The 47,808-nt window shown below is 69.0% G+C and carries 36 protein-coding genes (1 of these 36 only partly in view); 18 read left to right on the top strand and 18 right to left on the bottom strand.

The window, feature by feature from the left end:
- The first annotated feature begins 246 nt into the window (after positions 1–246).
- Entirely contained in the window at positions 247–2,211 is a 1,965-nt protein-coding gene (locus HKD39_RS08585; protein ID WP_171199405.1) for an ABC transporter ATP-binding protein, read from the top strand.
- On the opposite strand, the gene HKD39_RS08580 is transcribed toward HKD39_RS08585, so the two are convergent.
- Positions 2,153–4,423: a putative bifunctional diguanylate cyclase/phosphodiesterase gene (locus HKD39_RS08580; RefSeq protein WP_171199404.1), complete on the bottom strand. Its 2,271-nt coding sequence runs from the start codon at positions 4,421–4,423 to the stop codon at positions 2,153–2,155. The two genes, HKD39_RS08585 and HKD39_RS08580, sit on opposite strands and share 59 nt — an antisense overlap.
- Positions 4,424–5,316: 893 nt before the next feature.
- Between HKD39_RS08580 and HKD39_RS08575 the strand changes: the two genes are divergently transcribed.
- A complete protein-coding gene (locus tag HKD39_RS08575) occupies positions 5,317–7,263 on the top strand; it encodes a phosphoenolpyruvate carboxykinase (GTP) (protein ID WP_171199403.1) in 1,947 nt (648 codons plus the stop codon).
- A 179-nt stretch (positions 7,264–7,442) separates the two neighbouring features.
- Here HKD39_RS08575 and HKD39_RS08570 read toward each other — a convergent pair whose 3' ends face one another.
- The gene (locus tag HKD39_RS08570) at positions 7,443–9,884 is read right to left on the bottom strand and encodes an alpha-galactosidase (RefSeq protein WP_171199402.1); all 2,442 of its coding nucleotides are present in this window, start codon (positions 9,882–9,884) and stop codon (positions 7,443–7,445) included.
- Positions 9,885–10,190: 306 nt separating this feature from the next.
- On the opposite strand from HKD39_RS08570, the gene HKD39_RS08565 reads away from it, so the two are divergent.
- The 8 genes from HKD39_RS08565 to HKD39_RS08530 all read left to right on the top strand — a co-directional run bounded on the left by HKD39_RS08565 (position 10,191) and on the right by HKD39_RS08530 (position 22,933).
- On the top strand, positions 10,191–12,014 hold the full coding sequence (locus HKD39_RS08565) for an ABC transporter substrate-binding protein (protein WP_171199401.1): 1,824 nt from the start codon (positions 10,191–10,193) through the stop codon (positions 12,012–12,014).
- A 223-nt stretch (positions 12,015–12,237) separates the two neighbouring features.
- Positions 12,238–13,194, top strand: coding sequence for an ABC transporter permease subunit (locus HKD39_RS08560; RefSeq protein ID WP_171199400.1), 957 nt, complete (start codon positions 12,238–12,240; stop codon positions 13,192–13,194).
- Positions 13,191–14,129, top strand: a complete 939-nt coding sequence (gene opp4C, locus HKD39_RS08555) for an oligopeptide ABC transporter permease (RefSeq protein WP_171199399.1) — start codon at positions 13,191–13,193, stop codon at positions 14,127–14,129. Before HKD39_RS08560 ends, opp4C begins: the two co-directional genes overlap by 4 nt.
- Before the next feature lie 10 nt (positions 14,130–14,139).
- On the top strand, positions 14,140–15,288 hold the full coding sequence (locus HKD39_RS08550; protein WP_171199398.1) for an ABC transporter ATP-binding protein: 1,149 nt from the start codon (positions 14,140–14,142) through the stop codon (positions 15,286–15,288).
- Positions 15,285–16,433, top strand: coding sequence for an ABC transporter ATP-binding protein (locus HKD39_RS08545; RefSeq protein WP_171199397.1), 1,149 nt, complete (start codon positions 15,285–15,287; stop codon positions 16,431–16,433). The genes HKD39_RS08550 and HKD39_RS08545 overlap by 4 nt, the downstream gene beginning before the upstream one ends.
- A 110-nt stretch (positions 16,434–16,543) precedes the next feature.
- A complete protein-coding gene (locus HKD39_RS08540) occupies positions 16,544–17,896 on the top strand; it encodes an aspartate aminotransferase family protein (RefSeq protein ID WP_171199396.1) in 1,353 nt (450 codons plus the stop codon).
- Positions 17,897–18,474: 578 nt separating this feature from the next.
- Positions 18,475–20,304 carry an ABC transporter substrate-binding protein gene (locus HKD39_RS08535; protein ID WP_212754238.1) on the top strand — a complete coding sequence of 610 codons (1,830 nt, stop codon included), beginning with the start codon at positions 18,475–18,477 and terminating at the stop codon, positions 20,302–20,304.
- 247 nt (positions 20,305–20,551) lie between these two features.
- Positions 20,552–22,933: an exo-alpha-sialidase gene (locus HKD39_RS08530; protein WP_171199394.1), complete on the top strand. Its 2,382-nt coding sequence runs from the start codon at positions 20,552–20,554 to the stop codon at positions 22,931–22,933.
- 110 nt (positions 22,934–23,043) lie between these two features.
- Here HKD39_RS08530 and HKD39_RS20420 read toward each other — a convergent pair whose 3' ends face one another.
- The 6 genes from HKD39_RS20420 to HKD39_RS08500 form a co-directional block, all read right to left on the bottom strand.
- A complete protein-coding gene (locus HKD39_RS20420) occupies positions 23,044–23,916 on the bottom strand; it encodes a prolyl oligopeptidase family serine peptidase (protein WP_171199393.1) in 873 nt (290 codons plus the stop codon).
- A gap of 5 nt (positions 23,917–23,921) precedes the next feature.
- Positions 23,922–24,296, bottom strand: a complete 375-nt coding sequence (locus HKD39_RS20415; protein WP_171199392.1) for a Rid family hydrolase — start codon at positions 24,294–24,296, stop codon at positions 23,922–23,924.
- 136 nt (positions 24,297–24,432) lie between these two features.
- Positions 24,433–25,323 carry an IclR family transcriptional regulator domain-containing protein gene (locus HKD39_RS08515; RefSeq protein ID WP_171199391.1) on the bottom strand — a complete coding sequence of 297 codons (891 nt, stop codon included), beginning with the start codon at positions 25,321–25,323 and terminating at the stop codon, positions 24,433–24,435.
- Positions 25,324–25,351: 28 nt separating this feature from the next.
- Positions 25,352–26,248, bottom strand: coding sequence for a fumarylacetoacetate hydrolase family protein (locus tag HKD39_RS08510; protein WP_171199390.1), 897 nt, complete (start codon positions 26,246–26,248; stop codon positions 25,352–25,354).
- Positions 26,249–26,410: 162 nt separating this feature from the next.
- Positions 26,411–27,508, bottom strand: coding sequence for a Gfo/Idh/MocA family oxidoreductase (locus HKD39_RS08505; protein ID WP_171199389.1), 1,098 nt, complete (start codon positions 27,506–27,508; stop codon positions 26,411–26,413).
- A complete protein-coding gene (locus HKD39_RS08500; protein WP_171199388.1) occupies positions 27,505–28,629 on the bottom strand; it encodes a Gfo/Idh/MocA family protein in 1,125 nt (374 codons plus the stop codon). The genes HKD39_RS08505 and HKD39_RS08500 overlap by 4 nt, the downstream gene beginning before the upstream one ends.
- Positions 28,630–28,882: 253 nt before the next feature.
- Here HKD39_RS08500 and HKD39_RS08495 point away from each other — a divergent pair, with 253 nt between their 5' ends.
- The 3 genes from HKD39_RS08495 to HKD39_RS08485 all read left to right on the top strand — a co-directional run bounded on the left by HKD39_RS08495 (position 28,883) and on the right by HKD39_RS08485 (position 32,920).
- The gene (locus HKD39_RS08495) at positions 28,883–30,667 is read left to right on the top strand and encodes an N-acyl-D-amino-acid deacylase family protein (protein WP_171199387.1); all 1,785 of its coding nucleotides are present in this window, start codon (positions 28,883–28,885) and stop codon (positions 30,665–30,667) included.
- A gap of 223 nt (positions 30,668–30,890) precedes the next feature.
- Positions 30,891–31,751 carry an amidohydrolase family protein gene (locus HKD39_RS08490; RefSeq protein WP_171199386.1) on the top strand — a complete coding sequence of 287 codons (861 nt, stop codon included), beginning with the start codon at positions 30,891–30,893 and terminating at the stop codon, positions 31,749–31,751.
- Entirely contained in the window at positions 31,751–32,920 is a 1,170-nt protein-coding gene (locus HKD39_RS08485) for an alanine racemase (RefSeq protein WP_171199385.1), read from the top strand. Before HKD39_RS08490 ends, HKD39_RS08485 begins: the two co-directional genes overlap by 1 nt.
- Positions 32,921–33,046: 126 nt before the next feature.
- Here HKD39_RS08485 and HKD39_RS08480 read toward each other — a convergent pair whose 3' ends face one another.
- From HKD39_RS08480 to HKD39_RS08465, 4 genes are all read right to left on the bottom strand, one after another.
- Entirely contained in the window at positions 33,047–33,736 is a 690-nt protein-coding gene (locus HKD39_RS08480) for a COG4315 family predicted lipoprotein (protein WP_171199384.1), read from the bottom strand.
- 345 nt (positions 33,737–34,081) lie between these two features.
- Complete coding sequence (locus HKD39_RS08475; protein WP_171199383.1) at positions 34,082–35,434, bottom strand: hypothetical protein; 1,353 nt, start codon at positions 35,432–35,434, stop codon at positions 34,082–34,084.
- A gap of 403 nt (positions 35,435–35,837) precedes the next feature.
- Positions 35,838–36,746 carry a zf-HC2 domain-containing protein gene (locus HKD39_RS20020; RefSeq protein ID WP_212754237.1) on the bottom strand — a complete coding sequence of 303 codons (909 nt, stop codon included), beginning with the start codon at positions 36,744–36,746 and terminating at the stop codon, positions 35,838–35,840.
- Positions 36,743–37,357, bottom strand: a complete 615-nt coding sequence (locus HKD39_RS08465) for a sigma-70 family RNA polymerase sigma factor (protein WP_212754235.1) — start codon at positions 37,355–37,357, stop codon at positions 36,743–36,745. Before HKD39_RS08465 ends, HKD39_RS20020 begins: the two co-directional genes overlap by 4 nt.
- A 181-nt stretch (positions 37,358–37,538) precedes the next feature.
- Here HKD39_RS08465 and HKD39_RS08460 point away from each other — a divergent pair, with 181 nt between their 5' ends.
- Entirely contained in the window at positions 37,539–38,024 is a 486-nt protein-coding gene (locus tag HKD39_RS08460) for a DUF2231 domain-containing protein (RefSeq protein ID WP_171199381.1), read from the top strand.
- Positions 38,025–38,111: 87 nt separating this feature from the next.
- Here the strand turns inward: HKD39_RS08460 and HKD39_RS08455 are convergent, their stop codons facing one another.
- Entirely contained in the window at positions 38,112–39,080 is a 969-nt protein-coding gene (locus HKD39_RS08455) for a cation diffusion facilitator family transporter (RefSeq protein WP_212754290.1), read from the bottom strand.
- Positions 39,081–39,627: 547 nt separating this feature from the next.
- On the opposite strand from HKD39_RS08455, the gene HKD39_RS08450 reads away from it, so the two are divergent.
- Positions 39,628–40,311, top strand: coding sequence for a ClpP family protease (locus tag HKD39_RS08450; RefSeq protein WP_171199380.1), 684 nt, complete (start codon positions 39,628–39,630; stop codon positions 40,309–40,311).
- 2 nt (positions 40,312–40,313) lie between these two features.
- Positions 40,314–40,937, top strand: a complete 624-nt coding sequence (locus tag HKD39_RS08445; RefSeq protein WP_171199379.1) for a ClpP family protease — start codon at positions 40,314–40,316, stop codon at positions 40,935–40,937.
- Positions 40,938–41,005: 68 nt separating this feature from the next.
- Here HKD39_RS08445 and HKD39_RS19465 read toward each other — a convergent pair whose 3' ends face one another.
- Positions 41,006–41,359: a helix-turn-helix domain-containing protein gene (locus HKD39_RS19465; RefSeq protein ID WP_425488427.1), complete on the bottom strand. Its 354-nt coding sequence runs from the start codon at positions 41,357–41,359 to the stop codon at positions 41,006–41,008.
- A 399-nt stretch (positions 41,360–41,758) separates the two neighbouring features.
- Between HKD39_RS19465 and HKD39_RS08435 the strand changes: the two genes are divergently transcribed.
- On the top strand, positions 41,759–42,505 hold the full coding sequence (locus tag HKD39_RS08435; protein ID WP_171199469.1) for a DUF72 domain-containing protein: 747 nt from the start codon (positions 41,759–41,761) through the stop codon (positions 42,503–42,505).
- A gap of 49 nt (positions 42,506–42,554) precedes the next feature.
- Here HKD39_RS08435 and HKD39_RS08430 read toward each other — a convergent pair whose 3' ends face one another.
- The 4 genes from HKD39_RS08430 to HKD39_RS08415 form a co-directional block, all read right to left on the bottom strand.
- Positions 42,555–43,256: an HAD family hydrolase gene (locus HKD39_RS08430; RefSeq protein WP_171199377.1), complete on the bottom strand. Its 702-nt coding sequence runs from the start codon at positions 43,254–43,256 to the stop codon at positions 42,555–42,557.
- Positions 43,253–44,299, bottom strand: coding sequence for a TIGR03557 family F420-dependent LLM class oxidoreductase (locus tag HKD39_RS08425; protein ID WP_171199376.1), 1,047 nt, complete (start codon positions 44,297–44,299; stop codon positions 43,253–43,255). The genes HKD39_RS08430 and HKD39_RS08425 overlap by 4 nt, the downstream gene beginning before the upstream one ends.
- Positions 44,300–44,458: 159 nt before the next feature.
- Positions 44,459–45,181 carry an SRPBCC domain-containing protein gene (locus tag HKD39_RS08420; protein WP_171199375.1) on the bottom strand — a complete coding sequence of 241 codons (723 nt, stop codon included), beginning with the start codon at positions 45,179–45,181 and terminating at the stop codon, positions 44,459–44,461.
- 124 nt (positions 45,182–45,305) lie between these two features.
- Positions 45,306–46,244: a methyltransferase domain-containing protein gene (locus HKD39_RS08415; RefSeq protein WP_171199468.1), complete on the bottom strand. Its 939-nt coding sequence runs from the start codon at positions 46,242–46,244 to the stop codon at positions 45,306–45,308.
- Positions 46,245–46,848: 604 nt separating this feature from the next.
- Between HKD39_RS08415 and HKD39_RS08410 the strand changes: the two genes are divergently transcribed.
- Positions 46,849–47,808, top strand: partial view of a thiamine pyrophosphate-dependent enzyme gene (locus HKD39_RS08410; protein ID WP_171199467.1) — the 5' portion only. 165 nt of this gene lie beyond the right edge of the window; only the first 960 of its 1,125 coding nucleotides appear in the window; the start codon lies at positions 46,849–46,851; its stop codon lies beyond the right edge, outside the window.

Here is a 47,808-nt window from a genome sequence, read left to right as displayed (position 1 = left end):
ACAGCCGGCTGCACTACCAGCCACCCGCCGAGTACGAACAAGCCCACTACGATCGACTACTGACCGTGCTCCAACCAGAGCCGGCCCACACAACACGACCGGTACCAAACCCGTGACGCTTCAGTAAACCCAGACCGCTGTCAACCCAGACCGCCGGAAACGTCAGACCACCGGAAACTCGCGGCTCGCACACCCAGACAAAGCGCAGATTCAGAACGCAGAACTTCGGAAAGGGGTTGATGCCCGATGGCAGCCCCCAACACCATCACCTCACCCATCGTCACCCCGTCGGTCACCGAACCCGCCGGGCCGTCCGCGCTGGCCGCCGGCCACGGACCCGGCGGCCGTGGACTCAGCGGCGGTGGTCGCTCCGGCCACGGCACCCACCCCGAGCGTCCCAGCGCCCGCAAGGATCCGGCCGACGTCGCGCAGCTGCAGGAGCATCCGGTCAGCCTGCGCCGCATCGCCGCGCTGTTCCGTCCCTATCGCGCCAAGCTGGCCGTTGTGGTGGCGCTGATCGTCGCCACCTCGTTGGTCGGCTTGGCCAACCCATTCATCACCAAACATCTGATCGACACCGCGATCCCGCAGCAGAACGTGCCGCTGTTGCTCACCCTGATCGGCCTGATGCTCGGCATCACCGCGGTGACCGCCGCCTTCGGAGTGATCCAGACCTGGCTGTCCACCGTCGTCGGGCAACAGGTGATGCACCGGTTGCGCACCAGCGTGTTCGAGCACCTGCAGCGGATGCCGATGTCGTTCTTCACCCGCACCCGCGGCGGCGAGCTGCAGTCCCGGCTGACCAACGACATCAACGGCATGCAATCGGTTGTCACCAACTCGGCCACCTCGATCGCCTCCAACGTCACCACCGTTGTCGGCACCGCCGTCGCCATGGTGGCGCTGAGCTGGCGGCTCAGCCTGCTCTCCCTGATCGTGCTGCCACCGGCCATCTATCTGACCAGGCGAGTGGCGCGGATGCGCCGCGCCGTCACCGCCAAGGCCCAGCGCGCGCTGGCCGACATGCAGACCCAGATCGAGGAGTCGCTGTCGATCTCGGGCGTGCATCTTGCCAAGACGCTCGGTAGTGGACCCGCGCTGAGCCAACGCTTTTCGGCCACCTCGAGCGAGCTGACCGAGCTGGAGCTGCAGTCGCAGCTGGCCGGCCGCTGGCGGATGGCCAGCATGTCGCTGATCTTCGCCGCCATCCCCGCGCTGATCTACCTGGCAGCTGGGCTACCGGCCACCTCCGGCGGCATGACGATCGGCACCCTGGTCGCCTTCGTCGGGCTGCAGGCCGGGCTGTTCCGTCCGCTGATGGGCGTGCTCAATGTCGGGGTGCAGATCAACTCGTCGCTGGCGCTGTTCTCTCGCATCTTCGAGTATCTCGACCTGCCGGTCACTATCTCGGACCCGGCGCAGCCCGCCGAGCTGAGCCGACCGGTTGGCCGGCTGCGTTTCGACGACGTCAGCTACAGCTATCCGGGAGCCGACCGAAACGCGCTGTCGCACATCGACTTCGACGTCCCCGCCGGCAGCAGTATCGCGGTGGTCGGTGCCACCGGCTCCGGCAAGTCGACGCTGGCCGGGCTGGTGTCTCGGCTGCACGACCCGGACGACGGTGCGGTCAGCATCGACGGGGTCGACCTGCGCGAGTTGAGTCTTGCCACCGTCGCCGGCACCGTCGGTGTTGTCAGCCAGGAGACCTACCTGCTGCACGCCAGCATCGCCGACAACCTGCGCTACGCCAAGCCGGACGCCACCGACGCCGAGCTGGTCGCGGCCGCCGAGGCCGCCCAGGTGCACCAGCTGATCGAGAGCCTGCCGGACGGCTACCGGACCATGGTCGGCGCTCGCGGCTACCGCTTCTCCGGCGGCGAGAAACAGCGGATCGCCTTGGCGCGCACCATTCTTCGCGACCCGGCGGTGCTGGTGCTCGACGAGGCGACCAGCGCGCTGGACAACGCCACCGAGCGGGCCGTGCAGTCCGCGCTCGACACGGTCAGCCACGGCCGGACCACGCTGACCATCGCGCACCGGCTGTCCACCATCGAAAACGCCGACCTGATCCTGGTGCTGGACGCCGGCCGCATCGTCGAACGCGGCACCCATCGGCAGCTGCTGGACGCCGGTGGGCGGTACGCCGAGCTGGTCAGGGCCCAGCGGTCGGCTGCACCGGCGGATGACCAGCCGGTGATTGCGGCGAACTGATCCGATCGAGGAACGATTCGGCCGGCGCCGGCCGCCCCAACAGAAAACCCTGCAACCGGTCGGCGCCCAGCTCCACAGCGAGCCGGTACTGCTCGCGGGTCTCGATGCCCTCCACCGTCACGGTGAGCCCGACGTCGTGGGCAAGGTGCACCACCGCGGCCATCACCCGGCGTCGCCGGCCCTGGAGCTGCGGACCGGACAGGAACGTCTGGTCCAGCTTCAGGTCGTCGATAGGCAGCGCGATCACCGTGGTGAAGTTCGAGTAGCCGGTGCCGAAATCGTCCAGCGACACCCGGATCCCGGCGTCCTGCAACTGGCGCAGCATCGCGGTGATGTCGTCGTCACCGGCGACCTCTGACTCGGTGATCTCGGCGATCAACCGGTCGACGTCGATGCCGGTGCGGTGGCTGTGCAGTCGCACCAGATCCAGCAGCTGCACCGAACGCAGTTGCGCCGCAGTGAGATTCAATGCCACCTCGGCCTCAAGCCCGCCAAGGCGCCAGGCCCGCAGCTGATCGAAAACGGTTGCCACCGCCCATCTGGTCAGCTCCCTGGTGCGGCCGAGCGCTTCCACCAGCTCCACCACGTCGTTCGGCGGCAGCACGCTGCCGCCCTGCTCGTCCGGCCAGCGCAACAATGCCTCGAACCGCTGCAGCGGCTCCGGCGCCGCGGTCGCGGGCACCAGCGGATTGCCGCGGATCGGCTGGTACGCCAGTTGCAGCTCACCGGCCGCTATCGCGGCGCCGAGCTTGCCCTCGGCGTTGTACCGGCGGCTCGCCAGGTGCCGCAGCTCGTCGTGGTAGAACAGAAATCTGTTGCGGCCCAACCGTTTCGCGGCGTGCAGGGAAAGGTCGGCCTGCATCATCACCGCCTCGGCCGAGCCCTCGCCACGCCAGCTCAGGCCGGCCGACAGCGTCACCGCGAGTGAGCGCTCCCGGTACTGAATGGGTTGCGCGACAGCGCGTTGCGCCACCCTGGTCAGTTCGGCCACCTGGTCGCGGTCCATCGCGGCAGGCAGCAGCGCGGTGAACTCGTCGCCGCCCAACCGGAACACCCGGACCGCGGGCCCGACGGCGGTGTGTAACCGGCGTCCGATGGCCACCAGTACAGCGTCCCCTGCGGCGTGACCGTAGGTGTCGTTGATCTCCTTGAAACCGTCGAGGTCACCGAACAACACCGTTGCGGTCGATGCCGCATCGAGGGCGCCGGCCAACTCGCGCTCGAACTGCGACCGGTTCGGCAAGCCCGTCAATCTGTCGTGAAAAGCCTGGTACTGCAACTCCCGGCGCAGGCGGCGATTGCTGCTGTACACCACCATGTGTCGCCCGACGATCAGCACCGTCAACGCCAGCAGCGTCAACCGCGCGACTCCGTCAAGAGTGCGTCCGCCCAGCAGCAGGGTCAGCGTTGTGGCCAGAATCGCCGCCGAGGTGAAATCCAGCGGGCCCCGCAACGGCTTCCGCGGCACCCGCTCGGCGGTGCCCTGCACCAGCGTCGCTCCCACCAGCAGCAGGCTCGACGACATCAGCCAACCGAGCGGAGCCAGCTCCTCGGGCAGCCGGATCGCCGTCAGCGCCTGATCGAGGTCGCCGACGGCGGCGATGACCAGCGCGAAGACGGCCATCCAGAGTGCACCGCGGGCGCCCGGTGGCCGCGACCGGATGATCGCAGGTGTCAGCGCCAGTCCCATCGCATCGAGCACCAGACCCAGCACGGCCATCGCGCCCAACACGGTGCCCTGCTGGTTGGCCGCGCCGATGTAGTCGGTCAGCCGCCAGGTCCAGATCACCACGAACGCGCAGCCGCACACCATCACCGAATCGGCCGCGAACGCCGCCAGCCGCCGCCGGTCGCCGGACGGGGCGACAAAGGCGAACATCCCCATCACCGTCACCAGGGTGCCGATGTTGAACACCGCGGTGATGGTCCAGCTGGTCGCGACGACGAAGTGCTGGCCGCCGAGAAAGCTGAGGTTGCCGATGCCGTTGGCGAACTGGCCGATGCCGAGCAGCGTCCAGGCGTTGCGGTCGATGCCGCGGGCCCGGCGCGCCACCACCAGGCCGACGGCGCCAGCGAGGAATCCGGAAAGCACCAACAGCGCCGGCAGCAGCAGCGTCGGCGCCACGATTCCCAGCACCATCATCCCCGCCGCGCCCACCGCGGCCGTGCGTCGCCACGGCGCGCCGACGAGATGGCTGTGGGGGAGAGTCATGACGTGAGATTTCTGGGTGGTTCCGCTGGGGCCGTGCCGCTCGGGGATGCGGCGCTGCTCGCGAAAGACGGTGCTGCTCGCGAAAGACGGTGCTGCGCACAAATTACGGTGCTGCGCACAAGGTACGGCGCCGCTGGGGGTGGTGGCGGAGCGAGTCGGAAAGCTGGTCGAAAGCAAAGCTGGTGGAAGGGCAAGCAGGGCGAAAGGGTAAAGCTGGTCGGACGGCGAGCTGATCGAACGACAAGCGGGTCGAACGGCAAGCTGGTCGAAAGGCACTGTGCGGACAAATGTGGAGAAACGGTGAGCGGCCGGGTGTGAGTTCGGGTGGGGCGAGTGCTGGCCGACCATCGCGCCCGCGGGCGAGACGGCCGATGCCGTCGGAGCATAGAGCCAGACGGGCCCTCAGGTGTGGTGGTTCGGTTCGCGGTGCGTTGCGGATGGGAACGCCGGCGCACTGTTCCGACACGAGGCAACAAGACCCGACAGGAACGCGCTGACGGAGCCTCCTTGATCGATCTACTTTCACGATTCTGTTGTCCACAGCACGGCTGACCTGGCGTTTTCCGGTGCGTCGCGGTCCTAGCGTTGAGCCTGTCCACGAGTTCTGTCCGTTAGTTCTGGGCCATGCCGGAGCCGCTGGGTCGTGCCGATTCACGTCTGCACAGGCCGACCCGGACGACGACTGTCCGCGCGGTGACCATGGCCGGCCCGAGCTTTCGCCACCGAGCTTTCGCCACCAGGGAAGTTCGGGGTCTGCAGCGTTGCGTCGGCCGAACTGGCCGGATCCGGAGGCAGGTAGGTAGCTGCCCCGGCGCCGTCCGGTCGGTCTGCGCTGCGCTGCCGCCCGGCCGTTCCCGGCGGCACCCACTTCGGCGATTGGAGCCCACCTCACCATGACGACGCTGGAAGACCGCCCCACCGTTACCCCGGCGACGGCAGCCGCCGCGGCGCCCACCTTCACGGCGGGCGGTGCAGAGCAGCCGGCACCGGAGCAGCCGGCAGCGGAGCAGTCGGCACCGGAGCAGTCGGCACCGGAGCAGTCGGCACCGTCCAGCCGGGCCAGCTACGACCCCGAGCTGCTGGCCTGGGTGCGCGAGGTGGCCGCCCTCACCACGCCCGATCGCATCGTGTTCGCCGACGGCAGCGACGAGGAGTGGACCAGGATCACCGACAAGCTGGTCGACGCCGGCACCTTCACCCGGCTGGAGAAGAAGCCGAACTCGTTCCACTGCGCGTCCGACCCGACCGACGTTGCCCGGGTGGAGGACCGCACCTTCATCTGCTCGCTGGACGAGAAGGACGCCGGCCCCACCAACAACTGGATGGACCCGGCCGAGATGAAGGCCACCATGACGGAGCTGTACCGGGGCAGCATGCGCGGCCGCACCATGTACGTCGTCCCGTTCTGCATGGGCCCGTACGACGCCGCCAACCCGATGCTGGGCGTCGAGATCACCGACTCGGAGTACGTGGTCGCCTCGATGCGGGTGATGACCAGGATGGGTGCGCGGGCCCTCGAGCTGATCAACGGCGGGGCGCGCTGGGTGAAGGCGCTGCATTCCATCGGTGCGCCGCTGGAGCCGACGGAGCGCGATGTTGCCTGGCCGTGCAACGACACCAAGTACATCAGCCACTTCCCCGAGGAGCGGATGATCTGGTCGTTCGGCTCCGGCTACGGCGGAAACGCGTTGCTGGGCAAGAAGTGTTACTCGCTGCGGATCGCGTCGGCGATCGCCCATGACGAGGGCTGGCTGGCCGAGCACATGCTGATTCTGAAACTCACCTCGCCGCAGCACACCACCCACTACATCGCCGCCGCGTTCCCCAGCGCCTGCGGCAAGACCAACCTGGCCATGTTGGAGCCCACCATCCCAGGCTGGAAGGTGGAGACGCTCGGCGACGACATCGCCTGGATGAAGTTCGGCGACGACGGCCGGCTGTACGCCGTCAACCCCGAGTACGGGCTGTTCGGCGTCGCGCCCGGCACCGGTTGGGGCACCAACCCCAATGCCATGCGCACCATCGAGCAGGGCAACTCCGTCTTCACCAACGTCGCGCTGACCGACGACGGCGACGTCTGGTGGGAGGGCATGACGGACCAGCCGCCGGCACACCTGACCGACTGGCACGGCAAAGATTGGACGCCGGAGTCGGAAACCCCGTCCAGCCACCCGAACTCGCGGTTCTGCACCCCGATCGCGCAATGCCCGATCATTGCCGATGAATACTTCGGTCCGACCGGCGTGCCGATCTCGGCGATCATCTTCGGCGGGCGCCGCCGTGACACCATCCCGCTGGTCACCGAGTCGCGGGACTGGCAACACGGCGTGTTCATGGGGGCGACGCTGTCCAGCGAGACCACCGCAGCCGCCACCGGCAAGGTCGGCGTCGTCCGCCGCGACCCGATGGCGATGCTGCCGTTCATCGGCTACAACGCCGGCGACTACTTCGCCCACTGGATCAACGTCGGCAAGGGCGCGGACGCCAGCAAGCTGCCAAAGATCTTCTACGTCAACTGGTTCCGCCGCGACAGCGCGGACGGCAGCTTCCTGTGGCCCGGCTTCGGCGAGAACTCGCGCGTGCTGAAGTGGATCATCGACCGGCTGGACGGCCAGGCTGCCGCCGAGCAGACCCCGATCGGGCACATCCCGGCCGCCGGCGCGCTCGACGTTGACGGGCTGGAGCTGACCGGTGACGCCCTCGCCAAGGCGCTCGCGGTGGACGCCGACGAATGGCGGGCCGAGCTGCCGCTGATCGAGCAGTGGTTCGACACCATCGGTGACGCGCTGCCCAGTTCGCTGCGGGACGAGTTGGAGCTGCTGCGGCAGCGGCTGGGCTGACCCGCGCGTCGGCCGGCAGTTGTCTGCGGGCTACTGGCTTGGTCGGACTCGCACGTCACAGCTGGGATTGCGCATCACAGCCGAGATGGTTGACGAACCGAGCTGTGACGCGCGAACTCGGCTGTGATGTGCAAGGCCGGTGGCGGATGTGCCCGACGCTGTACTGTGCCGGCGCGGACTCAGTCCACTGCGGTGAGCACCAGCAGCGCCGAGTCGTAATGTTTGCCCAGCTCGACGAACAGCCCGTGGCCGGCGAGGAACTCGCCGGAGAACTCCCACTGCTCACCGGATCCGGTGTGCCGCACCAGGTATCGCGTCTGCGGGTGCAGCCCCCGGATGCGGAAGCGGTGTCCGCGCCCGCTGTGCATCATGGCCTGGGAGAACACGAAGACGGCAGCGTCCGGTGTCGGTTCGGTGCCGGTGCCGGCCGGCACCCGGTTGGCGCGGAACCCGGGGTCGGCCGACGCCACGTAGGCGACGCCCCAGGTGCCGGGTGCCGGGGCGTCGAGTCGGAACTGCGCACCGAACTGCACCAGCGGCCGGATCTGCTTGTACTGCCGGACGAACTCCGCCGCGGTGCTGTGCTCGTCCTCCGACCAGGCGATCAGGTCGCCGGCCAGGGCCAGCACGCCGCACATCGCCACGTGGGTGCGGAACTGCAGCGGAATGTCGCGGCCGGAAAGCCCGGGCCGGTCGGTGACCCATGACGCCATGGTCAGGGCCGGGTTCACCATGGTGAAGCCGCGCTGGATCTCCAAGCGCTCCAACGGATCCGTGTTGTCGCTCGGCCAGGCCCAGTCGGCGTACCGCAGCGCCCCGATGTCTTCCCGGCCGCCGCCGGAGGCGCAGGTCTCCAACCACAACCTCGGGTGCCGCCGGCGCAGCTCACCCCACACCCGGTACAGCCCGTTGACGTGCGCCAGCCACACCTCGCCGGCGTCGGCGGCGGGGGAGTTGGCCTCGACCAGCGGCCGGTTCATGTCCCACTTCAGGTAGTCAAGGTTCGCCTGGCGGATCAGCGTCTCGAGGGTGTCGATGGCCCAGTCCTGCACCTCGGGCCGGCTGAAGTCCAGCATCAGCTGGTTGCGGCCGTAGGTACGCGGCCGGTTCGGCCACGCATAGATCCAATCCGGATGCGCCCGGAACAGGTCGCTGTCCTCGTTGACCATCTCCGGCTCGACCCAGAGCCCGAACTCCATGCCGAGCTCGTGTACCCGGTCGGACAGCGGGCGCATGCCGCGCGGGAACTTGGTCGGGCTGGGGAACCAGTCACCCAGCCCGGCCAGGTCGGTGTCTCTGGCGGCGAACCAGCCGTCGTCGATGGCGAACAGCTCGACGCCAAGCGCCGCGGCCAGCTCGGCCAGCTCGAACTGCTGCTGTTCGCTCAGGTCGAAATACGCTGCCTCCCAAGAGTTGTAGTGCACCGGGCGGGGCCGGTGCGGCTGGCTGACGACGTCAGCGCGCAGGAACCGGTGCCAGCGCCTGGTGCTGCCGGAGAAGCCGTCGGGTGCGTAGCTGCCGATCGCCTCGGGCAACTCGAGCCGGTCGCCCGGCTGCAGCTGATGCCGAAGGTCGTTGTCGTTGACGCCGGCGACAACGTGCACCTCTCCGTCGTGGCTGCGGTGGGTGGTGATCTTCCAACTGCCGGAGAACGCGAGCGCGACGCTGTACACCTCGCCGGCGTCCTCGGTGGCGGTGCCGGCCGGGTCGACCGCGACGAACGGCAGGAAATCGTGCCCGGGGATGCCGTTGCGGGACTGCAGCACCAGCTCGCCGGCCGGCAGCGGCGACAGCTCCGGCTGGGTCTCGGCGCCGTACATGCCGCCGAGGGTCAGCACCCGCGGCGTCGGCCACGGCGGCACCGGGAAGTTCGCGGAGAACGCCTTCTCGATGATGATCGGGGCAGCGTCCCCTGCGCCCCCTGCTCCCGCTGCATCCCCTGCATCACCAGAGTCCGCGGCATCGGCAGAGTCCGCGGTATCGGCTGCGCCCGCGGTGCCGGTGTGCTCGATCACCGCGCTGCGGATCACCGCGTCACCGGCCTCGTGCAGCCGGTAGCTCAAGGTCACCTTGACCGGGTAGTGGCTGTCGACCAACTCGATGATCAGTCGCTCGCCGAGGGCCGGATCGCCGGCGACGGTATCCGCCGGCTCACCAGCGTCGGTTCCAGCAGCATCGGTTCCAGCAGCATCGGTTCCAGCAGCATCGGTTCCAGCAGTGCCGGTTCCAGCAGCGCCGGCGCGGCGAGGGCCGTAGACGCCGCTGGTGGTGCCGAAGTCGAGGCTGTCCACCACCCGCGGTTCGCCGGCCAGTTGCAGGTCGAGGGCCCGCACGCCGTCGGCAAAGGTGATTTTCAGCGCCTCCGGCTCGCGCCGCAGCCCGCCGAAGAAGGGGTACTCCTCGGAGTGCGCGCGGGGCTTGGCCGCGGTGCTCGTCGACCGGCGCTGCTGTTCGTCAACGGCCGCCAGCGCGACCGCGTCGGCGTCGGTGATCGGCGCGCCCCAGTGCAGATGCCGCACCGGCGTATCGTCCGTAGATCGGCGATCCCAGCTCACCGCGTAGCTGGCATGGTCGGTGCGCAGCACGGCAACTGAGTTCTCAGCAAGCAGGCTGATCGGCATGGCAGGTTTTGCTCCGTTCGGAATGCCAACATTGATGCGGACAAGTGCGGGGATGGTGCAGGTGGTTTGGTAGGACGTTGCTCCAGCGGCGCCGGCCCGATCGGGTGCCGCGATCAGCATCGGCTGGGCAACGGCTCGGTAACAACGCTTGACACTGGACCCGCCCTCGCCCATGCTGCGAAATAGCGTTTCAGATAAGTCTAGAGCGCAGCGTCGGCGCTGCGCTCCTCACCCCCGAGAGGTGCTGAGTTGGCCTTCCAGCATGGATCTCCGCGCTCCAGAACCACCCGTCGCGGGCTCGTCGTCGTGGCAGCGGGAGTAGCGCTCGCGTTGACCACCACCGCGTGCTCCAGCGACCCGACCAACCCCAACACCGGTGGGAACAATGCCGGCGCCGGCACCACCACCGCGCCGGCCGGATCCGGTGCGGACGGCGGCCAGACCGCCGCGTCCGGAGCGGACAGCGGTTCCGGCGCCGCCGGTTCCGGCGCGCCGGGATCGGGAGCGTCCGGCTCGGGCGCCGGGGCGTCGGGGGCACCGTCATCCGGTGGCGCCGGCGCGGGTGCCGGCGGTGCCGGACCGACCGGCGAGCCGGCCCAACCCGGCCAGGCCGCGGCGGACGCCAAGGGCACCCTCAACCTGTTCATGTATCAAAAGCCGAACGGTCTGTTCAATCCGCTGGCCGGCGCTTCCGGCCCGGACAACGAGGTCATCTCGTTGATGTACCAGCCGCTGCTGGGCACCGACGCCAAGACCGGCCAGTTGGTGCCGGAGCTGGCCGAGAGCATGCCGGAGGTCTCTGACGACGCGAAGACCTTCACCTTCAAACTGAAGAAGGGTCTGACCTGGAGCGACGGAAAGCCGTTCACCAGCAAGGATGTGCTGACCACCTACCAGTTCGCGGCGAACCCCACCATGGAGAACGGGCCGTTCGTCAACTTCACCCAGGTGGACGGCTACAAGGATCTGGAGTCGGGCAAGAGCAAGACCATCTCCGGGATCACCGCGCCGGACGACAGCACCATCGTCATCAAGCTGTCCGAGCCGAGCAACGGCCTCGTCAACATCATCGCGTCGATCCGGATCCTGCCCGACCACGTGATCAGCAAGCTGCCGATCAAGACCTTCACCCAGGACCCGTACTTCCGGGCCCCGAAAGTGGGCATCGGGCCGTTCATCGTCGACAAGTACGACACCGACCAGCAGGTGCACCTGACGGCCAACCCGAACTTCCGCTACAAGATCGGCGTCAAGGACGTCTTCCTGAAGATCCTGACCTCGGACGTTGCCACCCAGCAGCTGCAGACCGGCGAGATCGATGTCAGCAACATCGCCCCCGTCGACATGGAGACGGTCAAGGGCTTCAACGACGTCTCGGTCACCGCGAAGGAGGCGCCCGGCTTCGTGCGGGCCGTGTGGAACCAGAGCCAGGATCGGTTCAAGGACCCGCGGGTCAAGCAGGCCTTCTTCTACGGTGTCGACCGCAAGGCGATTGTCGAGGGCGCGCTGCAGAACCAGGGCGTTGTGCGGAACAGCGTCTACGGCGCGCCGTGGCAGGCGCCCGATCTGGACCAGTACCCGTACGACCCGGAGAAGGCCAAGCAACTGCTGGCCGACGCCAAGTTCGACACCAGCAAGCCGATCAAGCTGAGCTGGATCGCCGGCGGCAACCCGGACCGGGACGCGGCGGCGCAGATCATCCAGAACCAGCTCAAGCAGGTCGGGTTGAACATCCAGCTGGACCAGGTGCAGGGCTCGTGGTTCAGCGAGAACGTGCCGAAGGCCAAGTTCGACATGGTGATCTACGGCGGCGGCGACTACACCTCGAACCCGTACAACGCCATCCCGATCACCTCGTGCCAGAAGCCGGGCGGTGGCCCCAACAACGGTCTCTACTGCAACCAGAAGTACCAGGACACCGCGATCAAGGCGGACCGGGCGACGACGCCGGAAGAGGCAAAGTCGTTGTACCAGCAGGCATCCAAGATGGAGAACGAGGATCCGTCGCAGATGTGGCTGTACTCGCCGAAGATCGTCTGGGCGACCAGCGGCAAGGTGCAGAACTTCGTCCCGCCGCTCGACCTCGGTGCGAACTGGTGGGAGCCGTGGAAGTGGACTAAGACCGGCTGAGCCGTTCAGTGGGCAGCGCCGGCCGGTCTGCTTGTTCCGCAGGTGAACGAGCGGGCCGGCCGGCAACCTGCGCCGGACGCGCCGTCGGATGGAGGGCCGCTGCGGTCAGCGGCCCTTCATTGATGTCAGCGGGCTTGTCGGCGAGGGTTGGAGCCGCTGCCAGCGGTGATGTCAGCGGCACAGCGGCGGCAGGTCGAAATGATCCAAGCGATAAGGAGTATCCGTGGGCGCGTACATCCTCAGACGCCTCGGCTCGTCGGTGGTGGTGTTCTTCATCATCACCATCATCATCTTCACGATGCTGCGCCTGGCCGGCGATCCGGTGGCGATGTTGGTACCGCCCGACCAGTACAACACCGGCACCGCCGAGTTCTTGGCGCAGAAGCGGCACGAGCTGGGACTGGACCGCGCCATTCCCATCCAGTACCTGGCGTGGCTGGGTGATGTGTTCCGCGGCGACCTCGGCAACTCGATCAAGAACGGCCGTCCGGTCAGCGAGATCATCGGTGAGCGCGTCGGGCCGACCGTGGAACTGATCGGGCTGGCGCTGATCCTGGCGATCCTGATCGCGCTGATCTTCGGCACCTGGGCCGCGGTCCGGAAGAACCGAACCGCCGACTACGTCATCACTTTCATCTCGATGCTGGCCATCTCGACGCCTGGCTTCTTCGCCGGCATCCTGGCCATCTACGTGTTCTCGGTGAAGCTGGGCTGGCTGCCGTCCGCCGGCATGTCCACCACCGGCGTGCACAGCACCGTCGACCAGCTCAAGCACCTGGTGCTGCCGGTGACGGTGCTCGGGTTGAGCCTGTCGGCCGGGCTGCTGCGGTTCGTCCGCGGCACCATGATCAGCGAACTGACCGCCGACTACATCCGCACCGCGACGGCCAAGGGGCTGTCCAAGCGGTCCACCATCGTCAAGCACGTACTGCGGAACGCGCTGGTGCCGATCCTGACCTACGTCATGCTGCAGATCCCGTTGATGGTGGCCGGCGCCGTGCTGATCGAGCAGATCTTCGCCTGGCCGGGCATGGGTTCGATGATCGTCGACTACGCCGCCAACAGCGACTACCCGGTGCTGATCGCCGTCGGCATGCTGACCGCGATCGTGGTGCTGGCCGCCAACTTCCTTGCCGATCTGCTGTACACCGTTCTCGATCCGAGAGTGTCGCTGCGATGACCCTGCCTGTAGATACCACGCTGCCCGCCGCCGAGCCGGGCCCGACAGCCGACGGCGGCAGCAACGCCCTCGAGGGGCTGTCCGTCAAGCGCCGCAGTCCCGCCGGGCTGGCCTGGCGCCGCTTCCTGCGGAACCGGCTGGCCGCGGTCGCGCTGGTGGTGATGGCGATCCTGGTGCTCGGCGTGATCTTCCTGCCGATGTTCATGAACCTCGACCCGTACACCGTCGACCCGCTGAACATCAGGGCAAAGCCGTCCGCAGAGCATCTGCTCGGCACCGACAACGTCGGCCGAGATGTGTTTGCCCGCTTGGTGTACGGCGGCCGGGTGTCGCTGGGCGTCGGTATCTCGGCGGCCGTGGTGACCACCGTGCTCGGGTCGATCATCGGTGCGCTGGCCGGCACCTTCGGCGGCTGGGTCGATTCGGTACTGATGCGCATGGCCGACGTGTTCATGTCTTTCCCGAGCATCGTCGCGATGATCATCGTCATCGGCATCTTCGGTGGCAACGTGATCGTGCTGATCGGACTGCTGGCGTTGTTCAACTGGATCTCCACCGCCCGCGTGGTGCGCGCGGTGATCCTGTCGCTGCGCGAGCGCGAGTACGTGCAGGCGTCGCGGGCGTTCGGCGCCAAGCCGGGTTGGCTGATCACCCGGCACCTGCTGCCGGCGGCGCTCAGCCAGGTGGTGGTGATCCTGACCCTCGAGGTGGCCGGTCTGACCCTCAGCGAGGCGGCATTGTCGTTCCTCGGCTTCGGTATCCAGCCGCCGACCGCCAGCTGGGGCAACATGCTGCAGGCCGCGCAGCAGTACACGGTGATCTCGTCGATGCCGTGGCTGTGGCTGCCGCCGGGCCTGTGCATCGCGATCACGGTGCTGAGCATCAACTTCATCGGCGACGGTCTGCGCGACGCGCTCGACCCGCGCCAGCGCTAGGAGATACCTCATGACTCGATCTACTGGTTCAGGCCGGGACGCCGCCCCGCAGCGCACGTCTGCCCCGGCGGCGGCCGACGGCGCCGACCGGCCGCTGCTGGTGGTGGACGACCTGCACGTGCAGTTCCGCACCGAGGCCGGGACCGCCTACGCCGTCGACGGTGTCTCGTTCACCGTCGCGCCCGGCGAGGTGCTCGGGGTGGTGGGCGAATCCGGGTCGGGCAAGTCGGTGACGTCGATGTCGCTGTTCGGCCTGATCGACACCCCGCCGGGCAAGATCACCAAGGGCTCGGTGAAGCTGAACGGCCGCGAGCTGATCGGCGCCAAGGAGCGGGTACTGCGCAAGGTGCGCGGCGGCGAGGTTGGCGTGGTCTTCCAGGATCCGATGACGGCGCTCGACCCGGTGATCAAGGTGGGCAGGCAGATCGGCGAGGCAGTTCGCGTGCACCACAAGGTTTCCCGTGCCCAAGCGATGCAGCGTGCCGTCGAACTGCTGCAGCAGGTCGGGGTGCCGCAGCCGGAGGTGCGGGCCAACCAGTACCCGCACGAGTTCTCCGGCGGTATGCGGCAGCGCGCGATGATCGCGATGGCGATCGCCAACAACCCTGTCCTGCTGATCGCCGACGAGCCGACCACCGCGCTCGACGTCACCATCCAGGCGCAGGTGCTCGACATCATCCGCAAGGCGCAGCAGGAGACCGGCGCCGCCACCCTTTTCATCACCCACGATCTCGGCGTCATCGCCGAACTCGCCGAGCGCGTGATGGTGATGTACGGCGGGCGGGTGATGGAAACCGGTTCGGTGAAGGAGATCTTCACAAGGCCGCGGCATCCGTACACCGCCGGGCTGCTGGCCAGCCTGCCATCACTCACCAGGGACGAGGCCGAGCTGACGCCGATTCCCGGCAGCCCGCCGAACGTGCTGAGCCAGAACCCCGGCTGCCCGTTCCAGCCGCGCTGCTCGGTCGGCCGTGATCGCGACATCTGCCGGGCGCAGCGCCCGCCGCTGGCCGAGGTCGGGCCAGGGCACTTCTCGGCCTGTCACTTCCCGGACGAGACCCCGCAGCCCCGCGCCTGCGTGCTCGAGGAAGCGGCTGTCGGAGCCGCGGCTGCGCCCGAGACCGGTGGCGCGGCAACCGATCTGAAGGAACATTCATGAGCGCTACTCCGTCCCTGAGCAAGGACGCAACCGTGGCCGCTGACGTCGGTGCGACCGAGGACGCGCCGTTGCTGGAGGCCGTCGATCTGGTCAAACACTTTCCGCGCCGGTCGGGACTGCTGCGTAAGTCGACCTCGGTCACTCGCGCTGTCGATGGGGTGAGCTTCACCCTGCACCGCGGCGAAACCCTTGGCCTTGTAGGTGAATCGGGCTGCGGCAAGTCGACAACAGGCAAGACCCTGATGGGTCTGACCCCGGCCACCGGTGGCCAGGTGCGGCTGGACGGCGAGGAGATCAGCGGTGAGGCCGGGTTGCACAAGCTGCGCAACAACGTGCAGATCGTCTTCCAAGACCCGTATGCGTCGCTGAGCCCGCGAATGACGGTGCGCGACATCGTTGCCGAGCCGCTGCGGATCCAGCATCGTTACCGCACCAAGGAAGACGGCATGACGGGCCAGCAGCGGGTCGAGGCCGCGCTGCAGGCCGTCGGACTGTCGATGGAGCAGGCCAACCGTTACGCGCACGAGTTCTCCGGCGGCCAGCGTCAGCGCATCGGTATCGCCAGGGCGCTGGTGCTGCAACCGCGGGTGATCGTCCTTGACGAACCGGTGTCGGCGCTGGACGTGTCGATCCGGGCGCAGGTGATCAACCAGCTGGAGAACGTCCAGAACGAACGCGGCCTCGCCTACCTGTTCATCTCGCATGACCTTTCGGTGGTACGGCACACCTGCGACCGGATCGCGGTGATGTACCTAGGGAAGATCGTCGAGATCGGCGACAAGGACGAGATCTTCACCGCGCCGGCGCATCCGTACACCCAGGCGTTGCTGTCGGCCATCCCGTCGCCGGAGATCGAGCAGCTGGGCCAGCGGGAACGGATCGTGTTGCGCGGCGACGTGCCCAGTCCGAGCAACCCGCCGTCGGGTTGCCGGTTCCGGACCCGATGCTGGAAGGCGCAGGAGATCTGCGCCACCACCGAGCCGCTCTTGGAGCCGGCGCCCGGCAGCGCGGCCGCCGCCGTCGTTGCCGGGGTGGCTGACGAGGCGGTGGATCCGGCGGCCGGGCATCGGGTGGCGTGCCACTTCCCTGAGGCCATTGACGTGCTCGGCGGCGAACCGGTGCGGGCCTACGCTACCGCGGAGTAACTCGTTGTGTGAAACCGTGTTTCAACTTGATACGATCGGGCGGTAACCACGCAGGCCGGCACACCGAGTCGGAGCGCCAGCCGAGAAGAACCAACATGAAGAAGGCACCCATGGCTGCGACGCAGATGACCGCCACCGACACCGATGCGACTGCGGCGCGGTCCCATGCCAAGAGCAAGGCGTTGGCCGAGCGGGCCGAGGCGGTGTTCCCGGGCGGCGTCAATTCCGGGACGAGGCGCAACGGCTCGCCGTACGCCTTCGCCGACGGGCGCGGTGGCTATCTGACCGATCTGGACGGCAACACCTACCTTGACTATCACGCCGCGTTCGGCGCGATGATCATCGGTCACCGCGCCGCCGAGGTGGACGACGCGGTGCGGCGTTCGATGTCCGGCGTCGACCTGACCGGCTACGGCGTCAGCGAGCTCGAGGTGCAGCTCGGCGAGCTGGTCACCTCGGTGTTGCCCAGCGTCGAACAGACCATCATCGTCAATTCGGGCAGTGAAGCGGTGGCATACGCCATCCGGTTGGCCAGGGCGATCACCGGGCGCAAGTACTTGGTGAAGTTTCAGGGCGGCTTCCACGGCTGGTCGGATCCGGTGGCGCGCAACGTGATCTCGCCAAAGGAACGGGCCTACGGCGACGACCCGATCACCGCAGGCATGCTGCCCGACTCGTGGCAGTCGACGTTGATCGCCGAGTTCAACGATCTGGAGTCGGTGCGCGAGCTGTTCCGCACCCACCCCGAGCAGATCGCCGCGGTGATCATGGAGCCCATCCCGCACAACGTCGGTGCGCTGGTGCCCACCCAGGAGTTCGTCGAGGGCATCCGGCAGCTGACCACCGAACAGGGCGCGTTGCTGATCTTCGACGAGGTGATCACCGGCTTCCGGCACGCCATCGGCGGATATCAGGAGATCTGCGGTGTGACACCGGATCTGACCACCTACGGCAAGGCGATGGGCAACGGCTACCCGGTGGCCGGCATGGGTGGCCGCCGGGACCTGATGCAGCACTTCGACGCCGCCGGCGGCGATGTCGGCCTGCTCGGCACGTTCAACGGCAACCCGACCTCGTGCGCGGCCGCCATTGCCACAGTGAGCTATCTGCGCGACAACCCCGACTTCTACACCCGCACCCACGCGCTGGGTGAGCGGCTGCGCACCGGCCTGCGAGAGATCATGGCGGACAAGGGAATTGCCGCGCAGGTTGTCGGTTTCGGCGGCACCTTCTCCACCTACTTCCTGGACGGGGTGGTGTCCGGCTACCGGGAACTGTTGGACAACAACGCGATTGCCAGCGTGCAGTTCCACCGCAGGATGATCGAGCGCGGCTTCCTGATGATCCCGCTGGCACTCAAGCGCAACCACATCTCCGGATCGCACACCGAAGCGGACATCGACCGGACCCTTGAGGCGATGTCGGACGTGTTGGGGGACATGCGATCCGAGGGTTTCGTCTAGCCGGCCGGCGCCAGTCGGCCAGGTGAGTGATAGCGCCGCCGCCTGAGTAGCTGATTCATCATCTGCTGCAACAGCGGGCGATGTCGGGGCCATCGTCGGCGGAGATCGTCCCCTGCTGTTGCTGGTGATGACAGTTGCTGGTGATGACGGTGCCGCGACCGGCCGGCCGGAGGGGCGCACTGTCGGCGTCGGTACGAGGTGAGTTTCCCTCGGTGGGAGCAAGGCCGGCAGCAATGTTTGTCGGAGCGTGACCTGCACTGCCGGCCGGCGTGGGCCGCGCCGAGGTTTGCTGATCTTTGGTGGGTGAGCAGGTCGCTGCGTTGACGCCTGCCCACCGCGGCGACTGCAGCCGAATCGCCCGCCGCACAGGCGGTTTCACCGCTGGCTGCCCGAATCAGTGTCTTCGGCGGCTATGTTGAGCGTGAATGCGCAGTCCCAACAGGGTCGATGGTCGCGTTGCCCAATCGTGATGCTTGACAGCGGGCGGATGCCCTAGCATTCTCTGCTGAAATCGTTTTTCACATCTTCTTCCTGCCCTCGTCCGGCAGGAGCATCCAAAGGCGGGTGTATTCATGCGGGTGAACTACCGTGCAAAAACCGCGGTGGCGGCACTGGCGGGGCTAGCGGTGCTGGCCGCCGGCTGCTCCAACGATCCCACCAATCCCGAGTCGTCCACCGGCGGTAACGCTGCCGGCGGCGGCACCACCGCTGCCGGCGCGTCCGGCAACTCCGGCGCTGGAACCGACACCAGCTCGACCGCGGGCGGCGCAGCCGGCTCCGGAGCGGCGGGCGCAGCGGGATCGGGCGCTGCTGGATCCGGTGCTGCTGGTTCCGGTGCAGCGGGGTCGGGCGCGAACGCCGGCGGCGGCGCGGTCGTCGAGCCCGGCAAGGCCGATGCCAATGCCTCCGGCACCATGAACGTCTTCATGTACCAAAAGCCCAGCGGCGACTTCGGCCCGCTGGCACCCGCCTCCGGGCCGGATCAGCAGGTGATCTCGCTGATCTACGACGAGCTGCTGCAGAAGAACCCGAAGGGCGATCTCACCCCGTACATGGCGCAGAGCCTGCCGACCGTGTCGGACGGCGGGAAGACCTTGACCTTCAAGCTGAAACCGAATCTGAAGTGGAGCGACGGCCAGCCGCTGACGTCGCAGGACGTGCTGTTCTCCTACACCCGCGCGGCCGACACCCGCACCAACTCGGGGCCGGCCCCGAACTTCGCCACCATCTCCGGCCTGCAGGACTACATCGACGGCAAAGCCAAGACCATCAGCGGTTTCTCGGCGCCCGACCCGCAGACCTTCGTGATGAAGCAGGACATCCCCAACTCCGGCCTCGCGGCACAGGCGGGCACCCTGCCGATCTTCCCCAAGCACATCCTTGAGAAGGAACCCATCAAGGACTTCAACCTGAACAAGTGGTTCAAGAAGCCGACGGTGACCTCAGGTCCGTTCAAGTTCGTCGAATACAAGACCGACCAGTACGCCCATGTGCAGGCCAACCCGAACTTCCGTGAACCGGTTGGCGTGAAAGACGTTTACGTCAAACCGATGTCGGCGGACGTGGCGACCCAGCAGCTGCAGACCGGCGAGATGGACCTGGTGCAGGTCGGTGCCGTCGACATCCCGACCGTGCAGGGCATGCAGGGCGTCAAGGTGCAGGAGATCCCGTCCACCGGGTTCGTCACCCTGACCTGGAACCAGACCCAGGACAGGTTCAAGGACAAACGCGTCCGGCAGGCCTTCCAGTACGGCGTCGACCGCAAGGCCATCGCCGACGGCGCGTTGCAGGGCCACGCCAAGGTACGCAACAGCATCTTCCCGGAGAAGTGGTCAGGCACCGAGATCAACGACTACGCCTACAACCCGGACAAGGCCAAGCAGCTGTTGGCCGAGGCCAAGTTCGACACCAGCAAGCCGATCGACCTCGGCTGGATCGCCGGCGGCAACCCCGACCGCGACGCGGCCGCGCAGGTGGTCGCCGACCAGCTGAAGAAGATCGGCCTGAACGTCAACCTCAAGCAGATCCAGGCCTCGTACTTCACCGATGCCTTCAGCGACAAGCACAAGTTCGACGTGCTGCTGGTCGGCGGCGGCGACTACGGCGTCAACCCCGCCGGTGCCGGCCCGGTCACCAACTGCAAGCTGGGCGTGCCGAAGGGACCGAACACCGGCAACTACTGCGACCCGGCGATGGACAAGGCGATGGCCACGGCCCTCGTTGCCACCACGCCGGACCAGCAGAAGGCCGACTACATCGCGGCCGCCAAGATCGAGAACGAGAACCCGGCGCTCGGCTGGCTGTACAGCCTGAACTGGACCTTCGCGGTGAGCGACAAGGTGCAGGGTTTCGAGATCCTGGACAACGCCACCTGGTACCAGCCGTGGCTGTGGAAGAAGACCGGCTGATCACGGCCGCCGACCAGGCAGCCGGCGGGTAATCCCGCGCAGTACCCACCGAACGACCGCCCGGTCCGTCACCACCATGACGGGCCGGGCGGTTCTCATGTCAGCCGCCCGTCGCCTACCCGCGAAGCACCCAGAACAGCGCGGCAGCCGACATGAGTGAGCCGAAAACGTCGGCTCGAGCACCGAGGTCCGAAGAACTGCTGTCGGGCCAGCCACATCCGAGAAACAACGGTCGGAAAAGATTGGTATGCAAGCACATACCGCAACCCCACAGGAAAGTCAGCAACAGTCCAACCAGCAGTTCCCACAGTTCTCGCCGCAGCGTCCGGACCGGCACCACCGCCGCGGGCCGGTGCGCCGGCTGCGCGGCAAGGCGCTGGTGCTGGCCGCCGTCACCACCCTGGTCGGCGGCGTCGGCGCGTACGCCGCGGTGACGGCCGGTTGGGACGAGCCACCGCCAAGCGGCGGTGGCGGCAACACCGTCAGCGACGGCACCGACCCCGGCGTCAACGAGTTGTCGCTCGGTGCCCAGTGGTACCCGTTCAGCCCGGCGCCCGGTGTGCTGGCCTCCACCCCGCTGGCGTTCTCCTTCGACCATCTGGTGGAAGGGTCACGGGTGAAAAAGACCCTGCTCAACGTGCAGGGCCGCGAGGACTCGTCCACCGCGGTGCTGAACATGACGCAGCTGGTGGCGGAGAACAACAACAAGGTGTTCGCCCCCGCCGAGGGCGGCGGTCTCGGCAAGGACTGGGCGTACGGCAGCATGGGCCGGATGCGCGACGGCTCCGTCCTGGCCGCCATGTTCCGGCCCACCGGCGCACCCGCCCCCAACCGGGTCGGCATCCCGATGGCGCGCAGCACCGATCTTGGCAAGACCTGGCAGAAGTGGACGGCGCCGCTGGTGGAAAACCTGGTGAAGCTCAGCTATTACCGGTTCAACGGCCGCGACATCGTCGAGTTGAACGACGGCACCCTGATCACCGGGGTGTACGGCGCCAAGACCGGCAGCTGCCCACCACCCAACACCTCGACCCCGCCGGACTGTCACGCGCTGATTCTGCAGTCGACCGACGCCGGCAAGACCTGGTCGCAGCGCTCGGAAATCCCCGGCGGCAACGACCTGACCGAGTTCACCCTGTCGCGGACCACCGACGGCCGGCTGCTGATGGTCGCCAGGGCCGGCGAGGCGCACAACGCCGCCATCAAGCCGATGCGGCAGTCGTACTCCGACGACGACGGCAAGACCTGGACCCCGGTCACCACCTTCGTCCCGCCGCCCGGCCTGCCGGCCGAGGGCATCCAGCCGCAGCTGGTGCTGCAGCCCAACGGCGCCATGGTGCTCTCGTACGGGCGCCCGGACAATTACGTCGCCGTCAACTGGGACGGCACCGGAAAGACTTGGGACACCGGCAAACTCACCTACAGCAACTACATCCGCAAGGGCTTTCTCGGCCGCTGGATGGGATCCAGCGGCAACACCTCACTGACGCCGGATCAACCGAACTCGACGGTGCAGTTCGGCGACATGTGCGTGGTGATCTGGTCGTGCCAGGAGTACGGCCAGCAGAACGGCGACTGGGCCCGCCGGGTCGATGCGGTGACCTCAGGCAAGGGCAAACTCGATCTGGCCGGCGGGGTCAAGGCCGGCAGCATGAAGCTCACCGGCGATGTGGTCGCCGCCGACAGTCGCTACACCGAACAGCGGCTGGCCGGTGCCGTCGACGGCAGCAACGAGTACCTGGCTGCCGCCCGGTTCGCCGACGGCGCCCGCAAAGTGATTGACCTGCAACTGGATCGGCAATACACCCTGAACCGCATCGGGTTGATGCTCGACCGCGGGGTGGCTGGCAGCGCCCAGGTGCAGCTGTCGGTGGACGGCAAGAACTGGGGCCGGCCGGTGGTGCAGCAGAAGGACAGCGTCGACTGCGCGGTGCGGTACACCGACTTCACACCGACCGCGGCGCGTTACGTCCGGGTGTCTGGCATCGGCCGGGACGCCTTCACCGCGCTGAACGAGCTGGAGCTGTACGGTTCCGATCTGTGGACGTTCGAGAACGACGCGGTGAACGTCACGCCGCGCGGCACCGTCGACACCCTGCATGCCTTCACCGCGGACACCATCATGCCGGGGCAGAACTCGCAGCGGCGCGCGATCCTGGTCGACACCGACCCGAACTCCATGGGGCGCATGACGTTCCCGTTCGCCGGCACCCCGGCCGGCAAGAAGCTGCAACTGGACTTCGGCTACTCGGGTGAGGGCTACGGCAGCGGCGCCAACTGGGAGATCCTCGGCACCGACGCCGCCGGCAAGCAGGTGACAGGCTGGAAGTTCCACTTCCGGCCGGCGGCCGGCGGCAAGGGTTTCGACCTGACGGTGTGGGACGGCTCGGGGTGGCAGCTGGTGGGCACCTTCCCCACCTTCACCCCGAACTACCAGTGGATTCCGGTCTCGATGACGATCGGCGCGGACAGCGCCTCGGTCACCGTGCACGGCACCACGCTGACCACCACCATCAAGTCCGGCAACGCGGTGTCGTTCAACGGCTTCCGGCCGACCACCGGTCTTGAGGTGGCCGACACAAACATGGAGCACTCGTACGACAACGTGCAGATCGGCGTCACCGGCTGAGGCCGGCCGGCTGCCCTTGGCACAACCACCGACGCCCGGCCCCATGGTGGGGCCGGGCGTCGGTGTCTGTGCCGGGGGGTGGGGGCTGCTGACAGCGCGGAGCGCAGCGCTCAGCCGAACAGCTTGGCCCGCAACCACTGTGCGGACTGCGCGGCGGCGCCGGGCGGGGTGGTGTGGCTCGCCGCGCCGCCGAACACCTGCAGGTCGACGAGGGAGTCGCGGCCGGCGCCGTGCGCGAAGCCGCTGATCCGCCTGGCCAGCGCGATGGTGTCGTCGGTGCTCACCCGCTCGTCATGATCGCCGATCAGCAGCAGCACCGGCCGGTCGGCCAGCCGATCGGCGAACGCCGGAAGCCCGGCGGCGTCGATCAGCGGGTTGCTGCCGTCCGGGTCAACCGCGCGGTACTCCGACAGCGCGCGCAGGTTGGTCACCGGCGCATACCCGACGCCGCAACGGATCCTGGCGTCGTCGGCGAGCTGCCGCAGACCGAGGTAGCCGGCCCGCGAGGTGCCGATCACCGCGATCCTGACCGGGTCCGCGTCCCCGCGTTCGATCAGGGTGTCGAGCACCGAGCGGGCCCGCGGCAGGTACTCGTCGGCGACGTCCCGCCCGGCCTGCGCAGCGGCGGCCCAGCCGGCCAGCTCGGACGGTTGACCCGGCACCGCGTTGGCGCCGTGCAGCGGCAGATCGATAGCGGCGCAGGCGATTCCCTCAGCCACCAGCCACGCGGCGGCCTGCGCGAAGTAGGGGTCGAAGGCATCGGCGATGGTCCCGGCCGCCAGGAACACCAGCGGCGCCGGCCCGGCCGGCTCGGCCGATCCGCCCGGTCCGGCGCGGCCGGAATCTGCTGGCAGGAAAGCGAATTCGACCCCGTCCGGCGTGCGCTCCCTGCGGTGCTGCGCGAGCCGCGCGGCGCTCCCCGGCGGCGGCGCCGCCGACGACCCGGCTGGACCGGCAGCTGGCGCGGCCCCAGGTAAGGACACCGGCGTCAGCCGAGATAGGCGATGGCGTCGACCTCGACGCGCACGTCCGGGTGGCCGAAGTTGACCACGACGGTGGTGCGGGCCGGCGGCGAGTCGGGGAACCGCTTGGCGTACTCGGTGTTGAACGGCGCGAACAGGATCGAGTTGGAGAGCCAGGCGTTCACCTTGACCACCTTGGAGAAGTCGGCGCCGCCGGCCTTCAGGATCGCCTCGACGTTGTCCAGCGTGCGGTTGACCTCGTCGGTGAAGTCGCCGACGAAGACCGATCCGTCGGGGTTGCTGGCCACCTGCCCGGACACGAACAGGAAGTCGCCGGCGGAGTAACCGGCGCTGAGCGGGACGGTAGGGGCGGGCACATCGGAACGGTTGACCGCAGGCACGACAGCTGCATCCTTTCGGAAACTACGTAACGTCCGGCCGCGGACGGTCCGCGGCCGGTGGTTCGATCCGGTGGTACCGGCTCGATGGCATGGCTCGATCGGGCGGCATCGGCCGATCGGTGGAATGGCTGGATGGTCAGTCTTGGTTGATCGCCTGCAACGCCCTTGCCAGCCGGGTGTCCGAGGCGATCTGGCCGGCGGTAGTGGCCAGCTCGGAGACGATCTGGTTGTGCTTGGAGCGGGGCAGCTCCCCGGCCGGGCCGGAAACGCTGACGGCCGCAACGCACACCCCGTCGACCAGCACCGGCACCGCGAAGCAGCACAGCCCCATGGCGCCCTCCTGGTTGTCGTAGGCGAAGCCGTCCTTGCGGACCTTGGTCAGCTCGGTCTCCAGCACGCCGCGGTCGGTGATGGTGTTGTCGGTCTTGGGGACCATGTCGGTGGCGTCGAGCACCTTGGCCGTCACCGTCGCCGGCAGGTTGGCCAGCAGCGCCTTGCCGAGCCCGGTGGCGTGCGGCAGATCCCTGGTGCCGGTGTGCACGATGTAGCGGATCGGCCGGTCGGCCAGCACGACGCAGGCGTGCAGCACCTGGTTGTCGGAGATCACCCCGAGGTTGGCGGTGTGCCCGACGGCGGTGGTCAGGCGCTGCAGGTACGGCCGGGCCAGCGTCTCAGGGCGCAGGTCTTCGGTGACCCCGGCCGCGATGGTGCTGATGGTGGGGCCGAGGCTGTAGGTGGGGCGGTCGTCCAGCCGGACCGTGCAGCCCTCCTGGGTGAGGATGGCCAGCAGCCGCACCAGCGTCGGCTTGGGGATCCCGGTGCGATCGTGCAGGTCTTGCAGGGTGACCGGCTCGCGCACGTCCGCCATGGTGCGGAGCACGGTGAGGCCTCGGGTCAGGGTTTGCGCCCGGTAACCACCGGCCTCGTCCTCCCCGCCGGTGTTGGCGCCGGCGGGAGCATGATCCTTGGTCTGCGCGGTGGCGCGGCCGGAGCGAGCGGTGGCGCTGGCGGACTGGTCTTTGGCCACGGGCACGGATCCCTTCGTTGCGCGCGGGTTACCGCGCTTTCTGCACTTCGGTGACGAGCTTGCCCAGCCCGGCCACCTCAGCCACCATCACGTCGCCGTCTGCCAGCCACGTCGACGTAGTGGCCCCGACTCCCGACGGTGTTCCTGTGAGGATTATGTCCCCTGCATGCAACGTACACAGCCGTGAGGCGAAGGCCACCAGCTCTGCGCAGCTGAAAATCATGTCCTTGGTGTTGCCGGACTGCCACACCTTGTCGTTGACGGTGAGCGAGATCGGCAGGTTCTGCGGGTCGCCGACCTCGTCGGCCGTCACCAGGTAGGGGCCGACCGGCGCCGAGCCGTTGGCCCACTTGCCCTCAAGCCAGTCGAAAAAGCCGACCCACGGGTTCTCGGTGTCCCGCTCGAATCCGATGTTGTCGAGTTTGCGCAGCGAGATGTCGTTCGCGGTGGCGTAACCGAACACCTTGTCAAGAGCCTGCTCCACCGGAACGTGATCGCAGTCGGCGCCGATCACCACCGCCAGCTCCACCTCCCAGTCGGCGCTGGCGCTGATCTCCGGGATGACGAACGTCTCGCCGGTACCCGCGATCGCGGTGTCGAACTTGTTGAACAGCTTCGGTGAGGTGCGCTGCTTGTCCACCGGAGTGCCGCCGCCCTCGACGATGTGCTCCTGATAGTTGGTGGCGGCGCAGATGATCTTGCCGGGCCGCTGCAGCGGGGCCAGCACCCGCACCTGATCCAGCGCAACGGTGGCGCGCTGCTGGTCACCGGAGCTACCGGCGGCTCCGTTGCGGGCAGCGGCACCTGCGGTGACGGTGCCGAGCAGGTCACCGTCGCCCCACTCTTCGATGGTGCCGGCGGCCTCGTCGACCAGCTCACCGTGGGCCACCCGGCCGTCCGGATAGGTATAGGTCAGCAGCTTCACGTCGAATCCTCTCTCGGGCGGCAACGGGGCCGCGCTGTCAAATGCTGTTGGCTGCGTTGGTCGGTACCGGTTGGTGTCAGCACTGTTTCTGCACTGTTGTTGTCTGCACTGGTGGTGACAGCACTCGTTCTCAGAACTGCACGGTGTCAGAACTGCAGGTTGTCAGAACTGCACGGCGCGGTGCTCGGCGTTGGAGGTTTCCAACGCGGTGATCAGGTCGGCCATGGCCAGCGCCGACGCCAGGTCCGGCTGGGCAGCGGTGCGCCGGATGACGCCGTCCACCAGGCAGTCCAGCGACGACGGGCCGAACGGCACCCGGCTGAGGGTGTCGGTGTACAGGTCCATCACCGGGGAGTCGAGGTCGGCCAGCAACTGCCCGTGGCTGCCGAGAATGCGGTAGCGGTGCACCGGCGGCACACCGGTGCCGGGCAGCGCCCTGGTCGCGGCCGCCCGTGCTCTTGCCCCTGCCGGCGACGTGCCGGCCTGGCCGGCCGCCTGGTCGATGCCGGACGGGTCGTCGGCATCGCCGTCACCGGAGCGGCCGACCAGCAGCGTCACCACCACGTCGGGGTCGACCCGCACCGAAATGGTGATGGATTCGCCGGTACCGTCCGGTCCCGGCGGCTGGATCTGTGCTGTGCCCTTGCCGTGCAACGGATATCCGCACAGTGCCTGCACCACGTCCAGCGCGTACACGGCCAGATTCCGCAGCTCGCCCAGCGGGTGCGGGCCGTCGCCGCTGCCCACCAGCAGTTCGCCGTGCACGGCGTGCAGCAACCCGAGCCCGCCGGTGGCGATGCGGCCGCGGCAGGCGGTGATCGCCGGGTGGAAGCGTGGATGATGCGCCGCGGTGACGCCGGTGGGGAACCTTTTGGCCCAGTCCCGCAACACGTCTGCCGGCAGCAACGTCGGCTTGTCCATCAACACCGGAACGCCGGCGTCGGCCGCGGCCTGCAGCAGCTCGGTTCCCCAGCCGGCGCCGGCCGCCTCCGCGTCGGCGTCGGGGCAGGCGATGACGGCGGCCACCCCGGTCAGGTCGATGGTGTCGATGACCCGTGACCCGCTGGTCTGCGCCAGATAACCGGCTCGCTCCTGCAGGGCGGGATCGGAACTCGGTTCGAAGACGCCGCTGACGCCGGTGGGCGAGCCGGGCAGTCCCTCGTCGATCAGGTGCTTGACGGCGGGCAGATACATGTAACGCTGATGGTTCTGCCTGAACCGGGCGGTACCGGTTCCGGCCAGCAGCACGGTGCCGCTCATTGGCCCGCTCCCTGGGTCTTGGCGGCGGACGGGTGGGCCGGCGCCGGCGGCGGATCGACCACCGGGACGATCTCGCCGCTGTCCGCGGAGGCGCTTGCGGCCTCGGCCACCGCGATCGCGTGCACCGCGTCGGCCGGCGAGGGAAACACCTCGCAGCCCCCGGTGACGGCGCCGTGCAGCACGTCGAGCTGCCGCAGGAACGGCGAGAACCCCGGCGCCGGAACAGGTCCGCAGCCGTCGTCAGCGAGCAGAACGGTGCCGTCGGAGTTCCAGCGGCGCACCAGCGAACCCCGACTGCCGTGGATCACGATCTCGAAGATCGAGGTGTTCTTCGGTCGTTCGCCGCGTGAGATCTCGCACACCGCAACCGATCCGGCCTTGGTGGTCAAGGTGGTGGTCAAGGCGTCGTCGATCTGCAGCGCGCCCGCCGTCACCCGCTGGCCCAGCGTGTAGACCGACTCGATCTCCGAGTCCAGCCACCAGCGGGCCAGGTCGTACAGGTGCACGCCGTTGTGGAAGGCGTGCCCGCCGGAGCGCACCGGGTCGAGCACCCAGGCGCCCCAGTTGCCCCAGATCCAGCCGCCGGCGATGGTCAGCCGCATCGACCGCGGCTCACCGATGGCACCGCGCGCGATCGCCGCCTTCACCGCCCTGGCGTAATCGGAGTGCCGGTGGGTGTGCCCGACCAGCAGCACGGTTTCCGCTTGTTGGAAGGCCAGCACCACCTCGGCGGCGTCGGTGGCGGTCAGCGTCAGCGGCTTCTCCAGCAGCAGATGCTTGCCGGCGGCAGCGGTCTGCAGCGCCAGCTCACGGTGGGTGTCGTTGGGGGTGCCGAGCACCACCACATCCACCGCTGGATCGGCCAGCAACGCCTCCAACGACGGGGCGATGCTGGCGCCGTAGCGTCCGGCGAGGGCGCCGGCGGCCCCGGCGGCTCTGTCGTAGACGCTGGCCAACCGCACCCCTGGGTGTGCGGCCGCAGCCAACGCATGGGACTCGGCGATGAAACCGGCGCCGACGACGCCGAGCCCGAGCACCCGCGGTGCGGCAGGGGCGGTGACCGAGGCGGCGGCAGAAGTGGTCGGAGTCGGATCCCGGTCGGGATCCGCGGACGCAGACATGATGTCGAAATCTCGTTTCAACTAGTTCGGATCAGCGGAATGGTAGCGCGTCCGGATGCGGGTGCGGCACCGGGTCCGCCCGATTCGCCCGATGCCGCCGCACGGTGTTTCCGGACGATGCCGCCGGCCGCATCGACCGGTGTTGCCCGGCGATGGCTCCGGCCGTATCGACCGGTGCTGCCGCGACGCCGCGGCACGTGAGCTGCGCCGCGCGTCGTTGACGCGAAAGTGGTTTTCGTGTTCGCTCGACGGCGTGGATCTGGTGGTGACCGGCGGGACGGTGTACGACGGCTCCGGCGGACCAGGTGTCCGCGCGGACGTGGGGATCAGCGATGGCCGGTTGGTCTACCCGGTGCCGCCCGGCAGTGCCGCGACGGCCGCATCGACACTGCCGGCCGACGGCTTGATCGTCTGCCCGGCGCTGATCGACATCCACACCCACTCGGATCTCACGTTGCTGTCGAACCCGTTGGGGGACAGTAAGATTCAGCAGGGCGTCGGTACCGAGGTGATCGGCAACTGCGGCCTCGGTCTGGCCCCGCTGCCCGACCCGGACGGGCCGGCACCGGCCGCCGACGACGAATCACTGCGGGTGGCAGCCGGTTACCTCGACCTCGATCCCGAGGTGCAGGTGCGCTGGCGCGGCTTCGACGAGTTCCTGGCCACACTGCAGGCGGCGCGGCCTGCGATGAACATCGCCGCCCTTGTTCCGCACCTTCCGCTGCACGCGCAGGTGGTCGGCCTTGACGACACCGCTGCCGACGCCGGGCAGATCGCCAGGATCGCCGAGCTGGCCGGCGCTGCGATGGACGCCGGCGCGGTCGGGGTGTCCACCGGGTTGATGTATGCCCCGCTGAGTTACGTGCACACCGACGAGCTGATGGCGCTCGGTGCCGCGGTCGCGGCCAGGGGCAAGCTCTTCGCCTGGCACATCCGCAGCTACGCCGACGATGTGCTGGACGCGGTCGGTGAGGCCATCGCGGTGGCCGCCGCCACCGGTTGCCGGCTGCAGATCTCGCATCTCACCGCCGTCGGCCGGCGCAACTGGGGCGACGCCGTGCGGGCGCTGGCGATGGTGGACGCGGCCAGGGCGGACGGTGTTGACGTCGGTGTCGACATCTATCCCTACCTGGCCGGCAATGCGCCGCTTTCGCAACTGTTGCCGGACTGGGCACAACAGGGCGGTGCCGAGGAGTTCACCGTCCGGTTGACCGACCCGCAGGTGCGCGCCAGGGTGGCCGCGGAATGGGCCGAATCGGCGTACTGGGTGTGGGAAGACATCACCATCAACGCCGTCTCCGGCAGCAATCCCGACGACAATCCCGAGCTGGCCGGCATTCTCGGCCGCACCGTCGCCGAGCTCGCCGAGGCTGCGGGGGTGAGCGCCGCGGAGCAGGCGATGCAGTTGCTGGCCGCCTACGGCGGGGCCGTCACCATGGTGGCATTCGGCCGCAGCGAGGACGATCTGCGCAGGATCCTGCTGCATCCGGCCACCGTCGTCGCCTCCGACGGGCAGGCCATCGCCCCCGACGGCGCCACCGGCGCTGCCGGCGATCCGCATCCGCGCAGCTACGGCTGCTTTCCCCGGTACCTCGCACACTTCACCGGCTCCGGGTGGCCGGCCGACACCGGCAACGGCGTTGCGGGTGCCGGTGCCGGTGCCGGTGCCGGTGCTGCTGGCGCTGGTGCCGATGCTGCTGGCACCGGGGCTGCTGGTGCCGGTACCGATGCTGCCGGCGCTGGGGCCGGTGCTGCTGCTGGAAGCGGACGGCCGTCGCCGGCCCAGTGGGCCGACGCCATCAGGCGCTGCACCAGCGCTGCCGCCGAGCGGGTCGGCCTCACTGACCGTGGCCGGATCGCCGACGGGCTGGCCGCCGACCTGCTGCTGTTCGACCCCGAGCAGCTCACCGACGTGGCGAGTTTCGATGCGCCGCAACAGTTTCCGGCCGGGATCCGGGCGGTGCTGGTGGGCGGGCAGCTGGTGATCGACGCGGGTGCCGATACCGGGGCGCGACCGGGCGAGGTGCTGCGCGTGTGAGTAGCGGGTGACCGGGCACACCGGTCAGATCGGTCGCAATACCTGGCAACGCGCCGGCAGGCCGGGCCGGACCGGATCGCGTACCACCCAACTGGGCGCTGGCGAAACGTCGATGACTCCCGAAGAATTGTGGCGCCGGTAGGGCCAGCCGAAACGTGTCGGCGGGCCCCGGCTCCCCGTTACCCGCCTCGCTGATCGCTGCCTCCCGGTAGCGTGAGAAACCTTGCAGGAGAAAGGCTTTGTCGTGATTCTCGACGTCCACACCCATGCGATGCTCGCCGAGCATTGGGGCTGTGAATGGCACAAGAACTGGGAGCCGGTGTATGGCACACCCGCCGAGGTGGTGACTCCGGAGCGTTACGACGCGGCGATGGCCGGCGGCGACGTCCAGCTCAGCTTCGTCTTCGGCATCCGCGCCACCCGCGCCGGGATCGACACCCCCAGCGACTTCATCGCCGATTTCGTCGCCAAGGCCAAGACCAACTGCATCGGCTTCATGGCGCTGGATCCCAGCGACGACGACGCCATCGAGCAGCTGCGGTACGGCGTGGAGCTGGGGCTGCGGGGCATCAAGTTGTATCCGATTCTTGCGCATTTCGACCCGCGCGACGAGAAGTACGACGCGTTCTACCGGGCGGCCACCGAGGCCGGGCTGATCGTGTTGTGGCACATGGGGACCACGCCGTCGCCTGAGGGCCGGCTGGACTATTCGAATCCGCTCGTGGTGGACGAGGTGGCGCGTCGGCATCCGGGGCTGACCCAGATCATCGCCCACCTCGGTCATCCGTGGCAGCGGGAAACCGTTGTGGTGCTGCGCAAGAACCGCAGGGTGTTCTCCGACGTGTCGGCCTCATGGGCCCGCCCGGCCGACGGGCACCGGGCGCTGATCAGAGCGCAGGAGTGGAACGTGGTGGACAAGCTGCTGTTCGGGTCCGACTTTCCGGTGTGGGATCCGGCCGATGCCATCGCGGGCATCCGCAAGCTCGCCGACATCGGCGTCCCTGACGGCGCACCCACGCTCGCCAACGAGACCATCGACTGGATTCTCAACGGTGACCCGCGTCCGGCGTTGGGGCTGGCCTGATGACCACCGCTCAGCAACCCGAGAACCCCGACGCCGGCGCTGCGCAACCGGGCACCCGGCCGCCGCTGGCCCAGACGGACTGGTCGCAGATCCCCAGCCCCGCCTTCCTCGTCGACGTGGCACGGCTCGACGCCAACGTCGCTGCGGTGGCCGACGCCTTCGCCTCCGCCGGGGTCGCGCTGCGCCCGCACTTCAAGACGTCCAAGTGCCTGCCGGTGGCCCGCAAGCAGTTGGCCGCAGGTGCCGCCGGCTTTACCGTTTCCACCCCGGCCGAGGTGAAACTCCTTGCCGAGGAAGGGATGCCGAACCTGTTGTGGGCGCACCTGCCGGTCGGCCCTGGCAAGGTGGAGACCGTGGTCACCTACGCCGGCGCCGGGGTGCTCACCATCATTCTCGACTCGGTGGCCGTGGCCGCACCCATCTCCGCGGCCGCGCAGCAGGCCGGGGTCGAGGTGCCGTACCTGGTCGAGGTGAACACCGGCCAGGGTCGCACCGGCGTCGAACCCGATCAGGTGCTCGCCGTGGTGACCGAGCTGGACAAGCTGCCGGGTCTGCGGATGCGCGGGGTGATGACCCACGAGGGGCACGTCGGCACCCACACCGTTCGGTCCGAGCTGGAGCAGGCCGCCCGCAAGGTCGGTGACGATCTGGCCGAGGTGGCCACCCAGGTGCGCGAAGCCGGGTTCACCTGCGACGTGGTGTCGGTCGGCGCCACCCCGAGCATGCGGTCGGCGCCGTTCGAGCCCGGTGTCACCGAGGGCCGCCCCGGCACCTACGTCTACTACGACGCCAATCAGGTGCGGCTGGGCAGCTGCGAACTCGACCAGTGCGCCAGCAGCGTGCTGGCCAGGGTGGTCAGCGTCAACCGGCCGGGCAGCGCCATCATCGATGCCGGCAGCAAGGCGATGAGCAGCGACATCTTCATCCCTGAACTCGGCATGGGAACGCCGGTCGACCTCGAGGGAAACCCGTTGCCAGGCATCAGCTTTGCCTCGGCCAACGAGGAGCACGGGTTCTTGGTCGGCGACGGTACCGCCGCACTGAAGGTCGGCGACATGCTGCGGATCATCCCGAACCACGCCTGCGGAACCAGCAACATGTGGAGTTCGGCGCTGGCCGTCTACCCGGACGGACACACCGAGCGCTGGGACATCGGCGCCCGGCACTGAGCCGCCCGGCCACCGAGTCTGGGTCGACTGCCGCGCCCGGCCGGCGCCGATGGGCGCCGGCCGAGCGCGGCGGCCCGCGGTGGGCTGCTCAGCTTGTCGGGCCGAGAGTTGAGCTTGGGCGTTCGGCTACTTGCTTGGTGCCGGAGAGGTGACCTTGGCGCCGTCGGCGCCGATCACCCACCAGACACCGCCGACGCCCTGCCCGGCGACATCGCCCGGCTTGGTGTCCTTGACGTAGTAGTACAGCGGCAGGCCGTCGAGGGTCACCTGCTTCTTGCCGTCGGCGGTGTCGATAGTCCCGACGGTGCCGCTGACGCCTTTCAGCTGCGGGGTTCCCGAGGTCAGCGCAAGCGGCCACAGGCCAAGGCATTTGCCGGTGCAGGCGCTGGTCGACGCGCCCTTGGTGTCCTTGTCGAAAACATAGATCGTCTTCCCGTCTCCGTCGACGACAATCTCACCCAACGCCGTCGACTCGGTCTCCAGCTCAAGACCGTCGGCTCCGCCGCCGGACTTGGTCGAGTCGTCCGCGCTGCTGCCGGCGGCGCCGCCCGTGGCGGAGTCGTCCGAGCTTGCGGCGCTGGAGCTGTCGTCGGACGCCTCCGAGGTGGCCGAGTCGTCCGCGCTGCTGCTGCCGGCCCCGCCCGCGGCTGAATCGTCCGAGCTGGTGGCAGTGGTACCACTGGTGGCCGTGGCAACGGTTCCAGTGGTCGCGTCCGAGCTCGCCCCGGAGTCGCTGGACGAGCCACAGGCGCTCAGCGTCAATGCGGCCGCCGCCGCGATCGCGACCAGACTCTTGCGCGCCTTCAGAGTTTTCATCGTCCCGACATTCAGCATGGTTGCTTCCTTTCATCAATCCCCGATGTACCGGCCAGTGCGCTGTGCACTCCCCAACCGCCCGCCGGCGCAACGCTTTCCCGCCCGGCCGGCTGACGATCGGTATGCCACCTTCACGAGGCAGCATGGGCAAAAGGTTCAACGGCCGTGTCGATGGCGCCTGGACAACCGGGCAGCAGGGCTGCGCCGGGGCGGCCGGCCCCTACTGACTAAGCGCAGTGCAGATTGATCGCTGCGCAGAGCCAAACAGCTGCCGCGCAGTGCGAACCCGTTGCTGCGCAGTGCCAAACCGTTGCTGCGCAGGGGAAATCGAGCCGCGGCTGGCGCTCAGCCGGGCTGGTTCGGACCCGGCTCGACGTCGCGCGCCGCGGAGCTGTCGTGAGCGGAAGAGCTGTCGGGTGCCGGATCGGGAGTCTCCAGATCGGCGCGGTCTCCACCGGCAGCCGGCGGGCTGGGTGCTGGGGCGGCCGCTGGGGTTGCCGCCGGCGCGGGCTCCGCCGACCCGGCTGGCCGGCCACCCCGAGCGGTGTCGTCGATGGGTCGCACCGCCAGCGCCGCCACGATCCGATTGACGATCGGGTCGAAGAAATGCTCGCGGTACTGGCGGTCGCTCACCGTCGAGATCAGGAAGCTCAGCCCGGCCAGCATCGCCAGGAACACCGCTGCCTTCAGCAGGTTCACCGTCACCGGCAGGGTGGCTCCACCGATCTCCCATGGCACCGCTTCGTGCCCGAGCCACGCCCGCATGGCCGGCGGTGCGATCGCGATCTTGCCGAGCACCACCAGGATCGCGGTGAGCATGGCGGCGAAGATCGCCGTCAGCAACAACTGCGAGATCAACGCGACCAGCACCACGTTCAGCTGTTGCCACCAGCGCAGCCGCAGTAGGGCCGGCGCGGTCTGCCCGGACTCGGTCGCCTCCTTGCGGGCCTCGGCCACCTCCTGCCATGACGCCGGCAGCGCAACCATGGTGCCGATCACCACGATCACCAGCCCGAAAGCGAACAGTCGTGGCCAGCTCAGCGCATCGGTGGCCTGCCAGGTCTCCGCGGAGAAGAACGCGAAGATCACCAGTAGCAGGATCACCGGCAGCGCCATCGCGGCCATGTGCCGGACGGCGCTCAGGTTGGTCAGCGCCGACTTCAAGGTCCAGCCGAGCAGCGAACCGAGCCCGATCCAGATGCCGGCGATGACCGCAAGCACCGTGATGACACCCGAGGCCAGCTCCTCGAAAAGGCTGAGCTCGTCAATGGATTGGGTGATCAGCGCCGTCAGCACGGTGGCCACGACCAGGAACACCCAGGAGACCAGCGTTGGATACCGAACCCGCCGGAGCAGCCGGTACACCCAGTACGCCAGCAGCACCGGTACCACCAGCACCACCCCCAACGCCGCCGCCGTGTACAGCGTGAACGCCCACTCCGGCAGCGACTCGTCGACGGCGACCAAGCCGGCGATCGCCGCCACCGTCGCCCCGGCGAAGGCGCACATCCAGACCATCAGGGGTGTCGCCCGGCGGGGTAGGTCGTTGGCCCAGCGCCGCACCGGCACCAGGGTCGGCAGCCCCTCCGACCGCAACCAGTCGTCGCGCAGGTCGGGGCTGGCTCCGGGGGCAGCACCAGGATGGGCGCCGAGGCCCGGCGCAGCAGCGGGTTCTAAGAGTGACGGTTCGTTGCTCATGGGCGCGCGATCGGAGTCCTCGGTGGTAGCTGGCCGGATGCTGGCGTCTCAGTGTCACCCGCCGACCGGCTCCGCGGTTTCAGCACCACCGACATTCCCGGCTGGTCTTGGCCGGCGGTGGGGTGTTTTCGGCCCGGGTTTGGTGGTGGTGCTGAATGTTGCGCGGAACAGGCGGCGTGTGTCTGCATCTGGTGGCGCCGGGTCGGCGCGGTGGGTGCGAGTCCGCGGTTTCAGCACCACCGACATTCCCGGCCGGTTTTGGTCGGGGCTGGGGTGTTTTCGGCCCGGGTTTGGTGGTGGTGCTGAATGTTGCGCGGAACAGGCGGCGTGTGTCTGCACCCAGCGGCGGACCAGCGCAGGGGCGGTAGCGCCGCCGACCGGCATGAGTCAGCATCGCTGGTGGTCAGCCGGGAAGGGTGGCGGTGAGCACCTCGGTTCCGGTGTCGACGTTGTGGACGGACACCGCACGAATCTGCTGATGGGTGAGGGCGGTGGCGCCGGTCAGCCGTGAGGTGTCGCCCGGGCCCGCGCGCCAGGTGGAGATCTGCGAGCGCCGGCCGGCGCTGTCGATCACCTCCATGGCGTAGACGTAGTCGCGGCCCGGCTGCTGATCGGCCTCGGTGGGGTAGCTGCAGGTCATCGCGATGCTGGTGCCCCACGCCTTGTCGGTGAGCCGCACCTGAGCCGTCAGCGGCGTGCCGCCGATCGCCGTCATCGTCACGGCCGGTGGTTCCGGCGGCGGCCGGTCCCACGGCTGCACGACGGCCACCGCAATGGCCGCGGCACAGGCGGCGGCGGCCACCCCGACGATCCAGCTGCGCCGACGAGCTCGGCGCCGCTGCTGCCCGCCCGGCCGCAAGCCGACGACACTGTCGGAGACGCCGGCGGAGCCGGAGCTCGCAGCGCGCTCGCCGTGACCTGCGGCGGGATCGGCGGCATGCGCACCGGTTCCCGCGTCCGTACCGCCTCCCGCCGCGGCAGCGGCACCGGCGGTAGCGGCACCGGCGGCGCCGGCGGCAGGGACACCGGCGGCAGCGGCGGCAGCGGCGGCAGCGGTTTCGTGATCGGCACCGGCGAAGGCAGCACCAGGTCCGGCTCGATGGAAGGCGACGGTGTCGTCGTCGAGGCCGAGCGCCACCTGCGGATCGACCCTGGCCAGCAGGCCGGGCAGCCCGGCCAGCTCGGCCACCGCTCGGCGGCAGGCCGCGCAGGCACCCATGTGCATCTCGAAAGCGCGCCGGTCTTCCGCCGAGAGGGCGCCGAGCACGTACGCACCGTCCCAATCGGCGAACCGGGCATGCTGCTCGGTCATCTGGTCACTCCCCGTTCCTGCAAAGCCAATCGCAAAGCCCGCAGCGCGTAGTGCAGCCGCGACTTCACCGTCCCCGGCGGTAGGTCCAACTCGTCCGCCATTTGCCCGACCGTCTGCCGGCCGTAGTACGCCCTGACCACCACCGCCCGGTGGTCAAGGCTGAGCGTCCGCAGCGCGTCGGTCACCACCAACTGGTCGAACAACGCCTCGGTGTTGTCCGCCTCGACTGCTCCGCCGTGGATGCTGCCGCCGGCTCCGCTGCCGGTGGCGTGCCTGCCGCCGTCGGCCCCGGGCCTGGCCCGCGGCAGACCGGGGCTGCCGCCGCTCTCGTCGGGCACCGGCGGCAACACGTCGGTGAGCACCTCCCGCCGGCGACGGGCGCTGCGCGCGTCGTCGATCACCAGGTGCCGGGCCACCGTGAACAGCCAGGCCCGTGCCGAGGTCGCCCGTTCGTGCCCGGAGTCGGTGATGCCCTGCCGCCAGGCCCGCAGCAGTGTCTCCTGCACGACGTCCTCGGCGGCGCCGCGGTCAGCCGTCAGGCTCAGCACGTAGGCCCAGAGCGCCCCGGCGTGCGCGTCGTGCAGCTGCCGCAGCTGGGTCTGGTCGCCCACGTTCACCTCCGTCCCCGCTTTCGCGCCCGGTACAGCATGCTGCCGTCGTGGTTGCTGCTGACACGAGATGCGGCGGCGGTTGGTTCAGTGCGATTGGTTCAGCGCGAATGGTTCAGTGCCGTTGCTTCGGTGCGGCACCCGGGACGCTGAACCGATCGATGGCCATCGACGTGACATTGCCATGGACGAGATCAACGGTCTGCCCGCTCATCCGCTGCTGGTGCACGCCACCGTTGTGCTGCTGCCGCTCGCCGCGCTCGCGCTGGTGCTGCACGTGAGCTGGCCGGCAGCCCGGCGCCGGCTCGGGGTGGTGACGCCGATCCTGGCGTTGATCGGGTTGATTCTGGTGCCGGTGACCACCAGCGCGGGCGAGGCGCTGGCCGCGGGCCTCGGCCCGGTCGGGGAGAGTGCTCCGGTACGCCGGCACGAGGAACTGGCCGAGCAGGTGTTGCCGTGGGCGATCGTGCTGGCCGTGCTGGCGCTGCTGGCTTGGGCCTGGTGGCGCTTCGAGCTGCGGGAACGGCTGGTCGGTGCGTCGCTGCGGGTACCGGCCGACTGGGTGCTGCGGGTGCTGGCGGTGGCGGCAGCGGTGGTGCTTACCGTTGTGCTGTTCCGCGCCGGTGACGCCGGTGCCCGCGCCACCTGGGAGGGCGTTGTCACCGGCTGAGTCACCGCCTGAGTCACCGGCTGCGCCACCGGGGTGGTTTGCCCGGGGGGGCCGCGGTGCGGCAGCGGGCACCGGTGCCGGTTCCCCTCAGCCGGTCAGGCCGGGCTCGTCCGGCGTCGACAGGCTCAGCACCGCGCCGACAACGGCCGGTGACTCTTGCAGCTTGGCCTCGAGGGCCCGAAGCCGTTCCGCCACATGGTGTTCGCTCTGGTCGCCGGCAAGGTCGACGTCACCCACCACGTTGATCATCCGCGGCCCGACGATCTCCAGCCGCAGGTAGCTGACCTTGTCGACCTCTGGCATCGAGAGCAGTTCCCTGATCACCGCGTCGCGCACCCTTGGGTCGGCCTCCTCGCCGACCAGGAACCGCCGGTTCAGGTTGATCAGCTTGACGGCCACCACCGCGAGCAGCAGCCCGACCAAGATCGAGCCGATGGCATCGGGCGCAGCCGAGCCGGTGATCTGGTGCAGCGCCAGCGCCGCGGCGGCGATCACGATGCCGATCAGCGCGGCGGCGTCCTCGAAGAACACCGCGCGCAACGTCGGGTCGGAGGTGCGCAGCACGTGCGCGATGAGGTCGCGGTGCAGATTCTTCGCCTCGCGCCTTGCCTGCCGGACGCTCTGGGTGAACGAGATGCCCTCGAACACGAAACTCAGCGCCAGCACCAGATATCCGACCAGGAAGTCGCTCGCCGGTTCCGGGTGCATCAGCTCGGTGATGCCATGCCAGATGGACACCGCGGCACCGGCGACGAACAGGCCGAGCGCGGCGAACAGGCTCCAGACGTACGACTCGCGTCCGTAGCCGAGCGGATGGGTGCTGTCCGGTTTACGTCGGCTGGTGCGGTTGGCCACCAGAAGGAACACCTCGTTGCCGGTGTCCGCCCACGAGTGCGCGGCCTCGGCCACCAGCGACGCCGATCCGGTGATCAGCGCCGCCACCGTCTTGGCCACCGCGATCACCAGGTTGGCACCGAACGCGATCAGCACGGTGAGGGTGCTCTCCGGCTTGTCCCCGCCGCCGCTGGGAACGTAGGCGTCCAGCTCCGGCCACAGTTGCTTGCCCTGCGGACGGCGCGGTGGGGCCGCCGGCGTTGCGGCGGGTGCGGTGCCGGTGGGTGCGGTGCCTGTGGGTGCGGCCCCGGCCGGCGCGGTGCCGGCGGGTGCGATGTCCGATGACGGTCGGCGCGGCGCTGCGCTGTCGGCAGTGCTGGTGCCGTCGTTGGGCTGGCCGCCGGGGGTCGGGTGGTCGCTCACCGCGTCATCGTGTCACCGCGGTGGCGGCCGAGCACCCCGGGAACGCCGTCACGGCCGCGGTGCGCCAGGGCCGGCGCGTGGCGCCACCGAGCCGCACAACCGGATTCGTCACCCCGCACTGCGCTGGTTCTTCTGACGCCCCGGGTTTGTCGAGCGCCGTGGATTCATCAAATGCTGCACCATTGGGCGATTTCCGGGCGGCAGCGGGAAGAACGGGTCACTGGTGCAGCGGGTGATGAAGGCCGGACCTGTACCGCCACCTCGGCAGCACCCAGTGCCCAACCGGTTTCGCTGCTGTGAGCAGCAAACGCTTCCGCATCGCCGGGTGGGTCGGCACCGTGGTGCCATGTTCACCCCCGACTCGTTCACCCTCGACTCGTTCACCCTCGATTCGTTCACCCGTGATGCAACGCCTCGGCTCCGGGAGGGCGGCGGTGCGACCGCGCTGCTCGACCCGGTGCACCAACTGTCCGACCGGCTGCAGAACCTGCGCATCGTGCAGCTCACCAAAGAGGTCGACGACGACATCAGCGCGCAGCTCTGCGCCAGACTCATCCTGCTGGCGGAGGAAGACCCACGCCGGGACATCGTCTTCCTGATCAACTCGCCCGGTGGTTCGATATCGGCGGGCCTTGCCATCTTCGACACCATGCGGGCGGTGCCGTGTGACGTCGCGACCGTCGCGATGGGCATGGCGCTCAGCATGGGCCAGTTCCTGCTGGCGGCCGGCGCCAAGGGTAAGCGGTATGCCTTGCCACACAGCCGAATCCTGATGCACGAGGGGTCCGCCGGAGTCGGTGGCAGCGCGATCGACGTGGAGATTCAGGCCGACAATCTGCGCTGGACAAGGGATTTGATGTTCCAGCTGAACGCCGAGTTCACCGGCCAGCCGCTGGAGCGGATCGCCGCAGACTCGGACCGGGACCGCTGGTTCACCGCGGAGCAGGCCCGCGACTACGGTTTCGTCGACCAGGTGGTGGACTCGCTGGCCGACGTCCGGCCCGGTCGCGGCGGTCGGGCGGGGTACTGACCATGGCGCACTTCACCATTCCGCAGATCGTCGAGCGCACCGCCACCGGCGAGCGCTTCTCCGACGTGTACTCGCGCTTGTTGTCCGACCGGGTCATCTACCTCGGCACCGAGATCGACGACGATGTCGCCAATGTGATTGTGGCGCAACTGATTCTGTTGGAGTACTCCTCGCCGGACCAGCAGATCGAGCTGTTCATCAACTCGCCGGGTGGCTCCATGTCGGCCGGGATGGCCGTCTACGACACCATGCAGTTCATCTCCCCGCCGGTGGCCACCACCTGCATCGGGCAGGCGTCGTCGGCGGCCGCCGTACTGATGGCCGGTGGCGCGAAAGGTAGGCGTTCCATGTTGCCGCACACCCGAATGGTGCTGCATCAACCATGGATCTCCGGCGGCCGGGCCAGCATCTCCGACCTGCTGTTGCAGAGCGACGAGCTGGTGCGTACCCGCGCCCAGATGAACGAGGTGCTGGCGCGGCACACCGGCAGGGCCGCTGGGCAGATTCTCGCGGATACCGCGCGGGACAAGGTGTTCACCGCCGATCAGGCCGTCGAGTACGGCCTGGCCGACCAGATCGTCGAGTCCCGAAAGGCCGGCGAACGCGCGGATCCCGCCGCCGGCTGAACCACGTCGGCTCGAGCCTCCCGGTTGCCGCTGGGTGGCCCGGGCGGCGGTGGGGTGCCGGGACAGCGTCAGGCGGCCAGCAGCGTGATACCGCCGCGGTTGCTGCGCGCGCTGTTCGGGTGCGCCGGGCGCCACGGCCCGCTGGCTAGCGGCTGACCGAGCCGGATCACCGTGAACTCGGCGGCCTGGCCGACTGTCAGCTGCCGCTGGCCGGCGGCCAGCAGCTCACCGAGGGTCCAGTCGAGTGCGCCGCAGATCGACGCCAGCATCTCCGACGACGGTTCCTTGCGGCCGCGCTCCACCTCGGAGAGGTACTGCGGCGAGATGCCGGCGGTGTCGGCGACGCGCTGCAGGGTGCGCCGCATGGCGCGCCGGCGCCGGCGCAACACCTGCCCGGAGACGTTGCGCCACAACGGCTCCACCGCAGCCGCGGGACGGCGTCGAGTACCGCCGCTGCGCGGTGACTGGATCGACTGTGGTGGCTGGGTTGACTGTGGTGACTCGGTTGACGGCGCTGGCTGCGGTGACTGCGTTGGCGGCGGTGACAGCGTTGGCGGCGGTTGCGTAGCTGCTCGCGCCGCGGCCGGCGTTGCCGCGGTCGGCTGCCGGTAGCGATGACGGTGTGCCAGCGGCGATCCCATGACGCTGACGCTAACGGCTGGCCGGTCGGGCGGCACCGCAGGGCCGACGCCGATCTGGCAGTTTCGCTGACGGCTGACGGCTGAGCGCGCGACCCTCCGGCTGGGCGCCCGGCCTGCCAACAGAGCGCCCGGCCTGCCGGCGGCGTGAGCCGACCGTAGGGTGGAGCCGTCATGGCAGAGCTGGCCGTAGCGGTGGGCACGTCGGGCTGGACCTACGAGAGCTGGTCCGGCCCGTTCTACCCGCCGAAGTTGGCCAAGGCCAAGCGGTTGGCCTATTACGCGGAGCGACTGCCGACGGTCGAGCTGAACGCCAGCCACTACCGCTGGCCCAGCGACCGCACGTTCGCCGGCTGGCGGGAGAAGCTGCCGGTGGGGTTCCGGATGGCGGTGAAGGCGCCGCGGGCGCTCACCCACGCCAAGAAGCTGGCCGATCCGGACGGTTGGATCGAGCGGATGGCCAAGGGGCTGCACGAGTTGGGCGAGCGGCGCGGCCCGCTGCTGGTGCAGTTGCCACCCGGACTGGTCCGCGAGCACGACAGCGTCACCCGGCTGGATGCGTTCCTGCGCTCGATCAACGCGGTGGCGCCGTGGATCGACGTCGCGGTGGAGTTCCGCAATGCGTCGTGGCAGTGCGACGACGTGTATCGGCTGCTGGAACGGCGCGGAGCCAGCTACGTGGTGATGAGTGGCGCCGACCTGCCGTGCGAGCTACGAGCCACCGCGCCGTTGGTGTACCTGCGGTGGCACGGGCCGAGCACGCGTCGGCTGTACAGCGGCTGCTATTGCGACGACGACCTGCGCTGGTGGGCGGATCGCTTGCGGGAGTGGGCGTCTGCCGGGCATCGGGTGGTCGGCTACTTCAACAACGACCAGCGCGGGTACGCGGCCAAGAACGCGGTGCGGTTGACCGACCTGCTGCAAGCCTGAGGCTGGGGCCGGCGCCGACCGAGCAACGGACGGGAGCGCGCCGGCCCGGTCAATCGACAGCTTGCCAGCGCTGCAGCACGGCGGGCAGCTCGTCGATGCTGTCGATCACCTCGACGCAGCCGGCGTCGCGGAGTTCGGCAGCCGAGAATCCGCCGGTGCGCACACCGATGCACGGTGCGTCCATGGCGGCCGCGGCTTCCGCGTCCCACACGCTGTCGCCGACCACCACCGCGGCCTTGCCGCCGGAACGCCGCAGCGCGGTGGCCAAGATGCCCGGATCGGGTTTGGATGACTCGCTGTCATCGGCAGAAGTGACGGCCGCGAACGCAGACTTGTTCAACCGCAGCAGTTTCAGCGCGGCATCGGTGAACTCCTGCTGCCCCGAACTGGCCAACGCCACCGTGAAGCCCTTGTCGAGCAACGCTTTCACCGCATCGGCGGCGCCGGCAAAGGGGTTCACCTCGTCGACCAGCCGGCGGTACTGGCGCTCCCATTCGTCACGGAGCCGGTCGCCGAGATCGGCCTCCACCGCGTCGTCGGTCAGGTGGCCGACAAGTTGGTCGCCGCCCATGCCGACCGCCCGGTGCACCCGCCACCACGGCACCACGATGTCGTGGGTGCCGAAGCTGCGCTGCCAGGCCAACGCATGCAGATAGGTGGAGTCGACCAGGGTGCCGTCCACGTCCAGCAGCACGGTGTCCACCGGGCCGACGCCATGACCGGGGCCTCCCGACGTGCCTGCCGACGTCATCCCGCTGACCCCGGCGTCGTGCCGGACCCGGTCGGCGCGGCCCGGCGCAGCTTCTCCAGCAGGGGCCCGGCGGCCTCGTCGAGAAACCGTTGCTGCCACTGATCGCCGACCTGGACGACCGCGATGTCGGTGAAACCCGCCTCCCAGAACGGCCGGATCGCCTCGACGATCGCGTCAAGGTCGGGTCCGCACGGGATGGCGTCGGCGACGTCGTCCGGCCGGACGAACCTCGAGGCGCCGGCAAAACCCGCGGGCGTCGGCAGGTCGGCGTTCACCGCCCAGCCGCCGCCGAACCAGCGGAACTGTTGGTAGGCAAGCTCTTTCGCCTGTTCGGCCGAGTCGGGGTTCCAGCAGATCGGGATCTGCCCGATGGCCCTTGCACCGCTGCCGATCTGCTTGTCGGGGGCCGCCGCGTTCCAGGTGTCGACCAGCTCGGCCGACGGCTCGGTGGCCACCAGGTGATCGGCGAGCGGCGCGAACGCCTCGATGGCCCGGCCGCCGCCAGCGGCGACCGCCAGCTCCAGCTCGTCGGGCACGTCCCAGAGCCTGGCCGAATCGACCTGGAAGTACTCGCCGGAGTAGTCGATCAGCTCGCCGGTGAGCAGGCTGCGGATGACCTCGATGGCCTCGACCAGCATCCGGTGCCGGTCGGCGATCGCCGGCCAGCCGGCGCCGACGACGTGCTCGTTCAGGTTCTCACCACTGCCGAGCCCCAGCGTGAACCGGCCGTCGGCCAACAACTGCAGGGTGGCGGCTTTCTGCGCGACCACCGCGGGGTGATAACGGACCGTCGGACAGGTGACGTAGGTGGCCAACTCGATGCGCTCGGTGGCGTGCGCCACCGCGCCAAGAGTTGCCCAGGCATACGGTGCGTGGCCCTGACTGGTGAGCCACGGCGAGTAGTGATCGCTGCAGACGGCAAGGTCGAAACCGATCCGGTCGGCGGCAATCGCATAGTCGACCAATTCTTTGGGGCCGCTCTGCTCCGTCATCAGGGTGTAGCCGAAACGGGGTGCAGGCGGAAGTGAACCGACGCGAGTCATGTCGCCAGAGTAACGGCGCAACGCTCGGTCGGCAGACCTCGCAAGACGGGCGGAGTGGAAATCGCCCGTGCGGCAACAAATCTCACCGCCGGTGGCGGTGGTTCGGCCCGGTGCGCAGGGCACGTGTTGGGCCGGCCGGGTGTCCGGTCGACCGTGCGGTCAGTCGGAGGCTGACCCGCGGCCGGAATCCGGCTCGTCCGGACGCCGGCGCAGCAGCGCCCAGCCCACCAGCGCGCCGACAACCGCCAGCACCGCCGGCAACACCTTGCGGAGCAGCCCGGACGCCGGCCGGCCGTCCACCGAGAACTCCGCGATCGGCCGGTAACCGGTGCCGCGATTCGGCCCGGTGCCGCCGCCGGGGTGGGCCAGCGCCTCCTCGCGGTCGGCGGCGACCTCGTCAGGGTTCTCCACATCGATCAGCTGCGCCCCGCCGCTGGCCCGGCCGACCAGCTTGGTCGACACACAGTCGGCAAACCGGCTCACCAGGTCGTTGCCGACGGAGATCATCAGCGGGCGGGTGAAGTCGGCGGGCCGCCCGGTGAGCGCCAGCGTGGTCCGCAGGTCGACGAGGGTGCGGCCGGGCGCCACCTCGGCGGCGGTGGCCGTCACCAGCATCGCGGCGGTGGTGGCCGGCGAATCCTGGCCGGTGGCCTGAATGGTGGCGGTGTGGGTGCGGTCGTTGCGCTCGATGATCTTCGCCTGGCCGCGGTAGCTCAACCGCACCGGGCCGGCCTTAAGCTTCACCGAGCCGGAGAACTCGTCACCGGAGACCTTCTCCAACTCGGCGCCGGGAAAGCACGGCCCGACGGTGGCGATGTCGAGCAGCATCGGCCAGGCCCGATCGATGCCAACGGGCAGTTCAAAGCGATGGTCCAACTCCACGGCGGCCTCCTGATGTCCGGTGGCGAAATCCTATCCTCGGCGGGCCGCGCCGCCGGCCGGCCTGCGCCGTCGATGCCCGTCGACCCAACAACCAGACCCGCAGGCCGGGCTGGGCCGGCTCCGGTCAGTCGCGGTGGCCGACGAGGAAGATGCGGCGGAAGGCGAAGACGGTGCCGAAGTCCCGCTCCGGGTAGGCGGCACGCAGCCGCGGGGCCAGCTCGGCAAGGAACTCGGCCTGCTGCGCACCGGGCTCGCCGCTGCCGGACTCGTTGCCGCGCAGCGCTTCCAGTACCGGCCGCAGCGCCGTGCCCTTGACCCATTCCAACACCGCATCGGGGCCGGCCAGCACCTGCTGGTAGCTGGTCTCCCAGACGTCTGGCGACAGCCCGGCGCCGGCCAGCAGCCGCACGTATCCCTCGGGTTCCAGCACAGGATCCTGCCGCAGCCGCAGCCCGCCGGTGGCCTGCTGCCAGCGCGGCTCGGCGACCAGCTCGCCGATGATGCGGTGCGACGGTGCGCTGAAGTTGCCTGGCACCTGCACCGCAAGGGCGCCGCCGGCCGGGATGGCGTCGGCGATCTCGGCCAGGATGCGATCGTGGCCGGGCACCCACTGGTAGGCGGCGTTCGACACCACCACATCGGTGCCGGGCTCGGGGCGGTAGTCGACGAGATCGCCGAGCTGGAAGCGCAACCGCGGCCCCGCGTACCCGGCGGCCTGCTCCAGCATCTCGGCGGACGAATCGATGCCGGTCACCGTCGCGTCCGGCCAGCGCTGGGCCAGCGTCGCGGTCAGCTCACCGCTGCCGCAGCCAAGATCCACCACCCGGCTCGGCGCCGCCACCCTGATCCGGTCGACCAGGTCGAAGAACGGTCGGGAGCGGTGATCGGCGAACCGGCCGTACTGCGCGGGATCCCAGTGCGCCCGCTGCCCGTCGTCGGCTGGCTGCGCCGCGGCGCCGGTCGGCCCGCCGGCAGCGGCTGGTGCCGATGCCGAAGCTGGTGCCGGCGCTGGAGCTGATGCCGGCGCTGGATCTGGTGCCGGCGCTGGATCTGATGCGGGCACTGGAGGTGTTGGTACTGCCATCTGGTGAGTCCTTTCCTGGCCCGGTCACCGCCCAACGCCGCGGCGGGCGGTGGCGCGGCGCTGAGCCGATACGCGGGTGGTCCGGTGGCCGCCGACGACGGAGTTCGGTCCCGTCGGCGGGGTCGAATCAAACAGTACGCGCGTTATATTTAGCGGCAAAATCGGGAGGCAGGCTAACGACCTCTCCGGTTCAGCCGCTGGTCCACCGCGCCTCGATGCTTCGGCGTCCGACAGTCGGACGCAGCGGCGGACGGAGCGCCGCTGCCGCTGTGTCAGGATGTGAGACGGGGCTGGTCATCCCGGCCCACCCATCCGTCAAAGTCGACGGCGGCCCCCGTCGTTTGCGTCGCCCGAGCGTCGCCGAGGAGCCCGCTGTCACGTGTTCAGCGGCGATCCCGGTTGAACGCGGGACAACTACGAGGAGATCAGCATGGCTGCGGATCCACCGGTCGGACAGGCCCCAGCAGAGACGGCACCCACGGTCGGCCCGCGGCCGCCGGACGCCGCGCCCGGCGCCGACGGGGCTGATGGCGTCGATGTCGGCGCGCAGGCGGCGGCCGATCGCAATCCGGCCGACGAGCACATGGCGAGGGGACTACGGGCCACCTCGAACAGCCCCGACCTGATCCAGCTGTTGTCTCCGGAGGGCGTCTTCACCCCGCACCCGGATTTTCCGCTCGAGGTGACGGCGGACCTGCTGAAGGGCCTGTACCGAGACCTGGTGCTGGTCCGCAGGTTCGACCGCGAAGGCAACGCGTTGCAGCGCCAGGGGCAGCTGTCGATCTGGGTGCCGCTGCTCGGCCAGGAAGCGGCGCAGATCGGGTCGGGCCGCGCGCTCCGGCCGCAGGACTTCGCCTTCCCGTCGTACCGCGAGCACGGGGTGGCCTGGTGCCGCGGAGTCGACCCGACCGAGCTGCTCGGCATTTTCCGCGGCACCGACCACTCCGGATGGGACCCGGTCGCCGCGCGTTTCCACGACTACACCATCGTCATCGGCAATCAGGCGCTCAACGGTGCCGGCTACGCCATGGGGCAGGCCTTCGACGGCAAGGTCGGCAGCGGCGATCCCGACACCGACGAGGCCACCATCGTCTACTTCGGCGACGGCGGCACCGCGCAGGGCGACATCCACGAGGGCATGGTGTTTGCCGCCGCCTTCGACGCGCCCGTCGTCTTCTACTGCCAGAACAACCAGTGGGCGATCTCCGAGCCGATCGAGAAGATGACAAGGGTGCCGCTGTACAAGCGGGCCGCCGGCTACGGCATGCCGGGGTTCAGGGTGGACGGCAACGACGTGCTGGCCTGCCTTGCCGTCACCAGGTGGGCGCTGGACGAGTGCCGCAGTGGCAACGGCCCGGTGATGATCGAGGCGTTCACCTACCGGATGGACGCGCACACCACCTCGGACGATCCGACGCGCTACCGGTTGGCCGACGAGACCGAGCACTGGAAACTGCTCGACCCGATCGAGCGGGTGCGGGCATATCTGGCACGAGAAGGCTTGGCGGACAAGGAGTTCTTCGATTTCGTTCAGGCCGAGGCC

Source organism: Nakamurella aerolata, assembly GCF_013002705.1.
In the GTDB taxonomy this organism is placed as follows: domain Bacteria; phylum Actinomycetota; class Actinomycetes; order Mycobacteriales; family Nakamurellaceae; genus Nakamurella; species Nakamurella aerolata.
Note: the sequence above shows the minus strand (reverse complement) of the source record. Positions and strands in the feature narration are given on the sequence as shown.

Excerpts from the sequence above, each read along its gene's own strand:
- HKD39_RS08585 (WP_171199405.1), top strand. The coding sequence starts at position 247 with ATGGCAGCCCCCAACACCATCACCTCACCCATCGTCACCCCGTCGGTC.
- HKD39_RS08580 (WP_171199404.1), bottom strand. The coding sequence starts at position 4,423 with ATGACTCTCCCCCACAGCCATCTCGTCGGCGCGCCGTGGCGACGCACG.
- HKD39_RS08575 (WP_171199403.1), top strand. The coding sequence starts at position 5,317 with ATGACGACGCTGGAAGACCGCCCCACCGTTACCCCGGCGACGGCAGCC.
- HKD39_RS08570 (WP_171199402.1), bottom strand. The coding sequence starts at position 9,884 with ATGCCGATCAGCCTGCTTGCTGAGAACTCAGTTGCCGTGCTGCGCACC.
- opp4C (WP_171199399.1), top strand. The coding sequence starts at position 13,191 with ATGACCCTGCCTGTAGATACCACGCTGCCCGCCGCCGAGCCGGGCCCG.
- HKD39_RS08550 (WP_171199398.1), top strand. The coding sequence starts at position 14,140 with ATGACTCGATCTACTGGTTCAGGCCGGGACGCCGCCCCGCAGCGCACG.
- HKD39_RS08545 (WP_171199397.1), top strand. The coding sequence starts at position 15,285 with ATGAGCGCTACTCCGTCCCTGAGCAAGGACGCAACCGTGGCCGCTGAC.
- HKD39_RS08540 (WP_171199396.1), top strand. The coding sequence starts at position 16,544 with ATGGCTGCGACGCAGATGACCGCCACCGACACCGATGCGACTGCGGCG.
- HKD39_RS08530 (WP_171199394.1), top strand. The coding sequence starts at position 20,552 with ATGCAAGCACATACCGCAACCCCACAGGAAAGTCAGCAACAGTCCAAC.
- HKD39_RS08505 (WP_171199389.1), bottom strand. The coding sequence starts at position 27,508 with ATGAGCGGCACCGTGCTGCTGGCCGGAACCGGTACCGCCCGGTTCAGG.
- HKD39_RS08500 (WP_171199388.1), bottom strand. The coding sequence starts at position 28,629 with ATGTCTGCGTCCGCGGATCCCGACCGGGATCCGACTCCGACCACTTCT.
- HKD39_RS08485 (WP_171199385.1), top strand. The coding sequence starts at position 31,751 with ATGACCACCGCTCAGCAACCCGAGAACCCCGACGCCGGCGCTGCGCAA.
- HKD39_RS08480 (WP_171199384.1), bottom strand. The coding sequence starts at position 33,736 with ATGAAAACTCTGAAGGCGCGCAAGAGTCTGGTCGCGATCGCGGCGGCG.
- HKD39_RS08475 (WP_171199383.1), bottom strand. The coding sequence starts at position 35,434 with ATGAGCAACGAACCGTCACTCTTAGAACCCGCTGCTGCGCCGGGCCTC.
- HKD39_RS20020 (WP_212754237.1), bottom strand. The coding sequence starts at position 36,746 with ATGACCGAGCAGCATGCCCGGTTCGCCGATTGGGACGGTGCGTACGTG.
- HKD39_RS08460 (WP_171199381.1), top strand. The coding sequence starts at position 37,539 with ATGGACGAGATCAACGGTCTGCCCGCTCATCCGCTGCTGGTGCACGCC.
- HKD39_RS08450 (WP_171199380.1), top strand. The coding sequence starts at position 39,628 with ATGTTCACCCCCGACTCGTTCACCCTCGACTCGTTCACCCTCGATTCG.
- HKD39_RS08445 (WP_171199379.1), top strand. The coding sequence starts at position 40,314 with ATGGCGCACTTCACCATTCCGCAGATCGTCGAGCGCACCGCCACCGGC.
- HKD39_RS08430 (WP_171199377.1), bottom strand. The coding sequence starts at position 43,256 with ATGACGTCGGCAGGCACGTCGGGAGGCCCCGGTCATGGCGTCGGCCCG.
- HKD39_RS08425 (WP_171199376.1), bottom strand. The coding sequence starts at position 44,299 with ATGACTCGCGTCGGTTCACTTCCGCCTGCACCCCGTTTCGGCTACACC.